This is a genomic window from Nocardia sp. BMG111209 (assembly GCF_000381925.1).
Classification (GTDB): domain Bacteria; phylum Actinomycetota; class Actinomycetes; order Mycobacteriales; family Mycobacteriaceae; genus Nocardia.
In genome coordinates this window covers 2,182,190-2,239,070 of the sequence record NZ_KB907307.1, presented here as the reverse complement: position 1 = coordinate 2,239,070, position 56,881 = coordinate 2,182,190, and the positions used below count along the sequence as shown (strand labels likewise).

At 69.4% G+C, this 56,881-nt stretch carries 56 protein-coding genes (2 of these 56 cut by a window edge); 34 read left to right on the top strand and 22 right to left on the bottom strand.

Features of this window, described 5'->3' with window-relative positions; all coding sequences use genetic code 11:
- A protein-coding gene (ribH, locus tag G361_RS0110295) for a 6,7-dimethyl-8-ribityllumazine synthase (protein ID WP_019926998.1) crosses the window boundary here: on the top strand, nt 1-59 show its 3' end. 421 nt of this gene lie to the left of the window's left edge; only the last 59 of its 480 coding nucleotides appear in the window; its start codon lies off the left edge, out of view; its stop codon occupies nt 57-59.
- A gap of 4 nt (nt 60-63) precedes the next feature.
- On the top strand, nt 64-582 hold the full coding sequence (locus tag G361_RS0110290; RefSeq protein ID WP_369797886.1) for a PH domain-containing protein: 519 nt from the start codon (nt 64-66) through the stop codon (nt 580-582).
- 39 nt (nt 583-621) lie between these two features.
- Here the strand turns inward: G361_RS0110290 and G361_RS0110285 are convergent, their stop codons facing one another.
- Nucleotides 622-2,574 carry a gamma-glutamyltransferase family protein gene (locus G361_RS0110285; RefSeq protein ID WP_036494097.1) on the bottom strand — a complete coding sequence of 651 codons (1,953 nt, stop codon included), beginning with the start codon at nt 2,572-2,574 and terminating at the stop codon, nt 622-624.
- Between the two features lie 361 nt (nt 2,575-2,935).
- On the opposite strand from G361_RS0110285, the gene G361_RS0110275 reads away from it, so the two are divergent.
- Nucleotides 2,936-4,408 carry an amino acid permease gene (locus G361_RS0110275; protein WP_019926993.1) on the top strand — a complete coding sequence of 491 codons (1,473 nt, stop codon included), beginning with the start codon at nt 2,936-2,938 and terminating at the stop codon, nt 4,406-4,408.
- 2 nt (nt 4,409-4,410) lie between these two features.
- Here the strand turns inward: G361_RS0110275 and G361_RS0110270 are convergent, their stop codons facing one another.
- The 3 genes from G361_RS0110270 to G361_RS0110260 form a co-directional block, all read right to left on the bottom strand.
- On the bottom strand, nt 4,411-4,965 hold the full coding sequence (locus G361_RS0110270) for an SRPBCC family protein (protein WP_019926992.1): 555 nt from the start codon (nt 4,963-4,965) through the stop codon (nt 4,411-4,413).
- Entirely contained in the window at nt 4,962-5,279 is a 318-nt protein-coding gene (locus G361_RS0110265) for a helix-turn-helix transcriptional regulator (RefSeq protein WP_019926991.1), read from the bottom strand. Before G361_RS0110265 ends, G361_RS0110270 begins: the two co-directional genes overlap by 4 nt.
- 129 nt (nt 5,280-5,408) lie before the next feature.
- Complete coding sequence (locus tag G361_RS0110260) at nt 5,409-6,218, bottom strand: ABC transporter ATP-binding protein (protein WP_019926990.1); 810 nt, start codon at nt 6,216-6,218, stop codon at nt 5,409-5,411.
- Nucleotides 6,219-6,308: 90 nt separating this feature from the next.
- Here G361_RS0110260 and G361_RS0110255 point away from each other — a divergent pair, with 90 nt between their 5' ends.
- From G361_RS0110255 to G361_RS0110240, 4 genes are all read left to right on the top strand, one after another.
- Complete coding sequence (locus tag G361_RS0110255; RefSeq protein ID WP_019926989.1) at nt 6,309-6,989, top strand: HAD family hydrolase; 681 nt, start codon at nt 6,309-6,311, stop codon at nt 6,987-6,989.
- Nucleotides 6,990-7,093: 104 nt separating this feature from the next.
- A complete protein-coding gene (locus G361_RS0110250) occupies nt 7,094-7,816 on the top strand; it encodes an MBL fold metallo-hydrolase (protein ID WP_019926988.1) in 723 nt (240 codons plus the stop codon).
- Between the two features lie 51 nt (nt 7,817-7,867).
- Nucleotides 7,868-9,535 carry an FAD-binding dehydrogenase gene (locus G361_RS0110245; RefSeq protein WP_019926987.1) on the top strand — a complete coding sequence of 556 codons (1,668 nt, stop codon included), beginning with the start codon at nt 7,868-7,870 and terminating at the stop codon, nt 9,533-9,535.
- A gap of 52 nt (nt 9,536-9,587) precedes the next feature.
- The gene (locus G361_RS0110240; protein WP_026342884.1) at nt 9,588-10,805 is read left to right on the top strand and encodes a winged helix-turn-helix domain-containing protein; all 1,218 of its coding nucleotides are present in this window, start codon (nt 9,588-9,590) and stop codon (nt 10,803-10,805) included.
- Between the two features lie 27 nt (nt 10,806-10,832).
- On the opposite strand, the gene G361_RS0110235 is transcribed toward G361_RS0110240, so the two are convergent.
- Nucleotides 10,833-11,672 (bottom strand): enoyl-CoA hydratase/isomerase family protein, encoded by an 840-nt coding sequence (locus G361_RS0110235; RefSeq protein ID WP_019926985.1) that lies wholly within the window; start codon nt 11,670-11,672, stop codon nt 10,833-10,835.
- A 65-nt stretch (nt 11,673-11,737) separates the two neighbouring features.
- On the opposite strand from G361_RS0110235, the gene G361_RS0110230 reads away from it, so the two are divergent.
- Nucleotides 11,738-12,346: a TetR/AcrR family transcriptional regulator gene (locus G361_RS0110230; RefSeq protein ID WP_019926984.1), complete on the top strand. Its 609-nt coding sequence runs from the start codon at nt 11,738-11,740 to the stop codon at nt 12,344-12,346.
- 295 nt (nt 12,347-12,641) lie between these two features.
- Here the strand turns inward: G361_RS0110230 and G361_RS0110220 are convergent, their stop codons facing one another.
- Nucleotides 12,642-13,100, bottom strand: coding sequence for a MarR family winged helix-turn-helix transcriptional regulator (locus tag G361_RS0110220; RefSeq protein ID WP_019926983.1), 459 nt, complete (start codon nt 13,098-13,100; stop codon nt 12,642-12,644).
- A 93-nt stretch (nt 13,101-13,193) separates the two neighbouring features.
- On the opposite strand from G361_RS0110220, the gene G361_RS46825 reads away from it, so the two are divergent.
- The 3 genes from G361_RS46825 to G361_RS0110205 all read left to right on the top strand — a co-directional run bounded on the left by G361_RS46825 (nt 13,194) and on the right by G361_RS0110205 (nt 17,548).
- Nucleotides 13,194-13,592: a hypothetical protein gene (locus G361_RS46825; RefSeq protein WP_155981394.1), complete on the top strand. Its 399-nt coding sequence runs from the start codon at nt 13,194-13,196 to the stop codon at nt 13,590-13,592.
- A 580-nt stretch (nt 13,593-14,172) separates the two neighbouring features.
- Complete coding sequence (locus G361_RS43090; protein ID WP_196814454.1) at nt 14,173-15,519, top strand: multicopper oxidase family protein; 1,347 nt, start codon at nt 14,173-14,175, stop codon at nt 15,517-15,519.
- A 79-nt stretch (nt 15,520-15,598) separates the two neighbouring features.
- A complete protein-coding gene (locus G361_RS0110205; protein ID WP_231386832.1) occupies nt 15,599-17,548 on the top strand; it encodes a CocE/NonD family hydrolase in 1,950 nt (649 codons plus the stop codon).
- 19 nt (nt 17,549-17,567) lie between these two features.
- Here G361_RS0110205 and G361_RS43085 read toward each other — a convergent pair whose 3' ends face one another.
- Nucleotides 17,568-18,545, bottom strand: a complete 978-nt coding sequence (locus G361_RS43085; RefSeq protein ID WP_052172764.1) for a bile acid:sodium symporter family protein — start codon at nt 18,543-18,545, stop codon at nt 17,568-17,570.
- A 107-nt stretch (nt 18,546-18,652) separates the two neighbouring features.
- Between G361_RS43085 and G361_RS43080 the strand changes: the two genes are divergently transcribed.
- From G361_RS43080 to G361_RS0110145, 11 genes are all read left to right on the top strand, one after another.
- The gene (locus tag G361_RS43080; RefSeq protein ID WP_052172763.1) at nt 18,653-19,552 is read left to right on the top strand and encodes a LysR substrate-binding domain-containing protein; all 900 of its coding nucleotides are present in this window, start codon (nt 18,653-18,655) and stop codon (nt 19,550-19,552) included.
- 10 nt (nt 19,553-19,562) lie between these two features.
- The gene (gene uvrC, locus G361_RS0110190) at nt 19,563-21,884 is read left to right on the top strand and encodes an excinuclease ABC subunit UvrC (protein WP_081635498.1); all 2,322 of its coding nucleotides are present in this window, start codon (nt 19,563-19,565) and stop codon (nt 21,882-21,884) included.
- Nucleotides 21,885-22,088: 204 nt separating this feature from the next.
- Complete coding sequence (gene rapZ, locus G361_RS0110185; protein ID WP_019926975.1) at nt 22,089-23,054, top strand: RNase adapter RapZ; 966 nt, start codon at nt 22,089-22,091, stop codon at nt 23,052-23,054.
- Entirely contained in the window at nt 23,051-24,121 is a 1,071-nt protein-coding gene (gene yvcK / locus G361_RS0110180) for a uridine diphosphate-N-acetylglucosamine-binding protein YvcK (RefSeq protein WP_019926974.1), read from the top strand. The genes rapZ and yvcK overlap by 4 nt, the downstream gene beginning before the upstream one ends.
- Complete coding sequence (gene whiA / locus G361_RS0110175) at nt 24,112-25,095, top strand: DNA-binding protein WhiA (protein WP_019926973.1); 984 nt, start codon at nt 24,112-24,114, stop codon at nt 25,093-25,095. Before yvcK ends, whiA begins: the two co-directional genes overlap by 10 nt.
- A 163-nt stretch (nt 25,096-25,258) precedes the next feature.
- A complete protein-coding gene (gene gap, locus G361_RS0110170) occupies nt 25,259-26,278 on the top strand; it encodes a type I glyceraldehyde-3-phosphate dehydrogenase (RefSeq protein WP_019926972.1) in 1,020 nt (339 codons plus the stop codon).
- A 5-nt stretch (nt 26,279-26,283) separates the two neighbouring features.
- Nucleotides 26,284-27,495, top strand: a complete 1,212-nt coding sequence (gene pgk, locus G361_RS50840; protein ID WP_019926971.1) for a phosphoglycerate kinase — start codon at nt 26,284-26,286, stop codon at nt 27,493-27,495.
- Between the two features lie 3 nt (nt 27,496-27,498).
- A complete protein-coding gene (tpiA, locus tag G361_RS50835; RefSeq protein ID WP_026342880.1) occupies nt 27,499-28,284 on the top strand; it encodes a triose-phosphate isomerase in 786 nt (261 codons plus the stop codon).
- 165 nt (nt 28,285-28,449) lie between these two features.
- The gene (locus G361_RS0110155) at nt 28,450-29,070 is read left to right on the top strand and encodes a TetR/AcrR family transcriptional regulator (protein WP_019926969.1); all 621 of its coding nucleotides are present in this window, start codon (nt 28,450-28,452) and stop codon (nt 29,068-29,070) included.
- Nucleotides 29,071-29,167: 97 nt separating this feature from the next.
- Nucleotides 29,168-30,358 carry an amidohydrolase family protein gene (locus G361_RS0110150; RefSeq protein ID WP_019926968.1) on the top strand — a complete coding sequence of 397 codons (1,191 nt, stop codon included), beginning with the start codon at nt 29,168-29,170 and terminating at the stop codon, nt 30,356-30,358.
- A gap of 39 nt (nt 30,359-30,397) precedes the next feature.
- Complete coding sequence (locus G361_RS0110145; protein ID WP_026342879.1) at nt 30,398-31,258, top strand: amidohydrolase family protein; 861 nt, start codon at nt 30,398-30,400, stop codon at nt 31,256-31,258.
- A gap of 33 nt (nt 31,259-31,291) precedes the next feature.
- Here the strand turns inward: G361_RS0110145 and G361_RS50830 are convergent, their stop codons facing one another.
- Together G361_RS50830 and G361_RS0110135 are read right to left on the bottom strand one after the other, a co-directional pair.
- A complete protein-coding gene (locus G361_RS50830) occupies nt 31,292-34,024 on the bottom strand; it encodes a thiamine pyrophosphate-dependent enzyme (protein ID WP_019926966.1) in 2,733 nt (910 codons plus the stop codon).
- A 31-nt stretch (nt 34,025-34,055) separates the two neighbouring features.
- Nucleotides 34,056-34,832, bottom strand: a complete 777-nt coding sequence (locus G361_RS0110135) for an META domain-containing protein (RefSeq protein ID WP_019926965.1) — start codon at nt 34,830-34,832, stop codon at nt 34,056-34,058.
- A gap of 104 nt (nt 34,833-34,936) precedes the next feature.
- On the opposite strand from G361_RS0110135, the gene secG reads away from it, so the two are divergent.
- A complete protein-coding gene (gene secG / locus G361_RS0110130) occupies nt 34,937-35,170 on the top strand; it encodes a preprotein translocase subunit SecG (protein WP_019926964.1) in 234 nt (77 codons plus the stop codon).
- A gap of 68 nt (nt 35,171-35,238) precedes the next feature.
- Here the strand turns inward: secG and G361_RS43070 are convergent, their stop codons facing one another.
- Nucleotides 35,239-35,484 carry a S1 RNA-binding domain-containing protein gene (locus G361_RS43070; RefSeq protein WP_036494096.1) on the bottom strand — a complete coding sequence of 82 codons (246 nt, stop codon included), beginning with the start codon at nt 35,482-35,484 and terminating at the stop codon, nt 35,239-35,241.
- Nucleotides 35,485-35,795: 311 nt separating this feature from the next.
- Nucleotides 35,796-36,647: an SDR family NAD(P)-dependent oxidoreductase gene (locus tag G361_RS0110120; RefSeq protein WP_019926962.1), complete on the bottom strand. Its 852-nt coding sequence runs from the start codon at nt 36,645-36,647 to the stop codon at nt 35,796-35,798.
- Nucleotides 36,648-36,718: 71 nt separating this feature from the next.
- Between G361_RS0110120 and G361_RS0110115 the strand changes: the two genes are divergently transcribed.
- Nucleotides 36,719-37,675: an alpha/beta fold hydrolase gene (locus G361_RS0110115; RefSeq protein WP_036494864.1), complete on the top strand. Its 957-nt coding sequence runs from the start codon at nt 36,719-36,721 to the stop codon at nt 37,673-37,675.
- Nucleotides 37,676-37,846: 171 nt separating this feature from the next.
- On the opposite strand, the gene pgl is transcribed toward G361_RS0110115, so the two are convergent.
- From pgl to G361_RS51440, 6 genes are all read right to left on the bottom strand, one after another.
- Nucleotides 37,847-38,581, bottom strand: a complete 735-nt coding sequence (pgl, locus tag G361_RS0110110) for a 6-phosphogluconolactonase (protein ID WP_019926960.1) — start codon at nt 38,579-38,581, stop codon at nt 37,847-37,849.
- Nucleotides 38,574-39,482 carry a glucose-6-phosphate dehydrogenase assembly protein OpcA gene (opcA, locus tag G361_RS0110105; protein WP_026342878.1) on the bottom strand — a complete coding sequence of 303 codons (909 nt, stop codon included), beginning with the start codon at nt 39,480-39,482 and terminating at the stop codon, nt 38,574-38,576. Before opcA ends, pgl begins: the two co-directional genes overlap by 8 nt.
- On the bottom strand, nt 39,479-41,041 hold the full coding sequence (gene zwf, locus G361_RS0110100) for a glucose-6-phosphate dehydrogenase (protein ID WP_019926958.1): 1,563 nt from the start codon (nt 41,039-41,041) through the stop codon (nt 39,479-39,481). The genes opcA and zwf overlap by 4 nt, the downstream gene beginning before the upstream one ends.
- 4 nt (nt 41,042-41,045) lie before the next feature.
- Nucleotides 41,046-42,185 carry a transaldolase gene (gene tal / locus G361_RS0110095; RefSeq protein WP_019926957.1) on the bottom strand — a complete coding sequence of 380 codons (1,140 nt, stop codon included), beginning with the start codon at nt 42,183-42,185 and terminating at the stop codon, nt 41,046-41,048.
- Between the two features lie 6 nt (nt 42,186-42,191).
- The gene (gene tkt, locus G361_RS0110090; protein ID WP_019926956.1) at nt 42,192-44,336 is read right to left on the bottom strand and encodes a transketolase; all 2,145 of its coding nucleotides are present in this window, start codon (nt 44,334-44,336) and stop codon (nt 42,192-42,194) included.
- 174 nt (nt 44,337-44,510) lie between these two features.
- Entirely contained in the window at nt 44,511-44,633 is a 123-nt protein-coding gene (locus G361_RS51440) for a hypothetical protein (protein ID WP_019926955.1), read from the bottom strand.
- On the opposite strand from G361_RS51440, the gene G361_RS0110085 reads away from it, so the two are divergent.
- Both G361_RS0110085 and G361_RS0110080 read left to right on the top strand, forming a co-directional pair.
- Nucleotides 44,601-45,572, top strand: coding sequence for a heme o synthase (locus tag G361_RS0110085; protein ID WP_026342877.1), 972 nt, complete (start codon nt 44,601-44,603; stop codon nt 45,570-45,572). The genes G361_RS51440 and G361_RS0110085 overlap by 33 nt on opposite strands.
- A gap of 286 nt (nt 45,573-45,858) precedes the next feature.
- Nucleotides 45,859-46,563 (top strand): hypothetical protein, encoded by a 705-nt coding sequence (locus G361_RS0110080; RefSeq protein ID WP_081635497.1) that lies wholly within the window; start codon nt 45,859-45,861, stop codon nt 46,561-46,563.
- Between the two features lie 82 nt (nt 46,564-46,645).
- On the opposite strand, the gene G361_RS51770 is transcribed toward G361_RS0110080, so the two are convergent.
- Nucleotides 46,646-47,146, bottom strand: a complete 501-nt coding sequence (locus G361_RS51770; RefSeq protein ID WP_081635347.1) for a hypothetical protein — start codon at nt 47,144-47,146, stop codon at nt 46,646-46,648.
- Between the two features lie 183 nt (nt 47,147-47,329).
- Between G361_RS51770 and G361_RS51765 the strand changes: the two genes are divergently transcribed.
- Both G361_RS51765 and G361_RS51760 read left to right on the top strand, forming a co-directional pair.
- Complete coding sequence (locus G361_RS51765) at nt 47,330-47,872, top strand: hypothetical protein (RefSeq protein WP_155981392.1); 543 nt, start codon at nt 47,330-47,332, stop codon at nt 47,870-47,872.
- A gap of 178 nt (nt 47,873-48,050) precedes the next feature.
- Nucleotides 48,051-48,656: a hypothetical protein gene (locus G361_RS51760; RefSeq protein WP_155981391.1), complete on the top strand. Its 606-nt coding sequence runs from the start codon at nt 48,051-48,053 to the stop codon at nt 48,654-48,656.
- Between the two features lie 209 nt (nt 48,657-48,865).
- On the opposite strand, the gene G361_RS0110070 is transcribed toward G361_RS51760, so the two are convergent.
- A complete protein-coding gene (locus G361_RS0110070; protein ID WP_019926952.1) occupies nt 48,866-50,338 on the bottom strand; it encodes an FAD-dependent monooxygenase in 1,473 nt (490 codons plus the stop codon).
- Between the two features lie 85 nt (nt 50,339-50,423).
- Between G361_RS0110070 and G361_RS0110065 the strand changes: the two genes are divergently transcribed.
- Nucleotides 50,424-51,059 (top strand): TetR/AcrR family transcriptional regulator, encoded by a 636-nt coding sequence (locus G361_RS0110065; protein WP_019926951.1) that lies wholly within the window; start codon nt 50,424-50,426, stop codon nt 51,057-51,059.
- Nucleotides 51,060-51,064: 5 nt separating this feature from the next.
- Here G361_RS0110065 and G361_RS0110060 read toward each other — a convergent pair whose 3' ends face one another.
- Nucleotides 51,065-52,030 (bottom strand): quinone oxidoreductase, encoded by a 966-nt coding sequence (locus tag G361_RS0110060; RefSeq protein WP_019926950.1) that lies wholly within the window; start codon nt 52,028-52,030, stop codon nt 51,065-51,067.
- 86 nt (nt 52,031-52,116) lie between these two features.
- On the opposite strand from G361_RS0110060, the gene G361_RS0110055 reads away from it, so the two are divergent.
- Together G361_RS0110055 and G361_RS0110050 are read left to right on the top strand one after the other, a co-directional pair.
- Complete coding sequence (locus G361_RS0110055; RefSeq protein WP_019926949.1) at nt 52,117-52,461, top strand: hypothetical protein; 345 nt, start codon at nt 52,117-52,119, stop codon at nt 52,459-52,461.
- A 38-nt stretch (nt 52,462-52,499) separates the two neighbouring features.
- Entirely contained in the window at nt 52,500-53,375 is an 876-nt protein-coding gene (locus tag G361_RS0110050) for a class I SAM-dependent methyltransferase (RefSeq protein WP_026342876.1), read from the top strand.
- Nucleotides 53,376-53,388: 13 nt separating this feature from the next.
- On the opposite strand, the gene G361_RS0110045 is transcribed toward G361_RS0110050, so the two are convergent.
- Nucleotides 53,389-53,607 (bottom strand): zinc ribbon domain-containing protein, encoded by a 219-nt coding sequence (locus tag G361_RS0110045; RefSeq protein WP_026342875.1) that lies wholly within the window; start codon nt 53,605-53,607, stop codon nt 53,389-53,391.
- A 244-nt stretch (nt 53,608-53,851) separates the two neighbouring features.
- Between G361_RS0110045 and G361_RS0110040 the strand changes: the two genes are divergently transcribed.
- The 3 genes from G361_RS0110040 to G361_RS0110030 are packed head-to-tail and all read left to right on the top strand — an operon-like array spanning nt 53,852 to nt 55,766.
- Nucleotides 53,852-54,526, top strand: a complete 675-nt coding sequence (locus G361_RS0110040; RefSeq protein ID WP_019926946.1) for an energy-coupling factor ABC transporter ATP-binding protein — start codon at nt 53,852-53,854, stop codon at nt 54,524-54,526.
- Nucleotides 54,523-55,173, top strand: a complete 651-nt coding sequence (locus G361_RS0110035) for an energy-coupling factor transporter transmembrane protein EcfT (protein ID WP_019926945.1) — start codon at nt 54,523-54,525, stop codon at nt 55,171-55,173. The genes G361_RS0110040 and G361_RS0110035 overlap by 4 nt, the downstream gene beginning before the upstream one ends.
- Nucleotides 55,170-55,766, top strand: coding sequence for a biotin transporter BioY (locus G361_RS0110030; protein ID WP_019926944.1), 597 nt, complete (start codon nt 55,170-55,172; stop codon nt 55,764-55,766). Before G361_RS0110035 ends, G361_RS0110030 begins: the two co-directional genes overlap by 4 nt.
- A 210-nt stretch (nt 55,767-55,976) precedes the next feature.
- On the opposite strand, the gene G361_RS0110025 is transcribed toward G361_RS0110030, so the two are convergent.
- On the bottom strand, nt 55,977-56,881 hold the 3' portion of the coding sequence (locus G361_RS0110025; protein WP_019926943.1) for a heme A synthase. It continues 70 nt past the right edge of the window; only the last 905 of its 975 coding nucleotides appear in the window; its start codon lies off the right edge, out of view; its stop codon occupies nt 55,977-55,979.

The window sequence follows — 56,881 nt, the reverse complement described above, 5'->3', positions numbered from 1 at the left end:
CATGCGCCGCCGCACTGGACGCGGCACTGACCCTGCGGGCATTGCGTCAGGTGGTCTGAGCCGGTGGCGCCCGTGGTTCGGATCTGGAAACGAGGCCCCGACACGGGAGCGCCGTCGCCCGGCGCGCCGGAGTCCGGCCGGTGGGATCTGGAGATCCGCCCCCGTCGCTCCGTGCTGACCGCCCGCATCGTCTCGGCGGCGATCGCGATCGTGTTCACCGTCGCCGGTGTGCTGTCGGCGCACAGTTCGACCGGCGTGAACTTCCGGGCCGCCGACCAGATCGCGGTGATCCTGTTCGGCTGGTTGCTCGCGGCGTCGGTACTGCTGCTCACCCGGCCCCGGGTGCAGGTCGGGGCCGAGGGGGTCGTGGTGCGGAATGCGTTCGGCGACAGCGAGTTCCAGTGGAAGGACGTCCGCGGGGTGTCGTTCCCGGACAAGAAGGCCTGGGCGCGACTGGAACTCGCCGGTGACGAATATGTGCCGATGCTGGCGGTCCGCGCCAACGACGGTGAGCGCGCGGCGCGGGCGCTGGACCGCTTCCGCGAGCTCGGCGCGAAATATACTGCGGCACTGAACAAGTGACGGACGTCCGGGGCGCGGTGGCACCGCGCCCCGGACGGACTACTTCGTATCGCCCATGACCGCGCCCTCGCGGCGCGGATCCGCGCCGCCGATCCAGCCGTCACTCTCGCGTTTCAGCGCGCTCAGCCCGCTGGACTGCTGATCGACCGACACCTGGTGGCCCATCGCGCGCAGCTGCTGGACCAGCGGGTCGTGATCTCCGTTGGCGGTGGCGTCGATCGCGGGATGTTCGCCGCCGAGCCCGGTGACCGGGGTGTTGCTCGCGCCGAAGTCGATCTGGGACACCGCCTGCTGCGGATCGAGATTCCAATCCAGCAGGCCCACCAGGGTTTTCACCACGAACTGGATGATCACCGAGCCGCCGGGGGATCCGGTCACGTACGACAGCTGCCCGCGGGAGCCGTCCGGATTGCGGTCGAAGACGAGGGTCGGGCTCATCGAGCTGCGCGGGCGCTTGCCCGCCTGTACCCGATTGGCCACCGGCGTGCCGTCCGGCGCCTGCGGATTCGCGGCGAAGTCGGTGAGCTGGTTGTTCAGCACGAAACCGTCGACGATGTGGAACGACCCGAACGCCGATTCGACGGTCGTGGTCATACTGGCGGCGTTGCCGTACTTGTCGACGATCGACAGATGGCTGGTGCCGTGCTCGGGCTGCTGGGGTCCGGCGCCGACCGGGACCGGGCCGAAATCGCCGGGCTGTGCGGTGCCCATGCTGTGGTCGGGATTGATCAGCGCGGCGCGTTTCTTCAGATAGTCCCCGTTGAGCAGGGTGTCCGGCGAATTACCGGGCAGCGGAACGAAATCCGTATCGGCCACATACTTGTCGCGGTCGGCGTACGCGAGCCGCTCGGCCTCCGAGATCAGGTGCACCGCACGCGCTTTCGGCTTACCGCCGTTGCGGTCGAGGTTGTCCGGAGGGAGCGTGGACAGGTCGAAATTCTGCAGGATGCCGAGTGTCGCGGCGACGGTGATGCCGCCGGACGACGGGCTGGGCATACCGCAGATCTCGTGCGTGCGGTAGCCGGTGCAGATCGCGGTGCGCTTCTTGGCCTGATATCCGGCCAGGTCGGCGAGCGTGATCTGACCGGGCGTACGGCCGCCGGCGGCGGTCGTGGTGGCGTCGACGATGTCCTGCGCGATGGCGCCGGTGTAGAACGCCTTCGGGCCGTCGGTGGCGATGGCGCCGAGCGTCTTCACCATCGCCGGATTGGTGAGCGTGGTGCCGGCCGGTTTCGCGGTGCCGTCGGGCTGCAGGAAATAGGACCTGGCGTTGTCGTCGCGGGCCAGATCCTTCGCCGAATCGGCGATCTGGCCCGCCATCCGCGGGCTGATCCGGAAACCGTGATCCGCCATCGTGATCGCGGGATCGAACAGATCCTTCCACGGCTGCCGGCCGTGGTCGCCGTGGGCCGCCTCGAGCAGCCGCAGCACTCCGGGCACGCCGATGGAACGTCCGCTGGCCCGCGCATTCGGTTGCGGCACTGTGCGATCCGCGTCGCTGATCCAGCGCAGATAGTTCTCGGTGGCCGAGGCGGGGGCGATCTCGCGGCCGTCGTAGGCGTCGACGGTCCGGTGGTCCGCGTCGTAGTAGAGCAGGAACGCGCCGCCGCCGATGCCCGAGGCCTGCGGCTCCACCAGGCCCAGCACCATCTGCGCCGCGACCAGCGCGTCGGCGGCCGTGCCGCCCGCGGCCAGCACCGTGCAGGCGGCCTCGGTGGACAGCGGATTGGCGGTGGAGGCCGCGAAGGTGCGGGTGCGCACCGGCGTCATATTGCTGCGGAAGCCGGTGGCGATCTCGGGATTCGTGGCGATGTTGCCACCGCTCGCGGTCGGTGCACCCGCGGTGACGGGGGTTCCGTTGGGCGCCTGGGCGCATGCCTGCGCCGAATTCGCCGGGTTGTCGGAGGTGGACGAGGAACAGCCGGTCAGCAACCCCGCGGTCGACAACACCGCGATGGTTGCGCCGGACCAGAGATGTCGAGTGCGGCGCATGCAGGGACTGTAGCCGCCCCCCGCCACTGGCAAGCGGTGCTTTCGGGCGAAACGTCGTCGTTCACGGTTCGCGCGCGGGCCGATCCGAGCGATCGGCGCGGATTGTCGGTGGCTGCCAGTACATTCGATGGTGCGGCGGTCGACGGATGTGGCGGCGCCGTTGGTGGATCACACAGTCCCGCTGTCCACAGGCACAGCGGTCCGAGGCCCCGTGCGCGGTGGCCCGATGGTGTTCCGGCCCGGTGGTGCCGGGGCCCGGCGGTTCGACGGCGAGTAGTTCGAAGTTTCGTGCAGTGCGGTTACTGATCGGCGATTCCGGACGGCCCGCGCGGTCGCCGGCGAGGCGAAGGATCCGACACGAATGACCGAGTTACGGCGCAACAACACATTTCTCGACAGCGAGGACAGCGGCTACCACAAGAGCCTCAAACCACGGCAACTCCAGATGATCGCCATCGGCGGCGCGATCGGCACGGGTCTGTTCCTGGGCGCCGGCGGGCGGCTGGCGCAGGCCGGTCCGGGGTTGTTCGTCGTGTACGCGGTCTGCGGGGTGTTCGTCTTCTTCATCCTGCGGGCCCTCGGCGAGCTGGTACTGCATCGGCCGTCGTCCGGGTCGTTCGTCTCCTACGCGCGCGAGTTCTACGGGGAGAAGGCGGCTTTCGTGGCCGGCTGGATGTACTTCCTCAACTGGTCTATGACCGGCATCGTCGACACCACCGCGATCGCGACCTATCTGCACTACTGGGCCGCGTTCCGCCCGGTGGCGCAGTGGCTGCTGGCCCTGATCGCGCTGTGCATCGTGCTGAGCGTGAACCTCGTCTCGGTGAAGTGGTTCGGCGAGCTGGAATTCTGGGCCGCGCTCGTGAAGGTGGTCGCCCTGGTGGGCTTCCTGCTGGTCGGCACGGTATTCCTGGCGGGGCGCTTCCGCATCCAGGACGCCGGCACCGGCTTCGGCATGATCTCCGCCTCCGGCGGCCTGTTCCCGGCCGGTGTGCTGCCGCTGGTCACGGTCACCTCGGGCGTGGTGTTCGCCTATGCCGCAGTGGAAATGGTCGGCACCGCCGCGGGGGAGACGGCCGATCCCCAGCGGATCATGCCCCGGGCGATCAATTCGGTCATCGTGCGCATCGCGGTGTTCTACGTCGGCTCGCTGGTGCTGCTGGCGCTGTTGCTGCCCTACACCAGCTATTCGGCGTCGGTCAGTCCGTTCGTCACCTTCTTCTCGAAACTCGGTGTGGGACATGCCGGTTCGGTGATGAACTTCGTGGTGCTGACCGCCGCGCTGTCCAGTCTGAACGCCGGGCTGTACTCCACCGGGCGGATCCTGCGATCGATGTCGATGAACGGCAGCGCGCCGAAGTTCACCGGGGTGATGAACAGCCGTGGTGTGCCCTACGGCGGCATCCTGCTGACCGGGGTGATCGCGTTGTTCGGTATCTGGCTGAACTACATCGTGCCGGCGCGGGCCTTCGAGATCGTGCTGAACGTGGCCTCACTGGGGATTCTGGCCTCGTGGGCGACGATCGTGTTGTGCCAGTTGCGATTGTGGTCGCGCTGGCGCCGCGGCGAGATGCAGCGGCCGGCGTTCCGGATGTTCGGCGCGCCCTATACCGGCATCGCGACGCTGGTGTTCCTGGCGGTCGTGGTGGTGCTGATGGCCTTCGACCATCCGGTGGGCACCTGGACGGTCTCCAGCCTGGTGCTCATCGTGCCGGCGCTGATCATCGGCTGGTTCGTCGCGCGGCGCCGGGTGCTGGCCATCGCCCGGGAGCGGGAGGGCTATACCGGTGAATTCCCGGTGGTCGCCAATATTCCGGTGGACGAGCCGGATTGAGGTCACTGGGGCAGCGGTGGCTGCCGGATCTCCACGCCGAGTCGATGCGAGTACTGCTCGTTGAGCTCGGGCCAGCCGTGGTCCATGGCCGCCGCGCCGACGATCGGGCCGATCGGGCTGCCGTCGAGCAGGGTGGCGGCCACATCCAGGCACAGATGCCAGCCCGCGGCCATCATCCCGGCCACCGCGCGGTCGGGCAGCCGGTGGGTCAGCCGCAGCCGGGTGCCGGTGCCGTGCTCGTGCAGCTCCCAGCGCAGAACGTCTGCGCCCCAGGTGAATTCGAGCAGTTCGGGCCGATCGGCGATGCCGACCTCGCCGGGGAGTTCGTGCCGCTGGTCGCCGTCGACCATCACGAGCGTGACGGGTCCGGTGGTGGTCAGCGAGCGGTCCGCCGTATAGGGCGCCCACTCGCGCAGTTCGTCCGGTTCGGTCAGCGCCGACCAGACCGCCGCCCGGCCCTGCGGGAAGTCCCGGGTGAAGACGAGCGACCAGCGCTCGCCCTCCGCCACGAGTTCGACCTGTTGCAGCGGACTGGGGTGATACGGACGTGTGGTCATGGGGTTCGGTCCTTCCGGTCGAGATGGTGGCCCAGGGCGTCGAGGTGGTGGCGCCACAACCGCAGATACGGCAGCAGCCAGCTGTCGAGCTGTTCGAACGGGCCCGGGGCGAGGCGGTAGATGCGCTTCTGCGCGGCGACCTCGCAGGTGACGAAGCCGGAATCGCGCAGCACCTTCAGGTGTTTCGACACCGTCGGCTGCGGCAGCGCGAGCCGCTCGACGAGTTCGCCGACGGTGGCGTGCCCGTCGCGCAGCTGTTCGAGGATCCGCCGCCGCTGCGGTTCGGCGACGACGGTGAACGGATCGGCGGACACGCGCTCAATATACGTGTCGACGTATATACGTGTAAAGGAATATTGCTGGACCTCGCGGAGCAGGCGTGCGCTCCGCACCCCACCGAGGCCCGGTCGGCGCCGGACTGGATCCGGGCGAGCGCCGGTCGTTCAGCGGCGGGCGTCGACGCTGTCGCCGCGGCTGCGGACCTGCCAGCGGCCGTCGGTGCGGGTCAGGCGGATCGGGTGATCGAAGCAGTCGCTGATGTTGGCGCTGGTCAGGACCTCGTCGACCGGGCCGCGCGCGACCGTGCGCCCCTGGCGCAGCAGCATGGCGTGGGTGGTGCCGGGCGGCAGTTCCTCCAGGTGATGGGTGACCAGAACCGAGGCCAGTTCCGGGTGGGCGGCCTGGAGCCGGTCGATCCGCTCGATCAGTTGTTCGCGGCCGCCGACGTCCAGGCCGGTGGCCGGCTCGTCGAGCAGCAGCAGGCGCGGCTTCGGCATCAGCGCGCGGGCGATGAGGGCCCGGCCGCGCTCGCCCTGGGACATGGTCGGCCAGCGGGCGTCGCGGCGGCGGGTGAGGCCGAGCAGATCGATCAGCCGATCCGCCTCGGCGATATCGGCGGCGGTCGGGCTCCAGCGCTGCTTCAGGTCGGGGGTGTTGGTGAGGCCGGTGAGCACCACCTCGTGTGCCGTCAGCGGATACGGCGGATTGTGGCGCGGGTCGACATGTCCGATGGCCGTGCGCAATTCGCGCATATCGACCCGGCCCAGCCGGTGACCGAGCACCTCGACCGCGCCGCGGGTCGGATGTTCGTAGGCGCCGACCATCTTCAGCAGCGTGGTCTTCCCCGCGCCGTTCGGCCCGAGCAGCGCCCAGTGCTCACCCGGCCGGACCGTCAGCGCGACATCGCTGAGGATCGGATTACCGCCGCGCACGAAATCGACGCCGGTGACCTGGAGGATGGGAGAGTCGACCATATCCGACACGGTAGCAAACTCCTCAGACAAGCTGATGGGTGGTAGCGGGTGTGACGTGGTCGGCCGAATGCGCCGGGGTAGGCTGGCCGGGTGACCATCGAGGCCGTCCTGTTCGATTTCTCGGGAACCCTGTTCCGGCTGGAGCCGGACGAGACCTGGACCACGGACCTGGTGTCCGATGCCGGTGAGCCGTTCGACGCGCATCGGTCGGCGGAACTCCTGCACCACCTCACCCACCCCACCCAGACCCTCGAATTCGACGCCCGCGAGCAGTACGCCTGGGACCATCGCGATCTGGACCCGGCGCTGCACGAGCAGGCGTATCGCGAGGTGCTGCGGCAGTCGGGAGTGGCCGGACCGCAGGCGAGCCGGTTGTACTCGCGACTGGTCGACCCGCTGGCCTGGACGCCCTATCCGGATACCGGCGCGGTGCTGAAACTGCTGGATTCCCAGCGTATTCCGGCGGCCGTGGTGAGCAACATCCCCTTCGACCTGCGGCCGGCGTTCGTCGAGCACGGCTGGGATCGGTACGTGGCCGCCTTCGCGCTGTCGTTCGAGATCGGCTCGATGAAGCCGGACCGCGCCATCTTCGACTGGACCTTCGAGCGGCTGGCGGTGGCCCCGGAGTCGGTGCTCATGGTAGGCGACAGCCCCGAGAACGACGGTGTGGCAACGACATTCGGCTGCCGATTCGCACTGGTCCCGGCGGTGCCGACCGGCGAGCGACGGGACGCGCTGGCATCGGCGCTGCGCGCGCACGGCCTGGGCTGAGCCGCCGGGGCCGAGTACCGTGTGACAGGGACAACATCCGGCGGTGACCATGTGCTTCGCCTGCACCGGAGGTCCGTGGTCGCCGGGCGCCAGAGGGAGGCCCTGTGGACACCCGCACGGACGAGATCGCCGACGGTATCTACCGCATCTCCACGTTCGTCCCCGCGGTGGGACCCACAGGCTTCACCTATAACCAGTTCCTGATCACCGGCGCGGAGCCGCTGCTGTTCCACTGCGGTATGCGGTGGCTGTTCCCCGCGGTCACCGAGCAGATCGCCCGCGTACTGCCGGTGGAAAGCCTGCGCTGGATCACCTTCGGGCACGTCGAGGCGGACGAGGCCGGTGCCATGAACATGTTCCTCGCAGCCGCGCCGCGGGCCCAGGTGGCCCACGGTGAACAGGGCTGTCTGGTGTCACTGGACGACCTGGCCGACCGGCCGCCGCGGCACCTCGCCGACGGGGAGATCATCGACCTCGGCGGGCACCGGATCCGGCACATCGACACCCCGCACGCCCCGCACAACTGGGAGGCGCGGGTGCTCTACGACGAGACGAGCGGCGTCCTGCTCTGCGGTGATTTCATGACCCAGGTCGGCCCCGGCCCGGCGCTCACCGAATCGGACGTGGTCGGGCCCGCGAGCTTCGCCGAGGACGTCTTCCACGCCACCTCGATCGGGCCCGCCGTCCCGGCCGCGCTGCACGCGCTGGCGGATCTCGCACCGGCCACGCTGGCGATCATGCACGGACCGAGCTATACCGGCGACTGTGCCGCGGCGTTGCGGGACCTCGCCGCGGACTACGAGCGCCGCGCGGGTCTGCTACGTTGACAGCATCCGATACATGAATGTATCCGTTTGTCCCAGTGTGGAGGAGGATCCGTGGCTCCGTCGTTGCAGCCGGATGTCGTCGTCGTCGGAGCCGGGCTGGCCGGTCTGGTCGCGACCTACGAGCTGACCCGGGCCGGGCGGAAGGTGCTCGTGCTCGACCAGGAGAATCGTAACAACCTCGGTGGTCAGGCCTTCTGGTCGCTGGGCGGGCTGTTCTTCGTGGACAGTCCGGAGCAGCGGCGGGTCGGGGTGAAGGATTCCTTCGAGCTGGCGTGGCAGGACTGGCAGGGTTCGGCCGGATTCGACCGCGACGACGAGGATCAGTGGGCCCGGCAGTGGGCGCGGGCCTATGTCGAGTTCGCCGCCGGCGAGAAGCGGCAGTACCTGCACGACCTCGGCCTGCGGGTGACGCCGCTGGTGGGGTGGGCCGAACGCGGTGGCGGCGCGGCCGACGGGCACGGCAACTCGGTACCGCGCTTCCACCTGACCTGGGGGACCGGGCCCGAGGTGGTGCGGGTGTTCCTGGAACCGGTCCTCGAGGCCGAGCGGCGCGGGCTGGTCGAATTCGCGTTCCGGCACCGGGTGGACGAACTGATCGTCGAGGACGGCGCGGTCGTCGGCGTGCGCGGCGGCGTACTGGCGGCCACCGATCTGGAACGTGGCCACGCCTCGTCGCGAACGGTGGTGGGGGAGTTCGAATTCCGGGCCCCGGCGACCATCGTGTCCTCCGGCGGCATCGGGCACAACCACGACCTGATCCGCAAGAACTGGCCCACCGACCGGCTGGGACCCTGCCCGCAGACGATGATCTCGGGAGTACCCGCCCATGTCGACGGGCGGATGCTCGGCATCACCGAGGAGGCCGGCGGGCGGATCGTGAACCGGGATCGGATGTGGCACTACACCGAGGGCATCCACAACTGGGATCCGATCTGGCCCGACCACGCCATCCGGATCATCCCGGGCCCGTCCTCGCTGTGGTTCGATGCCAACGGAAAGCGTTTGGGCGCACCGTGTTTCCCGGGCTTCGACACCAATCGGACCATGCGGGAGATTCTCTCGACCGGCTACGACTACTCGTGGTTCATCCTGAACCAGTCGATCATCGCCAAGGAGTTCGCGCTGTCGGGCTCCGAGCAGAATCCCGACATCACGGGTAAGGATCTCAAGTTCACCCTGCGCAGCCGGGTGGCCAAGGGCGCGCCGGGTCCGGTGGAGGCGTTCAAACAGCACGGCGTCGATTTCGTGGTCGCCGATTCGCTGCCGGAACTGATCGCGGGGATGAACAAGATCTCGCGCGGCCCGCAGCTCGAGGTCGCGGCGATCGAACGCCAGATCGTCGCCCGCGATCGCGAGGTGACCAACAAGTTCTCCAAGGACGCCCAGTTGATGGCGATCACGAACGCCAGGCGCTCGCTGGGGGAGAAGCTGCGGGTGGTGCCGCCGCACCGAGTCCTCGATCCGGCGCACGGCCCGCTGATCGGCGTGCGGCTCAACGTCCTGACCCGGAAGACGCTGGGCGGCTTGCAGACCGACCTGGACTCCCGGGTGATCCGCGCCGACGGCGAGCCGTTCCCCGGCCTGTACGCGGCCGGTGAGGTCGCCGGTTTCGGTGGCGGCGGCGTGCACGGATACAACGCGCTGGAGGGCACCTTCCTCGGTGGCTGCATCTTCTCCGGCCGGGCCGCCGGACGGGCGGCGGCGCGGACCCCGCGCTAGGCCGCCGGCTCCGGCGGCGGAATCTGTCGGTGCCTCGTGAGAAGGTGCTGAAGTGCGTACGATGACCGCCGCCGGCGCCCGCCGGACCGCACTCGCGGCCCAGGGATTCGCCGCCGCCCCACCCGCCACGGTGAATCGCCGTGTCCTGCAACGAGTTCTGGCACGGACCCAGCTGTTACAGCTGGACAGTGTGGCCGCGGTGGTGCGGGCACACTACGCGCCGATCTTCAGCCGCATCGGCGGCTACGACCGGGACCTGCTCGACGAACTGGCCTGGAGCCACGACTCTCGCCGGCCGCGCCGCCTGGTCGAATACTGGGCGCACGAGGCCGCGCTGCTCCCGGTCGAGGATTGGCCGCTGCTGCGCTGGCGCATGGCCCGCTACCGGCACGGCCGCTGGGGCGGGGCGAAGCGCGTGCTGGAGCACAGTCCCGGGCTGCCGAAGGATGTGCTCGAGGTCGTCGGCGAGTTCGGCGCCTGCACGGCCGGCGAGGTGGAGAACCATCTCGAGCTGAATCGTCCACGCGCCAAGGATCATTGGGGCTGGAACTACAGCGATACCAAGGTGGTGTGCGAACTGCTGTTCGCCACCGGCGAGCTGTCGGTCGACAAACGGGTCGGCTTCCAGCGCTACTACGACCTCACCGAACGGGTGCTGCCCCCGGAGGTGCTGGCCCGCGAGGTGGACGAGCCCGACGCCGTGCGCGAACTGGTCCGCCGCGCCGCCGATGCGCTCGGCGTCGCGACCGAACCGGATCTGCGCGACTACTACCGCCTGCACCGCGAACAGACCGCACCGGCCATCGCGGATCTGGTCGACGCCGGTGAGCTGGAACCGGTGCAGGTCGCCGGCTGGGACCGGCTCGCCTATCTGCGCGCCGGCGCGCGCACGCCGCGGGCCGTCACCGGTTCGGCACTGCTGTGCCCGTTCGACCCGCTGATCTTCTGCCGTCCCCGCACCGAGCGCATCTTCGACTTCCACTACCGCATCGAGATCTACACCCCGGAACCCAAACGGGTACACGGGTATTACGTCTTCCCCTTCCTACTGGACGGTGAGCTCGTCGCCCGGGTCGACCTGCGCGCCGAACGCGCCACCGGCCGCCTGCTGGTCCCCGGCGCGTTCGCCGAGCCCGGACGCGACGATCCCCGCGTCGCCTCCGAGCTGGCCGCGGCCCTGCGATCCATGGCGGATTGGCTGGAACTGGATCACGTGGTCATCGGTGAACGCGGCAACCTGGCGGCGGAACTCACCCTGGCCGCCGGGTGAACCGGGTGATTTCGGCCCGGATCCGCGCTATCCGAAGCGGCGGTCGGCGGAGATACCGGCCATCTCGTGGGCCAGGCCGAATCCGAGATCCTGGACGAGCCGGCGCTTCCACGGGCGCTGGGCGACGGCGTGGGTGAACCGCCGGGCGGCCCGCGGTTGGCGCGCGATCGTCCGCGCGATCTCCCAGGCGCGGGGCAGCAGATCCGCCAGTGGCAGAACCTCGTTCACGAGGCCGAGTTCCAGTGCGGTCGGCGCATCGATCGGAGCGGCGGTGTACAGGTAGTAGGCGGCGCGTTTGGTGCCGAGCGCCTCCTGCAGGGTGAGCTGCAACCCGTCGCCGGGGACAACCCCGGAGGGGAAGTGCGGGTCCAGAATCGTCGCGTGGTCGGCGGCCAGGGTGATATCGCACAGTAGGGCGAATTCGGTGTGCGCCGGGCTGGGTCCGTTCAGCGCCGCGATGGTGGGGATGTCGATGCCGAAGACCATGTTCTCCAGCAGTTTGATCGCGTCGTAATAGGTGTGCTCGTAGGCGAAGTCCGGTGGCAGCGCGGGCGGCATCATCTCGCCGAGGTCCCGGTCCTGGGGGGCCAGGTTGTCGGTGGCGATCCACTGGTCGCCGGTGCCGGTCAGGATCAGCACCTCGTTGTCGGGATCGTTGCCGATCTCCTGCCACGCCTGCCCCCAGGCGTTGTGCACCGCGAAGCCGAACTGTGCCGGCCCGCCGTCGGTGTGCATGCGCAACTCCAGGATTCCGTCCTCCCGGGTCATCACGAAATGCTCGGCGTACTTCTGCGAGTACTCCTCGAAGCGCGGTCGCGCGACGAAGCCGCCGACCGCCGCGTGCCAGTCGGCCAGGTCTTTCGGCATGATTTCCTCTCGATCGATTACTATTCGGAGCGGTGCTCCGAACTATAACGGAGCACCGCTCCGGAATGCAACGGGAAAGGTGTGCCGTCATCGCCGCGTCTACCGAACCGCGCCGGGCCCGCCGGTCCGACGCCCTGGACAACCGCGCGCGCCTGCTGGACTCCGCCCGCGAGGTGTTCGCCGAACACGGTGTCGACGCCTCGCTGCGCGACGTCGCCCGCCGGGCGGGGGTCGGCATCGGCACGCTGTACCGGCACTTCCCGGATCGGCAATCCCTACTGGAAGCGCTGTTCGGCGACGCGCTGCACGATCTGAGCGAGACCGCCCGGCACCTGCTCGACGACCCGTCGCCGGGCGAGGCCCTGATCGCCTGGCTCACCCAGTTGGCCACCGGATCGCTGATCTACCGCGGGCTGCCCACCTCGGTACTCGCCGCCGTCCACGACGAGGGCTCGGCCCTGCACGTGGCCTGCACGGAGATGACCGCCGGGATCGACGCGCTCGTCACCCGGGCCCGGGAGGCGGGCGCGCTGCGCGACGGGGTCGGCGTCGGGGACCTGTTGGCGCTGGCGGCCGGGGTCGCCGTCGCGGGTGAATACGTCCCGGATCAGCCGGAGTTGATCGAGCGACTGGTGGGGATCGCCGCCGCCGGGTTCGTGGTGCAGCCGGAATAGCGCCGCAGCGGTCGGTCGTCGTCGCCGGGACCGTCCGGATTGCCGATGCCGTGATCCCGTGGCGGGTCAGGTCCGGATTGCCGATGCCGCGATTCGTGGTGGGTTGGATCCGGCTCGCCGATACCGGGATTCGTGGTGGGTTGGATCCGGCTCGCCGATGCCGGGATTCGGCGGTGGGCTCGGTTCGCCGTCGATGCCGTCGATCCGAACGTGGCTTGCCGTTGGCGGCGGTCCACCTGCATGTGGTTTGCCGTCGGTTGCCACCTGCTCGAATGTGGCTGGGCGGCAGCCGAACTCAATCCAGTGCGGTGATCTCCTCGACCCAGGCGGTGAGGCCCGCGCGGAAGCCCGCGAGTTCGTCCGGGGTCAGGCGCCGGATCGCGCGGGCCAGGGGGGCCGAGCGGCGGTCGAGGAATTCCGTGACCGTCTGCCGGTGCTCCGGCGGCACCGTCAGCAGTGTGCGGCGGTGATCGGACGGGTCGGATTCGCGGCGTAACCAGCCCGCCCGGGTCAGGTCACCGGCGAGCTGGCTGACATTGGTGAGGCCGAGGCTCAGCTGCCGGGCCACATCGCCGACGCTGACCGGCCCGGAAGACAGCACGAACGACAGCACCGCGCCGTGCCGCGGGCCGAGACCGGCCGATTCGAACAGCTGTTGCAGCTCCGGCGACATATCGCCGTGTGCCCGCCGCAGATACGCCGACAGCAGTGGTACCAGCGATCGGAACTCCGCGATGTCGTCCGCGTCGGTCACGCGCTGCCTCCTGTCGGTCCGGTCTTGACAGCATCAGCATACAAGTTCAGACTTCTGAACTATTCAAAAATCTGAACTATTGGGGTGATCGTGATGACCACTGCGGAGCGCGCAGGGTCCCGGATCTGGCCGTCGCTGCTGCGCGCACTCACCGTCGTGGTCGCACTGGACGGTTTCGCACAGGCCGTATTCGCCGGCCGGCTGCTCGCGGGCAGCTACGACGGCCTGGATTCGCACATGCTCAACGGCATCGTGCTGGCCGCCGGAATTCTCACCGAGACAATCGCTTTCGCCGCCGCATGGCGATTCGGGAGCGGTACACCGCGACCGGTGCTCATCGGCCTCGGCCTCATCGCGCTGACGGCGATCCAGATGACGACCGGTTTCCGATCGATCGTCGCCGTGCACGTGCCGGTCGGTGTGCTGCTCATCGGCGGTCTGCTCTGGCAGGTCGGACAGGCGTGGCAGGAACCCGCCGGAGCGCGGGCATGAGCGACGAGGTGCCGGAAGTCGCGGCGGACGGTCGGCAGGCGGCACCGGTCCGGTCGCCGAACGGTTCGAGTGGTCACGCGGTGGCCGTGGGTGGTCGTGCCGCCGTGGACATCCCGTCGCCGCAGGAGAACGGCGCTGGTGACCGGGTGGCCGGCTCCGGTGACCGGGTGGCTGGCGCTGGTGACCGGGTGGCCGACTCTGTTGACCGGGTGGACGACGTTGGTGACCAGGTGGCCGGCTCTGGCGGTGACCGCGTGGCCGGCCCCGGTCGCGGTCCGACAGAGGTGGGCAGCGTCCCGGATCGGGGAACCCTTGGGGCACTCAGGCTTTCGCGGCGCGGGATGCTGCGCGGGGCCGCGGCACTGGGAGTGGCCGGAGCGCTGGGTGCGTGGGAGTGGTCGGCGGACACCCCCGCCGATCGCGTCCACCTGACCAGCGAGGCGCGGCTGCCGGAGCCGTTCACCTGCCGCTGGTACTACCGCCGGTACCGGCCCCGATCGCGCGCGACGAGACGACCGACTACTACCGGATCGTCCAGCGACCGGCGAATATCACTGTGCTGCCGGGATATTCGACGCCGATGTGGACCTATCACGGCAGCTTTCCGGGCCCCACCGTGCTATCGGCGCGCGACCGCCGCACCGTCGTCACCCATCGGAACGAGTTGCCGGTGCCGGTCGTGGTGCACCTGCACGGCGGGCACGTGCCCGAGGACTCCGACGGTTATCCGACCGACCTGCTGTATCCGGTGGGCACATCGGATCCGGCGGGTATGCCGGGCATGCCCGGCGGATCGAACACCGGGACCATGTCCGATATGAGGGGGATGGGCATGGAGCGGGATACGCTGGCACACACCGCAATCGGTGAGCGCGACTACGTGTATCCGGCCGGGCAGCCCGTGGCGATGCTGTGGTACCACGACCACCGCATGGACTTCACCGGCGCCGCGGTCTGGCGTGGGCTCGCCGGTTTCCACCTGGTCACCGACGAGGCCGAGCGGCGGCTCGGATTGCCCGCCGGTGACCGCGATCTGCCGTTGATGCTGGCCGACCGGGCATTCGACGCCGCGGGTGCATTGAAATATCCCGCGGCCGACCCCTCGGCGCTGCACACCGCCGGAATGACCGGGAAGTTCACCCGTGGTGCGCTCGGCGATGTGATCCTGGTCAACGGAGTGCCGTGGCCGGAACACCGGGTGAGCACCGCGAAATACCGGTTGCGGCTGTTGAACGGTTCCAATGCCCGGGTGTACCGGTTGCGGGCCGACATGCCGCGCGGGGACGGCCATTTCGTGCAGATCGGTTCCGACGGCGGGCTGCTGGACCGGCCGCAGCGGGTGGACGAGTTGACCATCGCACCCGGCGAACGATACGACGTGATCATCGACTTCACCGGCTGCGCGGTGGGGGACCGGGTGACCGTGTACAACGAACTCGGCACCGGAACCACCTCGCGCATCATGCGTTTCGCGGTCACCGACCGAGTCGCCGATCCGGCGGTGTTACCGGAGGTCCTCACCGATTCCGGCACTCCGGTCCCGGCGGCGGCCGTGACCACGCGGACATTCCGCTTCGCCCGCCGCGACGCCGGGACCCCGCACGGCTGGATGATCAACGGCCACGCCTACTCGCCCACGGAACCGATCGCGCGTCCCCGGCTCGGCGACACCGAGATCTGGCGGCTGGTCACCGATCTCGATCATCCGATCCACCTGCATCTCAACCAGTTCCGGGTGCTGTCGCGCAACGGCGGCCCGCCGCACCGCACCGACGCCGGCTGGAAGGACACCCTCTACCTGGGGGCCGCGCAGACCGCCGAGATCGCCGTGCGTTTCACCGATTTCCCGGGACGCTATGTCCTGCACTGCCACAACCTGGAGCACGAGGACATGTCGATGATGGCGACGTTCACCACGCACACCTGACCCGCTCGGCAGCCGGTGGGCACCGCCCGCGTTGCCGAATCCCCTGTCCCCCGGGCGCGTCCGATGCTACCGTCGCCGCATGGCGCGAATCGGGATGCGGCGCAGCGGGATCGGCAGGATGATCGCCGTCGCCGCGGTGCTCGCGTCGGTGCTCAGTGGGTGTGCGAGCAGTACCGTACCGGTCCCGCAGGGATCCCGGTCGCCGGTGACCCCGGGGGCCTGGCCGCCCGCCGGTGGCCGCGGGCCGTGTGCGGTCGCCAAACAGGAGAACGTGCCCGCGACCATGCGCGACGGTGTGGTGCTGAAGTCCGATGTGTACCGGCCGCAGACCGGCGACAAGGTGCCCGTGATCCTGATGCGCACCCAGTACGGCAAGGCCGCCGCGCAGATCCAGCCGTACCGCTACCAGTCGCCGGACTGGTTCGCCTCGCACTGCTATCTGGTTGTCGTGCAGGACATCCGGGGTCAGGGAGCGTCGGGCGGCACCTTCACCGAATTCGCGAACGACGGCGCCGACGGCTACGACACCGTCGAATGGGCGGCCGCGTTGCCCGGCACCGACGGCAAGGTCGGCATGTACGGCTCGTCGTATGTCGGTGCCACCCAATGGCTCGCGGCCACCGCCACCCCGCCGCACCTGACCACGATCGTGCCCGCGAACACCGCCTCCGACTACTACGACGGCTGGACCTACGACGGCGGTGAATTCCGGCTCGCGTTCGTCGAGCCGTGGGCGATGGGCACGATCGCCTCGACCGCGGCCGCCAACCGCGGCGACGCCGCCACCGCGAAACAGCTGGAGGCGGATACCGCCCAGGCCACGCGCTGGCTGAACTACCGTCCGTACCAGCAGTTTCCGCCGATGCATCCGGGTGATCCGGCGGTCGCGCCCTGGTATTTCGACTGGATCCGGCATTCCGCTCGCGATGATTACTGGAAGCAGTGGAGTATCCGGGACCGGTACGCGAACGTGCATGTCCCGGTGCTCGATATCGAGGGCTGGTACGACGCCTTCCTGGCCGGCGGTACCGAGAATTTCGCCGGGATGGTGCAGCACGGCGGCACCCCGGAGGCCCGCGCCGATCAGCGTCTGGTGATCGGGCCCTGGGATCACATCGGCTGGGACCGGCCGAATACCGGCCTGTCCGCGCCGTTGCTGGCCGCGGCCGGTCCGGCCGGCGACAGTCCGGTCAACGATCTGATGCTGGCGTGGTTCGACCACTTCCTCAAGGGCGTGGACAACAAGGTCGTCACCGGTACACCCGCCGTCGACTACTTCCTGCGCGGCGCGAACACCTGGAAGACCGCGGCCGCGTGGCCGCTGCCGGACACCCGGTTCACCAGCTACTACCTCTCCGGCTCGGGACTGCCGTCGATCATGGGCCGCACCGGTGCGCTGACCGTCGGCGCGCCAGACGGGCCGCAACCGCCGGACTCGTACTACTACGACCCGCTGAATCCCGTTCCGAGCGCCGGTGGGCATTCCTGCTGCGCGGCGGCCAGCGGCCCGGAGGGGCCCTACGACCAGGAAGTGGTCGAGCAGCGCAGCGATGTGCTCACCTACAGCACCGACGCGATGTCCGCCGATACCGAGATCACCGGGCCGATCTCGGTGAACCTGTGGGCCGCGTCGACGGCGACCGATACCGACTTCACCGCGAAACTGATCGCGGTGGCCCCGGACGGCAGCACCGAGAATCTCAACAACGGCATCCTGCGCACGGCCTTCCGGGACGGTATGGACCGTCCGTCGCCGATCGAACCGAATCGCCCGTACCAGTACACGATTCGGATCTGGCCGACCAGCTATCTGGTGAAGGCGGGGTACCGGCTGCGGCTCGAGATCTCCAGCAGCGACTTCCCGCAGTACGCGCCGAATCCGAACACCGGCGAACCGTTCGGGCAGAGCGCGAACGTCCTCGGCGCGACCCAGACCATCCTGCACGACCACGACCATCCGTCCGCGATCGTGCTGCCGATCGTCCCGGCCGGCGGTGGCGGCACCACGCGGTTCCCGCTGACGCGCTGACGTCCGCGCGGGCCGGTCGTCAGGCGGTCGCCGGGGCCGATTCCGCCGCGGGCTGTGGCAGTTCCGCGGCCTCGGCGGCCCGGCCCCACCGAGCCGCCAGCCAGGCGCAGGTGAGCAACTGGATCTGGTGGAAGATCATGAGCGGCAACACGATCAGGCCCACCGGGTGGCCCGCGAACAGCACCGTCGCCATCGGCAGTCCGGTCGCCAGACTCTTCTTGGAGCCGCAGAAGGTGATCACGATGCGATCGGCCCAGGTGAAACCGAGCAGCCGCCCGGCGGTCGTGGTGAGGCCCAGGACCACGGCCAGCATGATCGCGCAGACCGCGACGACCGCCAGGATCCGCCAGACCGAGAGTCCGTGCCAGATGTGCTCGGTCATGCTCGCGCTGAACGCCGAGTACACGACGAGATAGATGGAACCGCGGTCGACCACCTTGGTCACCGGCTTGTGCCGCATCAACCAGCCCAGCCAGGGACGCAGCGCCTGCCCGACGAAGAACGGCAGCAGCAACTGGACCACGATGGTCAGGATCTGCCCGCCGGAGACGTGCACGGTGCCGGTGGTGTGCATCAGCAGCATCACCAGCAGCGGAGTGACGAACACGCCGAGCAGATTCGACAGCGACGCGCTCACCACCGCGCCGGCGACATTGCCCCGGGCGACCGAGGTGAACGCGATCGAGGACTGCACGGTGGACGGCAGCAGGCACAGGTACAGCACGCCGGTGTACAGATCGTCGGTGAGCACCGACGGGACGAGGATGCGCAGCACCAGCCCGATCAGCGGGAACAGCAGGTAGGTGGCGGCGAGCACGGTGGTGTGCAGCCGCCAGTGCCGCAGCCCCTCCAGCGCCTCCCGCGGCTGCAACCGGGCGCCGTAGAGGAAGAACAGCAGCGCGATCGCGATCTTGGTGGTCCAGTCCAGCACATCGGCGGCCGGGCCGCTCGCGGGGAGGATCGCGCCGACCGCCAGGCTGGCGAGGATGCCGAGCATGAACGGTTCGATGCGGAGTTTGGCGAGGAGGTGCACCAGAGTACGGTATGCCCACGCGGACTGATCGCAAAAGTCGTTCGAACCGATATCTCCGAACGACTATCATGATGAATATGTTCGATCCCGAATTGCTGCGGACCTTTCTGACGGTCGAACGGGCCGGGGGATTCACCGCGGCCGGGCGCATCCTGGGGTTGCGGCAGTCCACGGTGAGCGGGCATGTGGCCCGCCTCGAACAGGCCACCGGCCGGGAACTGTTCCGCCGCGACACCCGTAATCTGGCCCTGACCGCCGACGGCGCCGCCATGGTCGGCTTCGCGCGCACCATTCTGGAGGCCCAGGAGCAGGCCGCGCGGCACTTCTCCGGGTCCCGGCTGTCCGGGCTGATCCGCCTCGGCGCCTCCGACGATGTGGTGGGCCGCGAACTGCCCGATGTCCTGCTCGAATTCCAGCGTGCCCATCCCGGCGTCGATCTGGAGCTGACCGTGGGGCTCAGCGAGAACCTCAAGACCCGGATGGCCGCCGGCGAACTGGACCTGATGGTGGGCAAGCGGCTGCCCGGGGAACAGCACGGCGAGCTGCTGTGGCGGGACCGGCTGGTGTGGGCGGCCCGCCGCGGCGCCGGCGGATTCGAGGATCCGGTGCCGCTGGTGACCTATCCGCCGCCGAGCCTCACCCGGCTCACCGCGCTGCGCGCCCTGGAACGCGCGGGGCGACCGTGGCGGGTGGCCTGCGTCAGCGACAGTCAGCTGGGCCTGCGGGCCGCGGTGCTGGCCGGGCTCGGTGTCATCGTGCACGCCGAAAGTCTGCTTCCGGCAGACGTTTTCGCCGTCGACGATCCGAACCTGCCCGATCTCGGCGAGCTGGAATTCGTGCTGGTCCGGCGGCACCGCACCCCGACCGATCCGGAGCGCGCGCTGTGCGAGGCGATCGCGGCCGGCGCGCGCCGCGTGCGCGCGAACGTGGCCGGTGGTCGGGTGGCGCCGGCTGTCGGTGCCGATCGTTAACCTGGGTGCCGTGGCAGATCCCGCGACCTACCGGCCCGCACCGGGCACGATCCCCGTCGACCCCGGCGTCTACAAATTCCGCGACGCGCGCGGGCGGGTGATCTATGTCGGCAAGGCGAAGAGTCTGCGCAGCCGCCTGAATTCCTATTTCGCGGATCTGTCCGCGCTGCATCCGCGCACCCGCCAGATGGTCACCTCCGCCGCGTCGGTGGAGTGGACGGTGGTGTCCACCGAGGTGGAAGCGCTTCAGCTGGAATACAACTGGATCAAGGAGTTCGATCCGCGGTTCAACGTCCGGTATCGCGACGACAAGACCTATCCCATGCTCGCGGTGAGCATGAACGAGGAGTATCCGCGCGTCTTCGTCTACCGGGGCGCCCGCAAGAAGGGCGTGCGCTATTTCGGCCCGTACGCGCACGCCTGGGCCATCCGGGAGACGGTCGATCTGCTGTTGCGGGTGTTCCCGGTGCGTACCTGCTCGGCGGGAGTCTTCAAGCGGCACAACCAGATCGGCCGTCCCTGCCTGCTCGGCTACATCGACAAGTGCTCGGCCCCCTGCATCGGCCGGGTCAGCGCGGAGGAGCATCGGCGCATCGCCGAGGACTTCTGCGACTTCCTCTCCGGCAAGACCGATCGCATGGTCCGCGATCTGGAGCGCCGCATGCAGGCCGCGTCCGAGGACCTCGACTTCGAATCCGCCGCTCGCCTGCGCGACGACGTCCAGGCGCTCAAGCGCGCCCTGGAGAAGCAGGCGGTCGTGCTCGGCACGGGCACCGATGCCGACGTGATCGCCTTCGCCACCGACGAACTCGAGGCCGCGGTCCAGATCTTCCACGTCCGCGACGGCCGGGTGCGCGGCCAGCGCGGCTGGGTGGTCGACAAGTCCGGCGACGCCCTCGACATGAGCTGGTCGGGGACGACAGGCGACCGGGTCGTGGGTGGTGAGGGTGAACCGGACACCGCCGGTTCGGGTGAGCCGGAGGCCGCCGGCCTGGGCGCACCGGACATCACCGGCTGGACCGAACCGGACACCGCCGGCTCGGACGAGTCGGGCACCAGCGGCTCGGACGAGTCGGTGGCGGACACCATCGGGCGGGATGGCCCCGAAGTCGGCGCCGCGGACGTGAACGTGTCGACGACAAGTGTTGCCGGGCAGGATATTTCGCAATCGGGCGAAACCGGACTCGCCGCTGCCGTGCCCGCGGAAATCGTCCAGGCGGGTACCGCGGAGCTGGCGGCGCTCGTGGAGCAGTTCCTCACCCAGTTCTACGGTGAGCAGGCCGCCCTGGTCGACGACGCGCCGGCGGAGCAGGGTGAGTCCGCGGCGATGGTGGTGCCGCGCGAGGTCCTGGTTCCGGCGCTGCCCGCCGATGCGGTGCAGTTGCAGGACTGGCTGTCGCGGCTGCGTGGTGCGGGTGTGCACCTGCGGGTTCCGCAGCGCGGCGACAAGAAGGCGCTGATGGAGACCGTGCAGCGCAATGCGATGGAGGCCCTGGCGCAGCACAAGCTCAAGCGCGCGGGCGATCTGACCGCCAGATCGGCCGCCCTGCAAGGCATTCAGGACGCGCTCGAACTGGACAGCGCGCCGCTGCGCATCGAATGTGTCGACATCAGCCATGTCCAGGGCACCGATGTGGTCGCCTCGCTGGTGGTGTTCGAGGACGGTCTGGCCCGTAAGTCCGAATACCGGCACTACACCATCAAGGAGGCGGCCGGCGGCGGCCGCTCCGACGACGTGGCGAGCATCGCCGAGGTCACCCGGCGGCGGTTCGCGCGGCTGCGGCGCGACCTCGACACGCTCGAAGCGGAGCACGCCGAGGATCCGTCCGTGCTCCCCGGTATCGACCCCAAGACGGGCAAGCCGCGCAAATTCTCCTATCCGCCGAATCTGTACGTGGTCGACGGTGGTGCGCCGCAGGTCAACGCCGCTTCCGAGGTGCTCGACGAACTCGGTATCACCGATGTCGCGGTGATCGGGCTGGCGAAGCGGCTGGAGGAGGTGTGGGTGCCGAACGAACCCGATCCGGTGATCATGCCGCGCAACAGCGAGTCCCTCTACCTGCTGCAACGCGTCCGAGACGAGGCGCACCGGTTCGCCATCACCTTCCACCGCAGCAAGCGGTCGCGGCGGATGACCGCGTCGGTACTGGACGAGGTGCCGGGGCTCGGCGAATCGCGGCGCACCGCACTGGTCACTCATTTCGGCTCGGTCGCACGGCTGAAGGACGCTACGGTGGAGCAGATCACGGAGGTGCCCGGCATCGGCGTGGCGACGGCGAAGGCGGTGTTGTCCGCCCTCAACGGGGAGTTGTCCGCCCGCAACGCGGAGTAGCGCGGCGCACCCGGTGTGTTCCAGCAGGTTGATGTTTCCGGCAGGTTGATACGGTGACGGCCCCATTTCCAGGGCGCGTGGATCGAACACGTGACCGGGCCGGGGTGCGAGGATGTTCGAGACGACACGCCCGGGGCAATACCGGGTGCGCACGGCGCGGCGAGAATCGGCAACAGTGACAGGCAGGAACGGATCCGGTAGGACATGACAAGCGTCGAATCGAGCAGCAGTGCCGTGGACCGCGGGTCCCCGGCGGGCCGGTCCCAACCGGCCGTGAATGCCGACCGGCCGGTCGAAGTGGTGATCGTGACCGGGCTGTCGGGCGCGGGGCGCGGTACCGCGGCCCGGGTCCTGGAGGATCTGGGCTGGTACGTCGCCGACAATCTGCCTCCGGACCTGATCGGCCGGATGGTCGAGCTGGGGTTGTCGGCCGATCCGCCCATCCGCAAGTTCGCCCTGGTGATGGATGTGCGCAGCCGCTTCTTCACCGGTGATCTGTCGGCGGTGATCGAACAACTACGGGCCGCCGGGGTGCGGACGCGGCTGTTGTTCCTGGAGGCCTCCGACGACGTCCTGATCCGCCGGTTCGGCTTCGCGCGGCGGCGGCATCCGTTGCAGAGCGAGAGCGCCGACGGCACGCTGTCGGCGGGCCTGGCCGCCGAGCGGACCAGGCTGGCGTCGGTGAAGACGGCCGCCGACGTGGTCATCGACACCACCGCGCTGTCGGTGCACCAGCTGCACCGCAAGCTCGAGGAGGTGTACGGCGACGGCACGCCGACCGCGTTGCAGCTCACAATCCAATCGTTCGGTTTCAAGTACGGAGTACCACTGGACGCCGACATGGTGTTTGATGTGCGTTTCCTGCCCAATCCGCATTGGGTACCGGAACTGCGTGAACTCACCGGACAGGACGCCGTGGTCAGTGAGTACGTGCTGTCCCGTCCGGGAGCCGACGACTATCTGCGGACCTGTCGTCATCTGATCGATCTGACGACCGACGGGTACCGCCAAGAGGGGAAGCGATACATGACCGTGGCAGTGGGCTGCACGGGCGGTAAGCACCGCAGCGTGGCGCTCGCGGAGGCGCTCGGTGAGTTGCTGGGTGCGGCGGGCGACGCCGCACCGGCCGACGTGGTGCGGGTGGTACATCGGGATCTGGGGCGCGAATGACCGATCGGAACGAGACCGCGGCGGACGATTCCGCCGGCGGGCCGGCCGTTGCCGCGCTCGGCGGCGGGCACGGGTTGTATGCCACGCTCACGGCCGTGCGCCGGCTGACCCGGGAGATCACCGCGGTGGTGACGGTCGCCGACGACGGCGGTTCCTCCGGCCGGCTGCGCTCCGAACTGGGCATGCTGCCGCCGGGCGATCTGCGGATGGCGCTGGCGGCGCTCGCCGACGACACCGAGGGGCTGTGGGCCCGGACGATGCAGCATCGCTTCGGCGGCACCGGCGCACTGGCCGGGCATTCGGTGGGCAACCTGATCCTGGCCGGACTGACCGAGGTGCTCGGCGATCCGGTGGCCGCGCTGGACGAGGCGGCCCGCCTGCTGGGCTGCTCCGGCCGGGTGCTGCCGATGTCGCCGACGCCGTTGATCATCGAGGCCGACGTATCCGGCCTGGAGGCCGATCCCCGGGTGAGCCGATGCATCCGCGGGCAGGTGGCGGTCGCGACCACGCCGGGCAAGGTGCGGCGGGTGCGGCTCATCCCGTCCGATCCGCCGGCCAGTCCGCAGGCCACCGCCGCGATCGCGCGGGCCGACGTAGTGGTGCTCGGCCCGGGCTCGTGGTTCACGAGTGTCATCCCGCATGTGCTGGTGCCCGAATTGCACGACGCGCTCGTGCACACTCGTGCCCGAAAGATCCTGGTACTCAACCTCGCCGCGGAACCGGGGGAGACAGCCGGATTCTCCGCCGAACGGCACTTGCATGTATTGTCCCAGCACGCACCGGATTTCGCGGTTGATCAGGTAGTGGTGGACTCCGGCACCGTACCGGAGGGTAGGGAACGCGAACATGTGGCAAGAGCTGCCGAACAGCTGCGTGCGCGAGTAACCTTTGCCGATGTCGCCGAGGCTGGGACAGACCGGCACCACCCCGGAAAGCTAGCCGCCGCACTGGATCAGGTGATTCGGCAACCCCGGTCGGACAAGTCAGGGCTTCGAGTCGATGGACGGCACATGGGCCGGCAAGTGCAGTCGGCGTCGGGTGGAAAGGAGCGGGTCTCGTGGCGATGACAGCCGAGGTGAAAGACGAGCTGAGCCGCCTCAGCGTGTCGCAGGTCAGTTCGCGCAAGGCCGAACTCTCGGCACTATTGCGCTTCGCCGGCGGCCTGCACATCGTCGGCGGCCGGGTGATCGTCGAAGCCGAGGTGGACATGGGTTCCATCGCGCGACGGCTGCGCCGGGAGATCTTCGAGCTGTACGGCTACGGCTCGGACGTGCACGTGCTGGGTGCGGGTGGTTTGCGCAAGACCTCCCGCTACGTGGTGCGGGTGTCCAAGGAGGGCGAGGCGCTGGCCCGCCAGACCGGACTGCTCGATGTGCGCGGCCGTCCCGTGCGCGGACTGCCCGCACAGGTCGTCGGCGGTAGCATCGCCGATGCCGAAGCGGCTTGGCGCGGTGCGTTTCTCGCGCACGGCTCGCTCACCGAACCGGGCCGGTCCTCGGCGCTCGAGGTCAGCTGCCCGGGTCCGGAGGCGGCGCTGGCGCTCGTGGGCGCGGCCCGGCGGCTGGGCATCTCGGCGAAGGCCCGCGAGGTGCGCGGCACCGATCGGGTGGTGGTGCGCGACGGTGAGGCCATCGGCGCGCTGCTGACCCGGATGGGCGCGCAGGACACCCGTCTGACCTGGGAAGAACGGCGGATGCGGCGCGAGGTGCGGGCCACCGCCAACCGGCTCGCCAATTTCGACGACGCGAATCTGCGGCGTTCGGCGCGGGCCGCGGTGGCCGCCGCCGCGCGGGTCGAGCGGGCGCTCGAGATCCTGGGCGACGACGTGCCCGACCATCTGGCCGCGGCCGGCCGCCTGCGCGTGCTGCACCGGCAGGCGTCGCTCGAGGAGCTGGGTCAGCTGGCCGAGCCGCCGATGACGAAGGACGCGGTGGCCGGGCGTATCCGCAGGCTGCTGTCCATGGCCGACCGGCGGGCCAAGGAACTCGGCATTCCCGATACCGAGTCGGCGGTGACCGCCGAGTTGCTGGAAGACGCCTGATATTTCGGCGATCGTACCGACCGGCCGGTGACCGTTATTCGATCGTGACCTGCTTGCTGGTGGCTGTTCACAGTGACCAGGGGCATGTCAGTGGCGCAAAAGCCGGGCATTAGGGTGGGATTGGCAACGCAACGAATCCGCTTGAAAGCTGAGGAGCGAAAACGTGACTGTCCGGGTTGGGATCAACGGCTTCGGCCGTATCGGGCGTAACTTCTTCAGGGCGGTCGAGGCGCAGAAGGCCCTCGGCACGACGGACATCGAGATCGTCGCCGTCAACGACCTGACCGACAACGCCACGCTGGCGACGCTGCTCAAGTACGACTCGATCCTGGGCCGCCTGCCGCAGGATGTCTCGCTCGACGGTGACGACACCATCGTCGTCGGTGACCAGCGGATCACCGCGCTGGCCATCAAGGAGGGCCCGTCGGCCCTGCCGTGGGGCGACCTGGGCGTGGATGTCGTGGTCGAGTCGACCGGCATCTTCACCAACGCGGCAAAGGCCAAGGGCCACTTGGCCGCGGGCGCCAAGAAGGTCATCATCTCGGCGCCGGCCACCGACGAGGACATCACCATCGTGATGGGCGTCAACCACGAGAAGTACGACGGCAGCCAGAACATCATCTCCAACGCCTCGTGCACCACCAACTGCCTCGGCCCGCTGGCCAAGGTGCTGAACGACGAGTTCGGCATCGTCAAGGGCCTGATGACCACGATCCACGCGTACACCCAGGATCAGAACCTGCAGGACGGCCCGCACAAGGATCTGCGCCGCGCCCGTGCCGCCGCGCTGAACATCGTGCCGACCAGCACCGGCGCCGCCAAGGCGATCGGCCTGGTGCTCCCGGAGCTCAACGGCAAGCTCGACGGCTACTCGCTGCGGGTGCCGATCCCCACGGGCTCGATCACCGACCTCACCGCCGACCTGGCGAAGAAGGCGTCGATCGCGGATATCAACGCCGCGTTCAAGGCCGCCGCCGAGGGCCCGCTGAAGGGCATCCTGAAGTACAGCACCGATCCGATCGTGTCCAGCGACATCGTGACCGATCCGCACTCGTCGATCTTCGATGCGCCGCTGACCAAGGTCATCGACGATCAGGTCAAGGTGTACTCCTGGTACGACAACGAGTGGGGCTACTCCAACCGCCTGGCCGACCTCATCGGTCTCGTCGGCAAGTCGCTGTAATCGCCATGGCGGTAAAGACACTGCAGGATCTGCTGGCCGAGGGTGTCGAGGGCCGGGGCGTACTGGTGCGCTCCGACCTGAACGTGCCGCTCGACCAGGGCGCGATCACGGACGCGGGCCGGATCGTGGCCTCCGCGCCGACCATCGCGGCACTGGCCGAGGCCGGTGCGAAGGTGATCGTCACGGCCCATCTGGGCCGCCCGAAGGGCGAGCCCGATCCGAAGCTGTCGCTGGCCCCGGTGGCCGCGCGGCTGGCGGAGGAACTGGGCCGCAACGTCCAGCTGGCCGGCGACGTGGTGGGTCAGGACGCGCTCGCGCGGTCCGAGGGCCTCACCGACGGCGACGTGCTGCTGCTGGAGAACATCCGCTTCGATCCGCGCGAGACCAGCAAGGACGAGGCCGAGCGGGCCAAGCTGGCGGCGGCGCTGGTCGAACTGGTCGGCGACGACGGCGCATTCGTGTCCGACGGCTTCGGTGTCGTGCACCGCAAGCAGGCGTCGGTGTACGACGTGGCGAAGCTGCTGCCGCACTACGCCGGCAGCCTGGTCGCGGCCGAGGTCGAGGTGCTGCGCAAGCTGACCAGCGACACCGAGCGGCCGTACGCGGTCGTGCTGGGCGGCTCGAAGGTGTCCGACAAGCTGGCCGTCATCGAGGCGCTCGCGCCGAAGGTCGACACGCTGGTGATCGGCGGCGGCATGTGCTTCACCTTCCTTGCCGCACAAGGACTTCCGGTCGGTTCCTCGCTGTTGCAGGCGGAGATGGTCGAGACCTGCAAGAAGCTGCTCGACACCTTCGCCGATGTCATCCACCTGCCGTGGGACATCGTGGTGGCGGACAAGTTCGCCGCCGACGCGGAGTCGAAGGTGGTGTCCGCCAACGAGATTCCGGAGGGCTGGGCGGGCCTGGACATCGGCCCGGAATCGGTGTCCCGGTTCGGGGCGCTGCTGACCCAGGCGCGGACGATCTTCTGGAACGGCCCGATGGGTGTGTTCGAGTTCGAGAAGTTCGCCGCCGGCACCCGGGGCGTGGCCGAGGCCATCGTGAAGGCCACCGCGAAGGGCGCCTTCACCGTGGTCGGCGGCGGCGATTCGGCCGCGGCGGTCCGTACCCTGGGCCTGCCCGAGGACGGCTTCTCGCACATCTCCACCGGTGGCGGCGCGTCACTGGAATATCTGGAGGGCAAGGAACTGCCCGGCATCGCGATTCTGGAGGACTGACGGGTGGCACGTAAGCCCTTGATCGCCGGCAACTGGAAGATGAACCTCAATCACCTCGAGGCCATCGCGCTGGTGCAGAAGATCGCATTCGCGTTGCCGGACAAGTATTTCGACAAGGTGGACGTCACGGTGATCCCGCCGTTCACCGATATCCGCAGCGTGCAGACGCTGGTGGAGGGCGATCGCCTGCGCATCACCTTCGGCGCGCAGGACGTGTCGGTGCACAATTCCGGCGCCTACACCGGTGAGATCAGCGGTCCCATGCTGGCGAAGCTCGGCTGCACCTACGTGGTGGTCGGTCACTCGGAGCGCCGCCAGTACCACAACGAGGACGATGCGATCGTGCTCGCCAAGGCCAAGCAGGTGCTGAAGAACGGGATGACCCCCATCGTCTGCATCGGTGAGGGCCTCGGTGTCCGGGAGGCGCAGACCCACGTCGCCTACAACCTGGAACAGTTGCGCGGCTCCCTGAAGGGCCTGAGTCCGGAGGAGGTGTCGAAGACCGTGATCGCCTACGAGCCGGTCTGGGCGATCGGCACCGGCCGGGTGGCGACCCCCGCCGACGCGCAGGAGGTGTGCGGCGCGCTGCGCAAGGAGCTCACCGAAATGGTCGGCGCGCCGGTGGCCGGGGGTGTCCGCATCCTCTACGGCGGCTCGGTGAACGCGAAGAACGTCGGCGAATTGGTCACCCGGACCGATATCGACGGCGCGCTCGTCGGTGGCGCCTCGCTGAAGGGCGACGAGTTCGCCACCCTCTCGGCGATCGCCGCGGGCGGCCCGCTGCCCTGAGCGGCAGCATATTTCGGCCACGGCCCGGCACTTTCGCAGTGCCGGGCCGTACCCGTCTCCGGGTGCGGCGGCATTCCGTACCGTGACGATGGGTCCGCGACGGCCGGGTAGTGTTCCGCAGCGGCAATGCGGCTTGGGCCGCGGCCGTCCGATCGGGAAGCGAGCATGGTTCAGCAGGCACAGGGTACGGCCGGTGGCCGGTCGCCGGAGGATATGCCGGCCTGGCAATTGGCCCGGCGGCGCCGCATCGTCGACGCCGCCCTGGCCGCGCTGGCCGAATCCGAGTACGAGCAGATCCAGATCCGCGATGTGGCCCAGGCGGCGGGGGTGGCGCTCGGTACCCTCTACCGCTACTTCTCCTCCAAGGAGCATCTGTACGCCGCGGTCCTGCAATCCTGGGCGGAACCCGCGAGCCGATCGTTCGACGCCCGGTCGGCCGGACTCGATCCGGTGGAGCGGATCCGGGTGCGGATGCGCCGGGTGATCCGCGCGTTCGAGCGGCAGCCGCGGCTGTACAAGGTGCAGGTGTCGTTGCAGGGCACCACCGATCCGCAGGCCCGGGCTCTGCTGTCCGACTTCGCCCGCACCGCGCAGGGCTGGCTGACCGCGGATTTCGCCGCCCTCGGCCCCGGCCACGACCGGGATACCGCGGCCATGCTGTGGTCGGTGATCAGCGCGATGCTGTCGGACGCGGTGATCCACGGCGGGCGGCCGATGGCCGATGTCTACCGGCTGGCCGACCGCTTCATCGATCTGGTCGAACCACGCCTGCGCGCCGCGCTCTGATCGATGATCGATCGGAACTGCTTGGGCTGCAACCTTTTTCGTCTCCGGTTTGCCGCGCACTCTTGAAAGAACAGGAATCGGGTTCTAGTTTTAGTGCATGAGCACCGAACTGCCGTTCCGCTACTTCGACTGCGACAACCACTACTACGAGGCGCTGGACGCGTTCACCCGCTACCTGGAGCCGGAGTATCGCAAGCGTGCCATGCAGTGGGCGCAGGTCGACGGGAAGCAGCGGCTGCTGGTCGGCGGCCGGATCAACAAGTTCATCCCGAATCCGACCTTCGATCCGGTTGCCGCGCCGGGGGCGCTCGACGAATACTTCCGTGGCCGCAATCCGCAGGGCACGGATCCGAAGACGTTGTTCGGCGCGCTGGAGCCGATCCGGCCGGAGTACCGCGACCGTGACGCCCGGCTCGCGGTGATGGACCGGCAGGGGATGGCGGCGGCGATCTTCCTGCCCACCCTCGGCGTCGGGATGGAACAGGCCCTGGCCGGCGATCGGCCCGCCCTGCTCGCCGCGTTCCGCGCGTTCAACCGCTGGCTGGCCGAGGACTGGGGATTCGCCTATCGGGACCGGATCTTCGCCGCGCCGTACATCACCCTCGCCGACCCGGACAACGCGACGCGGGAACTGGCCTGGGCGCTGGAGCACGACGCCCGGTTCGTGGTGATGGTGAGCGGCCCGGTCACCACCGCCGCGGGCTCCCGGGCCCCGGCGGATCCGATGTTCGACGAATTCTGGCGGCTGGCAAACGATTCCGGCATCACGGTGCTGTACCACGGCGGAGAGACGCTGTACACGAAGTACCTTCGCGACTGGGGTGAGAACGATTTCACGGAAGCCTTCCGCGCCAACACCTTCCGCAGCCTGGTCTCGGCGAATCCGATCCACGACACGCTCGCCAGCCATCTGGCGCTGGGACTGTTCCATCGCTTCCCCAATCTGCGCATCGCGACCATCGAAACCGGTTCGGAATGGGTGATCCACCTGTTCGACAAGCTCACCAAGTCGTACGGCCAAGTGCCGCAACTGTATCCGGAGGATCCGCGGGAGACGTTCAAGCGGCACGTCTGGGTCTCACCCTATTACGAGGAGGAACTCGGCGCGCTGCTGAACCTGCTGGGCGCCGATCACATCCTGATGGGCTCGGACTATCCGCACGTCGAGGGCCTGGCCGAACCGGCGACCTATCTGAAGGATCTGCAGAACTTCGACTACACCCCGGCCCAGTGCGAGACCGTGATGAAGGACAACGGCTGGTTCCTCGCGACCCGTCGACCGGCCTGAGAAGCCGCCGGGCACAACGTATTACGAGAAGAGGGCATCGTGGCAATGCCGACCGGCGTGCCGATCGTGGACACCATGATCGGTTTCCCGCACGAGGGGTTCCGGCAGTACGACTTCATCCGCAAGCAGACCCGCGACGAGGGTTCGGAGTCGATGGAATTCCCCGTCGAGTACATGTTCAAGGAGGTGCCCAAGGATCTGCCGACCGTGGATCCGGTGTCGGTGACGCTGCGCGAGATGGACCGGTTCGGCATCGAGATCGGTGTGATCGGCTGCGGCGACGAACTGTCCCGGCTCGCGCTGAAACGGCATCCGGATCGGTTCGTGCCCACCGGCAGCATCGACGACCCCAACGACGTTTCCGGCAGCGTGCGCCGATTGCGCCGGGAATACGAGGAATTCGGGGTCCGGGCCGCGAGTGTCTTTCCCGCCGGGACCTTTCCACAGGTGGCGATCGACGACCCGAAGATGTACCCGGTGTACCAGACCTGCGTGGACCTCGGTATCCCGATCTTCTGCACGGCCGGAATCCCGGGTCCCCGGCTGAAATACGCGGTGCAGGAGGTGTCGCGCATCGATGTGGTGATGTACGACTTCCCCGAGCTGGTGTTCGTCACCCGGCACGGCTGCGAGCCGTGGGAGGACCTGGCGGTGAAACTGATGCTGAAATGGCCGAACCTGTACTACTCCACCTCCGCGTTCGCCCCGAAGTACTACCCGAAGGCCATCCTCGACTACGCCAACACCCGCGGCGCGGACAAGATCCTCTACGGCGGCTACTTCCCGATGGGCCTGTCGCTGGAGCGCATCTTCACCGATATGCCGCAGGTACCCTTCCGCGACGAGGTCTGGCCGAAGTTCCTGAGCGGCAACGCCCGCCGCGTACTGAACCTGGACTGATCGCCCGCACCCGCCACCGAAACAACATACAGCTCAGCGTTTTTCGACCCGAGATCGCCCGTCGACCAGCCGTACGGCAGCCGCCTCGATCTGCGATTCGGACAACAGGACGGTGTTCGCCGCCGGCCCGAGCGGAACGAAGCTGTCGGCGCTGGTGACGCGAGCGATCGGACCGGTGAATCCGCCGTCGAGCAACACCGCGGCCACGGATTCGGAAACCCCACCGCTGCGCCGGGTCTCGTCGGCGATCAGCACACGGCCGGTGGCACTGGCATGTGCCAGCAGGTCGTCGACGGGCAACGGAGTCAGCCAGCGCAGATCCAGCACCCGGGCATGAAGGTCGCGGTCGGCCAGGCGGGCGGCCACGCGCAGGCTCATCGGCACCCCGTTGGCGAACGTGACGATCGTGAGATCGGTTCCGGCGCCGTGGATTCGGGCGCGATTCAGCGGCGCCGGCGCCGCGCCGACCGGCGCGAGCCACGCATCGTCGCCGGATTCGTGCAGATCGCGGGTGTGATAGAGGGCGATCGGCTCCAGGAACAGGCACACCCGGCCGTCGACCCGGGCCGCCGACACACAGGTGCGCAGCATCGCCGCGGCGTCGTCGGCGCGGGCGGGCGAGGCGATCAGCAGGCCGGGAATGTCCCGCAGCGCCGCCACCGAATCGTCGTTGTGGAAATGACCGCCGAAGCCACGCTGATAGCCGTACGCCGCGATGCGCACCACCATCGGATTACGGAACCGCCCGCAGGAGAAGAACTCCAGCGTGGCCGCCTCGCCGCGGATCTGATCCATCGCATTGTGGACGTAGGCCAGATACTGGATCTCCGCGATGGGCACCAACCCTGTCAGCCCGGCCCCGAGCGCAAGCCCGAGCAGACTCTGCTCGTCCAGCAGCGTATCGAAAACCCTCCGCGCACCGAACGACTTCTGCAACCCTTTGGTCACCCCATAAACGCCACCCTTGCGCCCGACATCCTCCCCGAAGACGAGAAGGTCGTCGTCCCGAGCCAGCAACTCCCCGAGAGTGCGGTTGATCGCCTGGGCAACCGTCGACCCTTGTTGCGGCCCGGCGAGTTCGGTGTGCGGGCCGGGCTGCGATCCACCAACTTTCGTGTCCGGCCCCGACTGTGGGCGACGGGGTTCGGTACGCGGGCTGAACTGTGGCCCACTGGATTCGGTATGCGGGCCCGACTGTGGCCCAACGCCTTCGGTGTCCGGCCCCGACCGTGGACCGCCTGCTCCGGAGAGCGGCCCCGAGTGCCTCCCGCTGGCTTCGGCGGTTGATTCAGGCCGTCGCCGGCCTGTTTCGGTGGACGGGCCGGATTGTGGCTTGCCTGTCTCGGTGTCCGGCTTGAAGTGCCGCCCGCCGGGTTCGGCAGTTGGTTCGGGCCGCGGCCCACCGGCTTCGATGTCCGGCCCGGATCGTGGCCCGGGTGCTTCGGTGGCCGGCCCGGAATGCCGCCCGCCCGCTTCAGCAGTCGGTTCGGGTCGCTGTCCGCCGGGTTCAGCGGTTGGTTCGGGTTGTCGCCCACCGGGTTCGGCGGGGCGTTCGGGCTGCTGTGTGCCCTGCGCGGCCGGGCGGTCGGTGCCGGAAGGGGTGGCGGCCGAGCCGATTTCGGGAATGGTGCGGGGGAGTGGGTGCGGTCGGCGGGCGTCGGCGTCGACCAGGTCGGGGTGGCTCGGTGCCAGGGGGGCGACGACGGCTGCGGCGGAGGTGAGTTTCGGCTCCGTCACGACCTGGTCGGCGGTGCGGGCCACCGTGTCGGCGATCGCGTCGTAGCGAGCGAGAACCTCTGTGGCGGTGGCGATTCCGGTGGTCACGAGGAGGCGGCCGGTGGCCGTCACCGGATCTCGGTCGAGGTCGTCGACGATGTCGGAGGCGCGCCGGTACGCGGATTCCAGGTCCGATCCGGCGTGCCCGAGCAGGCGGACCGTGCGCAGGCGCAGGAAGACCGGGCGCCGGGTGGCCCGCACACAGTCCACCGCCTCGGCCGAAACTGCCAGCGCCTCCGCCAGATTCGAGCCGTCCGCGGTGAAATACCGGAGTCCCGGCCGGGTTCCGTAGGTCTGTTCGATCCAGCCCGGGGGTGTGGGCACGCTGATGCCGAGACCGTTGTCCTCGCAGACGAACAGGATCGGCATCGGCAGGCGCTGGTACGCCGTGTGAATCGCCGTGTTGATCGCGCCCGTGGCGGTGCTGTGGTTGGCGGACGCGTCGCCGAAGCTGCACAGCACCACGGCATCCGTCGGCCACGGCGTGAAGCGGCCCAGCCGGGTGGCCCGGTCCATTGCGAAGGCCAGGCCGATCGCGCGGGGCAGATGCGAGGCGATCGTGGAGGTCTGCGGGATGACCGCCGCCGCGGCGTTGCCGAACACCTTGTGCCGGCCGCCGGAGATCGGGTCCGTGGTCGCGGCGACCACCCCGCGCAGTACGTCGCCGATCGGATCCAGGCCCGGTATCCGATGACAGCGGTGCACGTAGAACGCGCCGGAGCGGTAGTGCAGCAGCGCCGGATCGGTGACCCGCAGGGCGGCGGCGAGCGCGACATTGCCCTCGTGGCCGGACGATCCGATGCTGTAGTAGCCGCGGCCCGCGGCGGTCAGGCGACGCGCGGCGAGGTCGAGCTGCCGGCTGGTGACCTGGGCGTCGAACAGGGCGAGGTAGTCGGGGCCGCCCGGTCGGTCGTCAGCCGGGCCGGGCACCGCCGCGGTGACGGCGGCCCGGAAGCGGTGATCGAGGGCGGTGCCGGGAGCGGATGTCATGACGCCTGCCCGGACCGGCGGGGCGCGGTGTTCATTCCGCTCGCAGCACCAGGCCGGTGCCGTTACCGGGATTGCGGAGGGTGAGGGTGTTGCCGTCGACGGTGGCGGTGGTGCGGCCGTCCAGCGCCTGCAGCACCTGGCCCTCCAGCGCCATCACATCGTCGGCGCAGGCCATCCGGGTGGTGGCGAGGTGGAAGGTGAGATCCGATCCGCCCGATTCGGGCAGGTCCGCGGTGCCGGTGACCCGATTGCAGCCGGCCGAACCGCTGACCGCGCCGTCGGCGGCGATGGTGAGCGTCGGCCGCGCCTGCTCGAGGGTCACGGTGCGCACCAGGCCCTGCAGCTGGATCAGGGTGGTGACGATCCAGGTGGTGCCGGTCAGCGGTCGGTCGGGCTCCACGATCTTCTTGTCCTTCAGCATGACGATGCTGTTGTTACCGGTGAGGGTGAGGGTGTTGCGATCCAGCTTCCAGGTGGGGGAGGACTGCAGCAACCCGGTCTGCCAGGCGTCGGCCCCGGCCCGGTCGGAGGTGCAGCCGAGCAGCGTGGTGGTCAGGTCGGACACCACCACGGTGTCCTCGTCGAACCGGGCCGCGCCGCTGCTGGTGTTGCATCCGGCGTCGGCGGTCACCCGGCCGCCGGCGAAGGACAGGGTCAGCGGCCCGCCGCCGGGTATCGGGGTGCCGCTGATACCGGTGGAGACGAACGAGCGGCCCATCGGATCGGCGGTGGCGGCGTGGTGGGTGGCACAGGCGGCCAGCGCCGCGACGGCCATCACGGGGAGTACGCGCAGCGCGGGAGCCGACATGGACCGATCCTAGCGATCGCCGGATAGGCCGACCGGACCGCCGCGCCGCCGCCCGGTCACGGGTGATTCGGGAACGCCGCCGGGTGCCGTTTAGACTGTCGGGCATGCGCATGTTCCTGGACATCCTGCTGGTGATCACCAGCGTGCTGCTGGTGCTGCTGGTGCTGCTGCACCGGGCGAAGGGCGGCGGCCTGTCCAGCCTGTTCGGTGGCGGCGTGCAGGCCAGCCTCTCCGGATCGACCGTGGTGGAGAAGAACCTCGACCGGATCACCGTCTTCGTGGGCCTGATCTGGCTCATCTCGATCCTCGGCATCGGTTTCCAGATCAAGTTCTCCTGACCCGCGGCGACTACGCTCGAGCGAGTGTGGGGCCGGCCTGAACCCGGCCCCACACCCGCATCACCGGATCACGGCGCCGGCACGACGCTCAGCCGTGGCGGGCCCCATTCGGCGATCCGTACGGGCAGGCGATCACCGACATTCGGCGGCACGACCCACGAATCCCGGTGCAGCAGAGCGTGGATTCCCGGCGCGACCTCGACGAACGCGCCGAACGGCACCACCGACACCACGGTCGCGTCGACGAGTGCGCCGACCCCGTGCTGATCCTGGAACTCCTGCCAACGGGCAGGCGACACCTCATGAGAGGACATTGATTTCACCTCCTTCGCAGTCCCTGGAAGCGTTCTGACGCTCGGGAATGCGGGAGAGGCGGGCCTCGTGCCCGCGCCGCGCTCAACGCGCGGCCGGGAACCCTGTCTGTGTGCGGCTATTGGCCGACCCGGCAGTCACTGTGTCAATATAGCCTCCGCTTCGCTCCGGCGGGGTTCGCGGCCCCCTTTGTCTCGGTCCTTCCCTCCTCCGGTCAGTCGCTGCGCTCCCTCCCTCCGTCAGTCCAGGACCGAGACGGGCCGCGAACAACGGGGTTTCGGCATTGCGGGGATGTCGGTCGGTTCCGGGGCGGTCATCCTGCGAGCGGTTCGGCCTCGTGGATGGTGCCGTCCAGGTCCGTGAAGTTGTAGGCGCGTGCGAGTTCCGCTGTCCGCCAGGGTTTTCCGGTGCGAGCGCGACGGTCCGGGTCGGCGGCCAGCGCGGCCACCGCGCGGCCGACGAAGCGGGGTGACTGGGCCTCGGCCAGATCGAAGGTGCCCTCGCCCGGGAGGGTGATGGACCGGTGTCCCGTCGCGTCGGCCGGAACCAGTTGCAGCAGTTCGGTGTCCACGATGCCGGGCCAGAGCGACACCGCGGTCACCCCGGTGTCGCGCAGATCGTGGGCCAGATCGGCGGTGAGCCGGTCGACGGCGGCCTTCGCCACCCCGTAGACCGTGTTGTGTGTGTAGTGCACCGCGCCGGGGGAGGAGACGTTGACGATCAGGCCGCCGGATTCGATCAGCAGCGGCGCGGCGAAATGCGCTGCCACATAATGGGATCGGACGCCGATGTCGAAACTCTCGTCCCATGCCCGCGGCGGCACCTCCCAGAACGGCCGGCCCAGCCAGCGCGCGGAGGCGGGGGAGTTGTAGACGTTGTTGACCAGGACGTCCAGCCGTTCGTGCTCCGCGCGGATGGCCGCGAAAAGCCCGGCCACGGCCTCGTCGTCGCGGTGATCGCATACGAACGGCACCCCCGTGCCGCCGAGTTCGCCGACAGCCGCGGCCGTGTCGAGGACGGTGCCGGGCAACCGGCCGGCGGTGGCGGAGCGACCGGTGACGTAGACGGTCGCGCCCGCGGCCCCCAATTCCAGTGCGATGCCCTTGCCGATGCCGCGACTGGCCCCCGTGACGACCGCGACCCGGCCGGAAAGTGTTCCGTTCACGACTCCGGGACATTACCGTGAAATAAGAACACGTTCTAGTGCTGGGAGGCGCGGTGACCCCGACGCATCGGATGGTCGACACCAACGGAATTCGGTTGCACATAGCCGAGCAGGGGCGCGGATATCCGGTGATTTTCTGTCACGGGTTCCCGCACGGCTGGTTCATCTGGCACCGGCAGCTGGCGGCGATCGGGGCCGCCGGATACCACGCCGTCGCGCCCGACCTGCGCGGTTACGGCCGCACCGAGGTGCCGGAGGGGGTGGATACGTACACCAACGCGGCCGTGATCGGTGATCTGCTCGGCCTGCTCGACGAACTCGGCGCGGATCGTGCGGTGTTCGTCGGCCTGGACTTCGGCGCACAACTGGTGTGGGAGCTCGCACTGCGCGCCCCGGACCGCGTGGCCGGGGTGATCGTGTTGAACAACCCGTACGCGCCGCGCAGTCCGAAGCCGCCGTCGAGCTATTGGACCAAGGCCGCCGAACGGCACTTCCTGCACCTGTCGTACTTCCAGGAACCCGGGGTCGCCGACGTCGAACTCGCCGCGCGCCCACGGGAATTCCTCGCCAACGTGTACTACGCGCTGAGCGCCGACTACCACTATCTGGACACCTGGCAGAACCCACCCGGTCTCGGCTACCTGGACGTGCTGCCGAAAGCGCCCGCGCTGCCGTGGAGTTGGCTGACCGAGTCCGAATTCGACTATCTGAGCGGCGAGTTCGAGCGAACCGGGTTCACCGGCGGACTGGCCTGGTACCGCGCCATGGACCGCAACTGGGAGCTGTCCGCCGACCTGCCCACCACCGTGCCCGTGCCCGTCCACTTCCTCTACGGCGAGAACGATCCCGATATGGAGGGTTTCAGCGGCCGGGACCCGCTCGCCGTCATGCGGGCCCACCTCACGGATCTACGCGCCGTCGAAAAGGTGCCCGGCGCAGGACATCTCGTCCAACTGGAACGCACCGGTGCCGTGAACGACTTCCTGCTCACGGCGCTGGGCGAACTGGTGGGCCCACCGGGCGCCTGAGTGGCCGCGGTATTCGTCCTGGGCCGAGCCGGTCGGCGCGCCTGTGCGCACCCGGCGCCCCGCATTCGCACCCGGTGCCCGGCATTCGCACCCGTGACGCCATTTGCACCCGTGACGCTGTGACGCAGGCGCAGGCGGCACACCGGTGTCGCCGACTGGCGCCCGTCGCCTCTACCCGGACAGCTGCGCGGCAGCGGCCTCGTCCAGCAGCCAGGTGGTGGTCTCGCTCCCGACCGCACCCGCCGCGGGAATGTCGACCGCGGCCGCACCCGCCAGCGCACCGGCGACCGCCTCGGCCTTGGCCGCGCCACCCACCACCAGCACCACGTGCCGGGTGCGGCGGACGGCGGGCAGGGTCAAGGTGACCCGGACCGGCGGGGGCTTCGGCGAATTCGTCACCGCCACCACCAGTTCGTGCTCCTCGCGGGTCGCATCGGTGTCCGGGAACAGCGAGTTCACATGGCCCTCGCCGCCCATGCCGAGCAGATGCAGATCGAACGCACCGTGCTCGGCCAGGTGCGCGTGCACCAGCGCCGAGTACTCGGCGGCGGCCTCGATCGGATCCGGATACTCCCCGTCGGAGGTCGCGACCGGATGCACCCGGGACGGATCCACCGGCACATGATCCAGCAGCGCCTGCCGGGCCTGCAGATCGTTGCGCTCGGCATCGCCGGCGGGGACGAACCGCTCGTCGCCCCAGAACACGTCCAGCCGGGACCAGTCGATATCGCCGGGCGACTTGCGCACCACCTCGAGCAGGCCGATGCCGGTGCCGCCGCCGGTGAGCACCACCGAGGCGGAGCCGCGGGCCCGCTGGGCCGCGGTGACCACCGCGACGAGGCGGGCCGCCGCGGCCGCCACCAGATCGTCTGTGCCGGAATGGATCTCGACGATCCGCTCAGTCATAGATCACCTTCTCGATCCCGGCCAGGGCCTCGGCGTACACCTCGTCGGCGTCGAGCCGGCGCAATTCCTCGGCCAGGCAGTCCTTGGTCTCGCGGCGGGCCAGCGCGAACCGCGCGTTGGGTTCGCCGGTGCGTTCCAGCGTCGCGGTACGGCCGGTCTGCGGCCGGGCGATCGCGATGGAGACCGACCCGCGGTGCAACTCCACCTTGAGATCGCCGGTCTTGCGGTGCACCGGGCATTCCAGCCGGGCGGCGAGCCAACCGGCCAGCACATCCAGGGCCGGTTCCTCGTAGAGGCCGGACACCGTCACCGATTCCACCGGGTCGTACGGCGGATCGTCCAGCGCCGCCGCCAGCAGCGCCCGCCAGTACGTGATCCGGCTCCACGCCAGATCCGTATCGCCGGGTGCGTACGAGGCCAGCCGCTTCTTGATGGTCGCCTGCGGATCGGTGGCGAAGGTGGCGTCGGTGATGCGCCGGGTGGCGAGTTTGCCCACCGCGTCCTCGGCCGGATACTTCGGCGCGCCGCGCGGCCACCAGGCCACCACCGGCACGTCCGGCAGCAGGAACGGGATCACCACGCTGTTCTCGTGGTTGATCAGCTCACCCTGCAACCGCAGCACGATCACCTCGGCCGCGCCGGCGTCGCCGCCGACCCGGATCTGCGCGTCGAGTTTGGTGTCGGCGAACCGATCGCCACGGGCCAGCACGATCACCCGCGAGGGATGTTCGCGGCTGGAGTCGTTGGCCGCCTCGATGGCGTCCTCGGCCTCGGAACTGTCCAGGGTGCACACCACCAGGGTCAGCACCCGGCCCTGGGTGACGACGCCGTTGGCGTCGCGCAGGCTGACCAGGCGCTTGGCGACCGCCTGAGTCGTGGTGTCGGGCATGTCGACGATCACGGCCGCCGCCATTCGCGCCCGGTCCGGGCGAGCATCTCGTCGGCCGATTTCGGACCCCAGGTACCCGACTCGTACGGGTCGGGCTTGCCGCCGGCGGCCCAGTGCTCGAGCACCGGATCCAGTATCCGCCAGGACAATTCGACCTCCTCGTTGACCGGGAACAGCGACGGCACCCCGAGCAGCACGTCCAGGATCAGCCGTTCGTAGGCCTCCGGCGAGGATTCGGTGAACGAGGCGCCGTAGCTGAAGTCCATGTTCACGTCGCGGACCTCCATGCTGGAGCCCGGCACCTTGGAGCCGAACCGCAGCGTGATGCCCTCGTCCGGCTGCACCCGGATGACCAGGGCGTTCTGCCCCAGCTCCTCGGTCATGACGTGATCGAAGGGCAGATGCGGGGCGCGCTTGAACATGATCGCGATCTCGGTGACGCGACGGCCCAGGCGCTTACCCGTGCGCAGGTAGAACGGTACGCCGGCCCAGCGCCGGGTGTCGACGTTGAGCGTGATCGCGGCATAGGTCTCGGTGCGCGACTGCGGGTCGAAACCCTCCTCGTCGAGCAGCCCGACCACATGCTCGCTGCCCTGCCAGCCCTCGGTGTACTGCCCGCGCGCGGTGGTCTCGTCCAGCGGCTCGACCAGTTTCAGCGCCGAGAACACCTTGATCTTCTCGATCTGCAACTGCTTGGGCTGGAAGCTGACCGGATCCTCCATCGTGGTCAGCGCCAGCAACTGCAACAGGTGGTTCTGGATGACGTCGCGCGCGGCGCCGATACCGTCGTAATAGCCTGCGCGGCCGCCCAATCCGATGTCCTCGGCCATCGTGATCTGGACGTGGTCGACGTAGTTGGAGTTCCAGATCGGCTGGAACAGCTCGTTGGCGAAGCGCAGCGCCAGCAGGTTCTGCACCGTCTCCTTGCCCAGATAGTGATCGATGCGGAACACCGTCTCCTCCGGGAACGTCCGGTTCACCAGAGCGTTGAGTTCCTTGGCGCTCTTCAGATCGTGGCCGAACGGCTTCTCGATCACCACCCGCCGCCACGGCTTCGCCCGCCCCGGTTCGGGTTCCGCGGCGTCCGCCAGTCCGGTGCGCGAAAGCTGTTGCAGCACAACCGGAAACGCGTTCGGCGGAATCGACAGGTAGAAGGCGTGATTACCGCCGGTGCCCCGATCGTGGTCCAGCTGTTTCAACGTCGTCGCCAGCTGGGAGAACGCCGCGTCGTCCTCGAAGGTGCCCTGGACGAACCGGATGCCCTCCGACAGCTGGTCCCACACCTCCTGCCGGAATTCGGTGCGCGCGTGCGCTTTCACCGATTCCAGCACCACCTGGGCGAAATCCTCGTCGCTGTACTCGCGCCGGGCGAAACCGACCAACGCGAAGGCCGGGGGCAGCAGCCCCCGGTTCACGAGGTCGTAGATGGCCGGCATCAGCTTCTTGCGCGACAGGTCACCGGTGACCCCGAAGATCACCACACTGCACGGCCCCGCGATCCGGGGAAGCCGCTGATCGCGCTCTTCGCGCAGCGGATTCACCGGAACGGCCGTCGACTGATCGCCGGCCATCGGGCTATTTGCTCCCAGCGCTGGTGTCGGAGAGCGCGGTCGTGGTCGCCTGCAGCAGTTCGTCCCAGGACTTCACGAACTTGTCGACGCCCTCGCGCTCCAGCACCGCGAACACGTCCGCGAGATCGACGCCGACGGCGGCGAGCCGGTCGAACACCTGCTGCGACTCCTCGCCGGTGTCGCTGACCTCGTCACCGCGCACGGTGCCGTGATCGGCGACCGCGTCGAGGGTCTTCTCCGGCATGGTGTTCACCGTATTCGGCGCGGCCAGGTCGATGACGTACAGCGTGTCGGGATAGTCCGGGTTCTTCACGCCGGTGGACGCCCACAGCGGGCGCTGCCGGTTCGCGCCGCCGTTGGCGTGCAGGTACTGGTACGTCGAGATGTGCTTACCGTCGACGAACACGTCCCGGTAGGCGGCGTAGGCGAGGCGGGCGTTGGCCAGACCGGCCTTACCGCGCAGCTCCAGCGCCTCCGGGGTGCCGATCTTCTCGAGCCGCGCGTCGATCTCGGTGTCCACCCGGGACACGAAGAACGAAGCGACCGAATGGATCTTGCCGACATCGTGGCCGCCGAGCGAGGCGTTGCGGATGCCGTCCAGGTAGGCGCCCATCACCGACAGGTACCGCTCGACCGAGAAGATCAGCGTCACGTTGACGCTGATGCCCTCGGACAGCACCCGGGTGATGGCCGGCAGGCCCGCCTCGGTGGCCGGGATCTTGATGAACAGGTTGGGGCGGTCGACGATCTTCCACAGCTCGACCGCCTGGGCCACGGTCTTGTCGGTGTCGAACGCCAGCCGCGGGTCGACCTCGATCGAGACCCGGCCGTCGACGCCGTCGGTATCGGCGAACACCTTCGCGAACACATCGCAGGCGGCGCGCACGTCGTCGGTGGTGATGGTGCGGATCGCCGCGTCGGCGTCGGCGCCCTGCGCGGTGAGGTCCCGCAGTTGCGCGTCGTACGCGTGGCCCTTGCTCAGCGCGCCCTGGAAGATCGTCGGGTTGGTGGTGACGCCGACGATGCTGCGGGTCGCGATGAGGTCGGCCAGGTTGCCGGACTGGATGCGGTCGCGGGACAGGTCGTCCAGCCACACCGACACCCCGGCCGCGGAAAGCGCGGCGAGGTTCTCGTTCTGAGCCATGATCGGTTATCCCTTCACGTTGTCGAGGGAGCGATGGGCGGCGTCCACGACGTGTTCCGTCGTGAAGCCGAACTCCCGGAACAGGACCTGGTAGGGAGCCGAGGCGCCGAAATGCTCGATGGACACGATCTCGCCGGCGTCTCCGGCGAAACGGTGCCACGGCATCGCGATACCTGCCTCGACCACGACACGAGCCCGGACCGACGGCGGCAACACCTGCTCGCGGTAGGCGCGGTCCTGGGTGTCGAACCACTCCACACACGGCATGGATACCACGCGGGCGCCGATGCCCTGCTCCTCCAGCTTAGTCCGCGCCTCCACGGCGATCTGCAACTCGGAACCGGTCGCGATCAGGATGATCTGCGGTGTGGCGGTGGAGGACTCGGCCAGGATGTAGCCGCCGCGGCGGACACCCTCGAAACTCGTGCCCTCGAAGATCGGCAGGTCCTGGCGGGTCAGCGCCAGCGCGGACGGTCCGTCGATGTGCGGCAGCTCGGAGACCGAATACGGCGAATGATGGTCGCCGCTCTCGATTTCCAGGATCGTGCGCCACGCGTAGGCCGCCTCGTTGGCGTCGCCGGGCCGGACCACGTTGAGGCCCGGGATGGCCCGCAGCGCGGCCAGATGCTCGATCGGCTGATGGGTGGGACCGTCCTCGCCGAGGCCGATCGAATCGTGCGTCCACACGTAGACCGCCGGGATGCGCATCAGCGCGGCCAGCCGGACCGCCGGGCGCATGTAATCGGAGAACACCAGGAAGGTGCCGCCGTACGGGCGGGTCGGGCCGTGCAGCGCGATGCCGTTGAGGATCGAGCCCATCGCGTGCTCGCGCACCCCGAAATGCAGTGTGCGGCCGTAGGGTTCGGCCTTCCAGCTGTCGGTGGAGATGGACTCCGGGCCGAAGCTGGGCACGCCCGGCATCGTGGTGTTGTTGGATTCCGCGAGATCGGCCGAGCCGCCCCACAATTCGGGCAGCACCGGGGCCAGCGCGGCGAGCACCTTGCCGGACGCCTTCCGGGTGGAGGTGCCCTTCGGATCCGGCTCCCAGGACGGCAGCGCCTCGGCCCAGCCCTCGGGCAGCCGGCGCGCGGTCAGCCGGTCGAACAGTTCCTTGTTCTCCGGATTTGCCGTCGCCCAGGCGTCGAACTGCTTCTGCCAGGCGTCGCGGGACGCCTCGGCGCGGGCCGCGGCGTTACCCCGGGTGTGCGCGATGACGGCCGGGTCCACCTCGAAGCTCTGCGCCGGATCGAAGCCCAGCGCCGTCTTGACGGCGGCCACCTCGTCGGCGCCCAGCGCCGCGCCGTGGGCCGCGCCGGTGTTCATCTTGTTCGGCGCCGGATATCCGATGATGGTGCGCAGCAGGATGAACGACGGCTTGTCGGTGACGGCCTTGGCGGCCTCGAGCGCCGCCTCGAGCTCGGCCACGTTCTCGCCGCCCTCGACCACCTGGACGTGCCAGCCGTAGGCGCGGTACCGCGCGGCGGTGTCCTCGCTGAGCGCGATGCGGGTGTCGTCCTCGATGGAGATCCGGTTGTCGTCGTAGACCACGACCAGATTGCCGAGCTGCTGGGTGCCGGCCAGCGACGACGCCTCGGAGGTGACACCCTCCTCGATATCGCCGTCGGAGGCGATCACGTAGATGAAGTGGTCGAACGGGCTGCGCCCTGGCGCGGTGGCGGGGTCGAACAGGCCGCGTTCGCGGCGGGCGGCCATGGCCATACCGACGGCGGAGGCCAGACCCTGGCCCAGCGGGCCGGTGGTGATCTCGACGCCCTTGGTGTGGCGGTGCTCCGGGTGGCCGGGGGTGAGCGAACCCCACTGACGCAGATTCTGCAGATCCGACAGCTCCAGGCCGAAACCGGCGAGGTACAGCTGGATGTACTGGGTGAGGCTGGAGTGACCGCAGGACAGGACGAACCGGTCGCGACCGGTCCAGTCCGGATCGCTCGGGTCGACGTTCATCACCCGCTGGTACAGCGTGTACGCCAGTGGCGCGAGGCTCATCGCGGTACCCGGATGACCGTTGCCGGCTTTCTGCACCGAGTCGGCGGCGAGCACCCGCACCGTGTCGACTGCTCTGGTGTCCAGATCGCTCCAGTCGACCGGATGGTGCGGCTGGGTGAGGGCTCGGATGTCGTCTGTGACTGACACGACCGGGGTTCTCCTGACCTTATTCGACAACGTCTATGCGGTTGGGGGGTGCACCTACCACCCTAGAGCGCGCCGGATCGGCGGGATAACCGAACCCGCCCATGCGTACTGCCCGTGTCGTCCGCAATGTAACCGTTACGGCCCCGCCGATTCGGGAGCACGGAACGCGTGGGTCTACCATCCCTTGTAGTAGTAGCCGCGCCGGTCGCGTGCGCGCTGCTCGTTCCTGATACCGGATCGAGGCACCACCTGCGAGGAGAAACAGTGCGGATTGGGCAACAGCCGGGTGGTGCACATGGCTCCTCCGCTCCCGTGCTGAGCGACCGTGTCACCGGCTCCGGCCCGATCGCCACGCTGACCCGCCGGATATTGGCGTATATCGCGCTCACCAAGCCGCGCGTCATCGAGCTGCTGCTGGTCGCCACGATCCCCACGATGCTGCTCGCGCATCGCGGCCACGTCGACATCCGGCTGATCCTCGCCACCCTGTTCGGCGGCTGGATGGGCGCCGCGAGCGCCAACACGCTCAACTGCGTCGCCGACGCCGACATCGACAAGGTGATGAAGCGGACGTCGCGCCGGCCGCTGGCCCGCGAGGCGGTACCGACCTCGCACGCGTTCGTCTTCGGCGTGGTGCTCGGACTCGGCTCGTTCGCGTGGCTGTGGTGGCAGGCGAACCTGCTCTCCGGCGCGCTCGTGATCGCGACCATCCTGTTCTACGTCTTCGTGTACACGCTGGGCCTGAAGCGCCGCACCTCGCAGAACGTGGTGTGGGGCGGCGCGGCCGGGTGTATGCCGGTCCTGGTCGGCTGGGCGGCGGTGCGGGGCACCATCGGCTGGCCCGCCCTCGTCCTGTTCCTGGTGATCTTCTTCTGGACGCCGCCGCACACCTGGGCCCTGGCCATGCGCTACAAGGAGGACTACCGCGCGGCAGGGGTACCGATGCTGCCGGTGGTCGCCACCGAACAGGTCGTGACCAAGCAGATCGTCATCTACACCTGGCTCACCGTCGCGGCCACCCTGGCCCTGATCCCGGCCACGGGTGTGATCTACACCGCCGTGGCGATCGTCGCGGGCGCGTGGTTCCTGCTGATGGCCCACCAGTTGTACTCCGGTGTCCGCCGGGGCGAGTCGGTCAAGCCGCTGCGACTGTTCCTGCAGTCCAACAACTACCTCGCCGTCGTGTTCTGCGGGCTGGCGGTCGATTCCGTGCTGGGCTGGCACCCGCTGCTCTAGGTTGCCGCTCACGGCTTCCGCCGATAACGAATCGGCGAACCATCGGCACGGTGGCTGTGGCACCCGGTCCGCGCCGGTGAGACTGCGCTGCGCGACCCGGACATACCGGCCGTATACCCGAGTCGATGCCACCGGTCCGCACCCGACCGGCTGCCGTTCGAGTGCTCACGACAACAATCGGTTGCGGCTGTTCGGGCCCGCCGTCGAATCACTCCGCAGCGCTGCGCTGTTCGCGTGTGGAGGTGGCGGGCACGCGACATCCGCACAACAGTGTGAGGAGTCGTCGATGTTTCTTCGTGGTGTCCGATCGAGCAGCGCTGCCCTCCTGGCCGCTGTGGCGGCATTGATCGCACTCGGCGTTCCGGCATGGGCGGAACAGGGCAGTTCGGACTCCGCCGAGGGCCTTCCGCCGGGGTTTCCGTGCGGTACCACCACGGTGTCTCCGCTGTCCACGTGGCTGTGGTTCCCGATCGACGGCAGGGCGCCGCGATATGCGGAGGGCACTCAGGCCTCCGGCACCGGATATCTGGACATGTACGCGCCACCGGGCGGCCGGACGAACTACTTCCACCCCGGCATCAACACACGGCTGTCGGACCTGGCCGCCGACCCGCAGAATCTCGGGTTCATGCACCAGGGCCAGTACGTCAGCTTCCAGTTGCGACTCCGCCTGGCGGATCGCACGGATACGAACCGCAGCGGCTTCACCACGCTCGTCTGGTGGCCACCGGCCAACGGCAACGAAGGCGGGGCGGGCTGGGCGACCAGTGACAACCTCGTCACGGGAAATTGGTGGTCGACGCAGGCGATCCAGGGGCTCGCCGGCGGGCAGCAGTCGACGGCCTCGTTGCAGACGATCGCGCAGAACAATCCCGATGCGATCGTCACCGAGTACGGGGTGCTCAACGACAGCGGCACCGGCGGTGCGGACCGGATCGTCTACGGTTGCAGGACATGGGATTTCGAGCCCCTCGCAGACGGATCCGCGTAATCGTTTCGCCGTGAACAACTTCCGGTCGGCCAGTGATCGCACCGACACGATGCCCCGGGGACCATCCCCGGGGCATCGAGCATCAGCAGTTCGGTTGCAGGGGGAAACAGGCGCGTCCGGCGCTGGTCGACGGGATGGTCATCTCGGTCGGGGTGGCCGGTGGCGGGGGAGCGCCGGTGGGACGGGCTGTGGTGAGGCCCGGACTGTGATTGCCGGTGGGGCCGGTGTTGCCGCCGGTGGATTTGTGACCGCTGCCGCCGCACATCGCGACCAGACCGAGGATGATCACCAGGAATACCAGCAGGACCAGAGGAGCGATGCTGCCGAGGCGGCGACGTGGCCTGGCGGCCGGGCGCTGGTCGAACGGAATCGAGTAACGCTGCGAGTCCTGCCCGGCGTACGCCGCGTTGGGATCGTTCGGCGCTCCCGCGAATTCCGTTGTGGGCTGGTCGTATTGGGGTGGAGTAGCCGTCTGCACCGGGCTGCCCGGTGTCGGAATCGGCGCGCCGCCGGGTCCGGAACCGTAGGGCGGGGCGGCATGCGAGCCGGGACCCGCCGGTGGTAGCGAAGCGCCCTGGGACATCGCCGCGACGCCGTGCGGTGGCGTCTCGATCGGCTGCGGGCCCGCCGGCCCGGTTGCTTGTGGTGGTACGCCACCGGGGCCGACCGGCTGCGATGCGGAACCCGCGGGACCGATCGGTTGTTGTGGTGGCCCGCTGTACCCGAGCGATTGTTGTTGGCCACCGGAACCGTGCGGCGGTAGCGGTTGGCCGCCGGGGCCGATCGCCTGGCCGCCGGGTCCGATCGGTTGGCCACCGGGACCTACCGGTTGGCCGCCGGGTCCGATCGGTTGGCCACCGGGACCTACCGGTTGGCCGCCGGGGCCATATGGCTGGCCGCTGGGACCAACAGGCTGACCCCCAGGACCGATTGGTTGACCACCGGCTCCGATTGGTTGACCACCGGGGCCGATGGGTTGACCGCCCGGGCCGTATGGCTGGCCGCCGGGACCGACTGGTTGGCCGCTGGCTCCGATGGGTTGGCCGCCGGGACCGACAGGTTGACCACCCGGACCGAGAGGTTGACCGCCTGGGCCGATGGGTTGACCGCCCGAACCGTATGGCTGGCCGCCGGGGCCGATGGGCTGACCACCGGGGCCGACGGGTTGGCCGCCGGGTCCGATCGGCTGGCCGCCGGGTCCGATCGGCTGGCCACCCGGGCCGATGGGCTGACCACCGGGGCCGAAGGGCTGTGCCGGTGCTCCGCTCGGATGTGGTGGTGCGCCGGCCGGATTCGCGGATTCGGGTAGTGGGCCGCCCGCGGCTTGTGGTTGGCCGGTGGGGTAGCCGGGGGGTACGGGTTGGAGGCCGGCGGCGGGGGCAGCTGCCCAGGCGGGTTGGGGTGCGGGGGCGAATGCCGGTGTGCCGGTGGGGGATTGGGGTTGGAGTGGGGTGCGGTTGGCGGCGGGGGCCGGGAATCCTTCGTCGGTGAGTTCGGCGAAGGTGGCCGCGGCGGCGAAGCCGAGGACGCCGAGTGCCTGGCCGACCTGGGCGGCGTCCCAGGAGCCGGGATTGTCGGCCGATGCCCGCATGATGTACGAACGCAGGGAGGACGGCCCGTCGCCGCGGACCACGTCGATGCCCTCGGGCAGGTCGCCGCGGTCGAGGGTGATGCGGCTGCCGAACTGCGGGACCACCAGGACGACGCCGGTGATGTTCAGTTGCTCGCGACCGGGGGCCGAGCGCAGCAGGCGGGTGATCTCGCCGGTGCGGGTGGTGATCTCCTCGATCGGCTCGTTGCCGGTCTGCACGCCCTCCAGGGGGGCGATCCGGCCCTCCAGGGTCCACGGCTGGTCGGCGCCGCAACGCAGGGTGCCGGTGGCCCGCTCGGTGAACGATTTGATCGCCACCACCACGCACGCTTCCGGTGTGAACACGATGAGATCGGTACCGCGCGCCTTGAACACCGCGATCCCGGCCAGGGCGCGGGCGTCGCGCCAGGTCTGCAGCCAGGCGACCACCGTGCGCTCGGTGCTGGACAGCCGTGCCGGATCGTCGTTGCGAACCTTCACCAACATGCTGATCAACCCCTGACCGGATGCGTCCTCCGCCGGTTACCTGCGCCGGCACCGTCGACAACCGTACGCCGAAAACGACCGAGCGGGCGAATCGGCTTGTGCGGCAGCAAGATCATCCGGCATTCCGGGCAACTACCGAGCATCCGGGGCGGACAACACGGTGATATGCGGCGCCGCAACACATCCGGCCGGGGACCGGGGTGCGCGGCGCCGCACGCCGCCGGCTCATCCGACCGGATGGGGATGTGCGGCAGGCGATGTCACGGGTGCGTCGGTACGCCACGCGATATGTCCGTCGGGCCGCACCAGGACCCGGGTGCCGGCGCCGGCGGCATAGGCGGCGAATGCGTGATCGTCCACCGCAACCAGGCGGCCATCGGTATTCGGGTCCGTGGCGGACCCGATCGAGAACGCTCGGACGCCGGGATCCGCCGGGATCTCGGCCGGTGCGCCGAAGACCAGCAGGGTGGCGTGCGGCCCGCGGAACAGGTCGAACAGGCGCAACTCGGACCCGTCGGCGCCGCGCAACGGCGCGTCCGGAGCGCGGTCGCCCGCGACCGATTCGCCGTCGGCGTCCGGAGCCCGGTAGGTGATGTCGAGTTGATGGGTCTCGGTGCCGCGGCGCATCGCGTCTTCGTCTCCGGCAACGGCCTTTTCGAGCAGGCCGGTGGCGATCCCCAGTACCCGGGCGGCGACCGTGCGCCGCTCCGGCTCGTAACTGTCCAGGGGGCCGGGATCGCCACCGAGGGCGGCGGCCAGCTTCCAGCCCAGGTTGTACGCGTCCTGGATGCCGGTGTTCATGCCCTGCCCGCCGGTCGGCGGATGCACGTGCGCGGCATCCCCGGCGAGGAACACCCGCCCCACCCGGAAGCGCTGCGCCAGACGGATGTTCGGCCGCCAGATCGTCGACCACACCGGTTCGCCCAGCACGATGTCGTCGCGATGCGAGAGTCGATTCAGGAACTGCTGCAATCCATCCCGGGTCGGTTCGACGGAATCGGCCAGGGGAGCGAAGAATTGGAACAACTGCCCGCCCGGCAGCGGGCTCATGCCGATACCGGCCGTCAACGCGTCCGGTTCGGCGAACCAGTAGCCGTAGTCGTGATCCAGTCCGTCGGCGGTGAGGTCGCCGAGCAGGATGCGCAGGGATTCGTCGGTCTCACCCTCGAACGGGATGCCGAGCGCCTTGCGGACGGTGCTGCCGCCGCCGTCGGCGCCGACGAGGTAGTCGGCGCGTACGGTGGCCGGTCCGTCCGGCCCGACCAGCCCGACCGTCACCCCGTCCGCGTCCTGGGTGAAACCGGTGACGGCCGTGGACAATTCGACTACGACACCGTATTCGCCGAGCCGGTCGCGCAGGATCCGTTCGGTGCCGGACTGGCCGAGCACCCACGGATTCGGGTACGGCACAGCCGGAGTGGGCTCGCGCAGATCGCTCATCCGCTGCTCCCCGGCGAACTGCCCGCCCAGATAGGCCCGCATCAGCGCCTGGTTCGAACCGGCGGCGAGCACCGCGTCGAGTACGCCCAGGTCGTCGAACACCTCGAGGGTGCGGGGCTGGATCCCGTCGCCGCGGGAGCCCTGGAAGAACGTCTCGGCGCGGTCCACGATGCGGACCGCGACGCCCCGGCGGGCGAGGTCGACGGCGAGCGTGACACCGGTGGGACCGCCGCCGGCGATGAGGACCTGGGGTGACATATCCGTGCCTCCAGCAATGAATTTGTATTCAGTGAATGTTAATTCAGTATGTTGGTTGCTACTCTCCGCTGTCAAGGAGGTGGTGATGACCCACGCGGATGCGGAGGCGGGTGGCGACCGGCGCGGGCGCCGCAAGGAGCGGTCGGCCGAGACCGAGCAGGCGCTGAAGGATGCCGCGCGCGAGGTGTTCGCCGAACGCGGCTATCTGAACACCAAGATCACCGACATCACCGCCGCCGCGGGCCGGGCCGCCGGGTCGTTCTACAACCACTTCGCGAGCAAGGAGGACCTCCTGCGTGCGCTGCTGGACGACCTCGCCGCCGAAGGGGACGCGGACGCCGCACGGCCCGAGCACAAGGAGGACTTCACCGATCCGGACGCGATCCGCTACCACGTCGAGGCGTACTGGCGGTTCTCCCGCCGCAACTGGCCGGTGCTGCGCGCGATGAGCCAGGCGGCGCTGGTGAACGACGAGTTCGCGGCGATCATGCGGCAGTTCGCCGTCGGTCAGCGCACCGACATCCTCGATCACATGGCCTACGTGCCCGCAGCGGGACTACGGCTGCCGACCTCGCCCGAGGCCGGGCTGACCATGATGTTCGCCGCCATCGAGGGCCTGCTCCAGGCGACCCGCGAGGGCACGCTGGAGTTCACCGACGAACAGGCGATCGAGGACCTGACCCGGTTCTTCTACCGCGGCCTCACCGGCCGCGACTACTGAAACGCTCAGGGCAGCAACACGATCGAGCCCGTGGTCCGACGGGCCTCCAGATCGCGATGCGCCTGTGCGGCGTCCGCCAGCGGATATTCGGCGCCGATCCGGATCCGCAGCCCGCCCGCCGCCAACGCGTCGAAGATATCGCCTGCGCGCCAGAGCAATTCGTCGCGGGTGCGGGTGTAGTGGACCAGTGTCGGGCGGGTCAGGAACAGCGAGCCGCCCCGGTTGAGGCGCTGCGGATCGATCGGCGGCACCGGCCCGCTGGCCGCGCCGAACAGCGCGAGCATGCCCCGGATGCGCAGCGAATCGAGGCTGGCGTCGAACGTGGAGGCGCCCACGCCGTCGTAGACCGCCGCGACCCCCTCGCCGTCGGTCAGCGCGCGCACCCGGGCCGCCAGATCGTCGCCGTACCGCAGCACCTCGGCCGCCCCGGCGTGCCGCGACAGCGTCTCCTTCTCGTCGCTCGAGACGGTGGTGATCACCCGGACCCCGCGCACGGCCAACAACTGGGTGAGGATGAGGCCGACGCCGCCGGCCCCGGCGTGCACCAGCACGGACTCGCCGGGCTCCGGCCGGTAGAGCGACTCGCACAGATAGTGCGCCGTCATCCCTTGCAGCAGAGCGGAAGCCGCGATCGGGCCGTCGACCCCCGCGGGCACCGGGATCGCCACCTCCGCGGCGACCACGACCCGCTCCGCGTAGCTCCCCGGCGCCGATGCCCACGCCACCCGGTCGCCGACCGCGAATCCGGTGACGCCGGAACCGATCCCGGCCACCACGCCGCTGCCCTCGGCGCCCGGAACATAGGGCACCTGCTGCGGATAGATCCCGGTGCGGATGTAGGTATCGATGAAGTTCACGCCGGCCGCCTCGAGCTCGACCAGCAGCTGCCCCGGGCCCGGCTCCGGATCGGGCACCTCGACGTATTCGAGAACCTCGGGACCGCCCTGTTCGGATACCTGGATGGCACGCATGAGTCCTATTTGTACACCTGGGGACTCCGGTCGCCGTGGCGCCCGCGCGGTGTGGACGCCGATTACCCGTTGGTAAACTTCGGCCCATGACTGCTACCGAGGCTCGCGCGAAGCCGTCGTCCGCCACCGTCGCCGCGCTGCGCAAGTTCGTCGCCGAGCACGGCGGTTCGGCCACGGCCGTCCTGCAGCCGACCGGCCGGATCGGTGTCCGGGTCACCCTGGTCGGCGCGGACGGCGTCCTCGGTGATCAGTTCGCCGCCGATCTCGCCGAGGCGAAGGCGCTCGTCGCCGCGGTCCCGGAGGTCACCGAGACCGAGGAGTGGGGCCGCGAGCTCAGCGCCAAGGCCACCCCGGCGCGCGGGCACTGGGCCCGGATGGCTGCGTGGGTCGCCCGGCAGAGCCGATTCCCCAAGGCGCGCAACGAGCGTTGAGCTGCTCGCCGCTCGCCGGCCGACCATAATGGGCGGACATGACGGAGAAGCAAGCGAGTCGTACCGCGGTACTGGTGTGTCAGGGGCGTGCGGTGGCCGACGGCCGATTGGCGGTCGGCCGGTTCGGTGATCCGGTGGCGCAGCGATTTCTGCTCGACGACGAGCGCGCGGCCGTGGAGCGCGCGCGGACCGGAACGGTCCCACAGGCTATGCGCCCCCGCATGGAATACGAGATGCTCAACGCCACCGCGGCGGTGCTGGCCACCCGCACCGTGCTGATCGATGACGCGATCGGGGACCGGCACACCCCGCAACTGGTGATCCTCGGCGCGGGCCTCGACGGCCGCGCCTGGCGCCTCCCCGATCTCGACGACGTCGTCGTGTACGAGGTGGATCAGCCCGCCTCCCAACAGGACAAGCGCGAGCGTGCCGGTGACCTCACCCCCGTCGCGAAGGAATTGTGCTGGGTGCCGGTCGAATTCGGCCGGGACGAGCTCGGTCCGGCCCTCGCCGCCGCCGGGCACCGCACCGACACTGCCACGACCTGGATCTGGGAGGGTGTCCTGCCGTATCTCACCGCGGCGCAAGTGGATTCGACACTGAGCGCGGTGGCCGCGTGCTCCGCGCCGGGCAGCCGGCTGATCGCGACCTATCCGCTGCCCTCACGACTGGCCGCGATCGGCCGGCTCGGCATGCGCGTCTACAGCATGCTCTCCGGCGACCGCGACCCGCTCGCGAACGAGCCGCACATCTCGACCTGGACCACCGGCGAGATGGCCGCGATCCTCGCCGGTCACGGCTGGACCGTCACCGCCGATCACGACTTGTACGAGGCCTCGCGCACCCTCGGGATCCCCGCCTCACGCTCCCGGTTCGTCGGCGACAGTCGCGTCGTCGTCGCCGACCGGGCGTGACGCGGCGGGCCGATCAGGCGCAGCAGCCGCCTCCGCAACAGCCGCCGCCGGTGGGTGCGGGGGCGGCGACCGCCGGTGCGCCCGCCGACCCGGTGAGGGCGAAGGTGGTCAGGAGCTTGACGGTGTCGCTGTGACCGTCCGGGCAGGCCGCGGGCGCGCCGGCCTCGCTCATCGGCCGTCGCAGTTCGAAGGTCTCGGTGCATTCGCGGCAGCGGTAGGCATAGGTCGGCATGACAGGATTATCGCCGCCGGCGGCCCGGTCGCGAAACCGTGGATCCGGCCGTACGTGGCACCGATCCGGCGGGGCGGTCTCCGGCATCAACGGACCGACAGGTATGATATACCGGTTGTTCACCGAATGGCGCTGTGCCGCACCGCAATCCGCGCGGCGGAGCCCGGCCGGTCCCCGATGAAGGAAATGCCCGCATGTACCTGTCCGTCCGACCGTCCGGCGCGCCCAGTGGTGGCCTGTCCCGGTGATCGAACTGGCGGACGTGACCGTCGGGTACGACGGTCACCGCGTGCTGAGCGGCGTCGACCTGCGGCTGACGGAACGGCGCATCGGCGTCATCGGGCAGAACGGATCCGGTAAGAGCACCCTGGCCCGGCTGCTCAACGGCCTGGTGCTGCCGGATACCGGCACCGTGCGGGTGGACGGGCTCGACACCCGCGGCGCGGGCCGGAAGGTCCGGGCCAAGGTCGGCTTCGTCTTCCAGAATCCGGACAATCAGATCGTCTTCCCGATCGTCGCGGAGGATATGGCGTTCGGCCTGAAGAACCTCGGCCTGCCGCGCAAGGAGATCCCGGACCGGGTGCGCGCGGCGCTGGCCGAATACGGCATCGCCGGCCTGGCCGAGCGGCAGAGTCATTCGCTCAGCGGCGGCGAGAAACAACTGGTCGCGTTGGCGTCGGTGCTGGTGATGCAACCCGAACTGGTGGTGTTCGACGAGCCCACCACCATGCTGGATCTGCGCAACCGCAACCGGCTGCGGACCGCCATCGACGCCATGCCGCAGGCCGCGATCGTCGTCACCCACGATCTCGACCTGCTCGCCGGCTACGACCGGGTGCTGGTCGTGCACGAGGGCACGATCGCCCGCGACGGCTCGCCCGCCGACGCGATCGGCTGGTACCGGGAGCACTGTTCGTGAACACCGGGCTGTACGTGCCCGGGACGACGATCGCGCATCGACTGCCGGCCGGGCCGAAATTCGCGATGCTGTTCGTCGTCGGCATCGGCCTGTTCCTGGTCGACTCCCTCCCGGTCTCGGGTGCGGTGACCGTCGTCGTACTGCTGATCCTGCTGTCGTGCCGGGTGCCGTGGCGAGTGTTGCGGGCCCGGCTGACCCCGCTGCTGTGGATGCTGGGCTGCTTCTTCGCACTCACTGTCGTCCTGCAGGACCTGCACACCGCGCTGCTGTCGCTGCTGCGGCTGCTCGCGGTACTGCTGCTCGCGCTGGCGGTCACCATGACCACACCGCCGATGCGGGTACTCGACCTGTTCGAACGACTGGCCGGCACGCTGCGCTACGTCGGCGTGCGCGACACCGAGCGAATCGGCCTGAGCATCGCGCTGGTGCTGCGCTTCGTGCCCGAGGTGCACCGGCATTTTCTCGACATCCGGGAGGCGCAACGCGCGCGCGGCCTGCACGCGAATCCGATCGCGCTGCTGGTGCCGCTGCTGGTCCGCACCCTGAAATCCGCCGACGACGTGGCCGCGGCCGTCGACGCGCGCGGTTACCCACCCCCACCCCCGCCCCGGCGTGCCGGGGCCGGCCGTTCCGAGGAGATATCGTGACCGACCGCGTCGCCACCCGGGATGTCGTGCTCGTCGCGCTGTTCGCGGCGATCATCGTCGCCCTGGGCCTGATCCCGCCGGTCAGCGTCGGCTTCATCGCGGTGCCGATCACCCTGCAGACCCTCGGCGTGATGCTCGCCGGAGCGATCCTCGGCTCGGTGCGCGGCATGCTGGCCTGCGCGCTGGTGGCGTTGCTGACCGCGGCCGGGCTGCCGGTGCTGTCCGGCGGCCGCGGCGGACTCGGCGTATTCGCCGGACCCACGGCCGGCTACCTGATCGGCTGGCTGCCCGGCGCGCTGGTGACCGGCCTGATCGCCCAGCTCTGGGCGTGGCGGCTCACCACCCGATGGCTGCGGATCGTGGCCCTGTTCCTCGCGGCCGTCGTCGGCGGAATCGCCGTGGTGTACGCGGTGGGCATCCCGTGGCTGTCGGCGAACACCGGCATCCCACTGCACAAGGCATTCAGCTCCGGCATGGTCTTCGTCCCCGGCGACCTGCTCAAGACCGTGATCGTGGCCCTGGTCGCGGACGGCGTCCTCCGCTCCTACCGCGTGCTGCCGGCCCGCAAGCAGACGGCCGGAGCACCGCGCTAGCCGTCCCTCGACAGGCGTCCTCGGATCCGTCCGTCCGGACGGTATCGAGGGATGTCGTCCGGACGGCATCGTGGCGTGAGGCCGCTGACCGGGCCGACCCGAGGCGTTCCGGCAGGCGTGACCCGGCCGGTCGCAGAATCGGCCGGTAGGCCGGGCGGGATGTGCCCGCCGCGGAATACCGGTCCGGCAGCGGAGCCCGATCCGTGCGGATCAGGCCGGGTGCGCGACGGGAGTGGCGGCCGGAGCGGCGACCAGCTCTCTGGTCCGCATGGCCGACCAGACCGCCGCGGTGGCGGCGGTGCAGGCCGCCGCGCCGCCGACGTGGCAGGCGACCAGAGCCGCGGGCACGTGGGTGAAGTACTGGACGAGACCGATCAGACCCTGCGCGCAGACCAGGGCGATCAGCACGGCGAGGCGGGTGCGGATCGCCCGTGTCGTGCCGACCGCGGCCAGGCCGAAACCGAGGCCGATCAGCAGGCACAGGTAGGCGACCAGCAATTCGGCGTGCGCGTGCACCAGCGTCACGATCTCCACCTGGAGACGGGCGACCGGCTTGTCGGCGCTCTTGTCCCCGGCGTGCGGCCCGGCGCCGGTCACCAGGGTGCCCGCCACCAGCACCCCGGCCAGCAGGACGGCGCTGAGCGCGGTGAGCCACCGCAGCGGATTCGGGACCTGTGGCACGTCGACGCCGTCGTCCGGCTCGCCGACCTTCGCGTACAGCAGCGTCGCCAGCCACACCATCAGCATCGAGACGAGCAGATGGATCGAGACCGTCCACCACAACAGGCCGGTGCGCACGGTGATCCCGCCGATGACCGCCTGCAGCACGGTGCCACCCGGCATCAGCCACGCGTACCCGATCACCTCGCGCCGCCGTCGCGCGCGGATCACCGCGAGCACGACCAGCGCCGCGGACAGCGTCACCGCGAAGGTCAGCAGCCGGTTGGAGAATTCGACGGTCTGATGCCAGAACGGCACCTCGGCGTGCGGTACCGGGGTGAAGCTGCCCGGGAAGCACTGCGGCCAGGTCGGGCAGCCGAGCCCGGACGAGGTCACCCGCACGATGGCCCCGGTCACGGAGATCCCGGCCTGGGTCAGCACGGCGAACGCGGCGA

Excerpts from the sequence above, each read along its gene's own strand:
- rapZ (WP_019926975.1), top strand. The coding sequence starts at position 22,089 with ATGACAAGCGTCGAATCGAGCAGCAGTGCCGTGGACCGCGGGTCCCCG.
- G361_RS0110235 (WP_019926985.1), bottom strand. The coding sequence starts at position 11,672 with ATGCCGAAAGACCTGGCCGACTGGCACGCGGCGGTCGGCGGCTTCGTC.
- G361_RS0110055 (WP_019926949.1), top strand. The coding sequence starts at position 52,117 with ATGACTGCTACCGAGGCTCGCGCGAAGCCGTCGTCCGCCACCGTCGCC.
- G361_RS0110050 (WP_026342876.1), top strand. The coding sequence starts at position 52,500 with ATGACGGAGAAGCAAGCGAGTCGTACCGCGGTACTGGTGTGTCAGGGG.
- yvcK (WP_019926974.1), top strand. The coding sequence starts at position 23,051 with ATGACCGATCGGAACGAGACCGCGGCGGACGATTCCGCCGGCGGGCCG.
- G361_RS0110230 (WP_019926984.1), top strand. The coding sequence starts at position 11,738 with ATGCAACGGGAAAGGTGTGCCGTCATCGCCGCGTCTACCGAACCGCGC.
- G361_RS43090 (WP_196814454.1), top strand. The coding sequence starts at position 14,173 with ATGTGGACCTATCACGGCAGCTTTCCGGGCCCCACCGTGCTATCGGCG.
- G361_RS0110135 (WP_019926965.1), bottom strand. The coding sequence starts at position 34,832 with ATGTCGGCTCCCGCGCTGCGCGTACTCCCCGTGATGGCCGTCGCGGCG.
- G361_RS43070 (WP_036494096.1), bottom strand. The coding sequence starts at position 35,484 with ATGTCCTCTCATGAGGTGTCGCCTGCCCGTTGGCAGGAGTTCCAGGAT.
- G361_RS43085 (WP_052172764.1), bottom strand. The coding sequence starts at position 18,545 with ATGCTCGGCATCCTCGCCAGCCTGGCGGTCGGCGCGATCCTCCCCGCG.
- G361_RS0110270 (WP_019926992.1), bottom strand. The coding sequence starts at position 4,965 with ATGACCACACGTCCGTATCACCCCAGTCCGCTGCAACAGGTCGAACTC.
- G361_RS0110150 (WP_019926968.1), top strand. The coding sequence starts at position 29,168 with ATGAGCACCGAACTGCCGTTCCGCTACTTCGACTGCGACAACCACTAC.
- G361_RS0110260 (WP_019926990.1), bottom strand. The coding sequence starts at position 6,218 with ATGGTCGACTCTCCCATCCTCCAGGTCACCGGCGTCGATTTCGTGCGC.
- tal (WP_019926957.1), bottom strand. The coding sequence starts at position 42,185 with ATGGCTCAGAACGAGAACCTCGCCGCGCTTTCCGCGGCCGGGGTGTCG.
- G361_RS0110155 (WP_019926969.1), top strand. The coding sequence starts at position 28,450 with ATGGTTCAGCAGGCACAGGGTACGGCCGGTGGCCGGTCGCCGGAGGAT.
- G361_RS43080 (WP_052172763.1), top strand. The coding sequence starts at position 18,653 with ATGAATATGTTCGATCCCGAATTGCTGCGGACCTTTCTGACGGTCGAA.
- G361_RS0110275 (WP_019926993.1), top strand. The coding sequence starts at position 2,936 with ATGACCGAGTTACGGCGCAACAACACATTTCTCGACAGCGAGGACAGC.
- pgl (WP_019926960.1), bottom strand. The coding sequence starts at position 38,581 with ATGACTGAGCGGATCGTCGAGATCCATTCCGGCACAGACGATCTGGTG.
- G361_RS0110205 (WP_231386832.1), top strand. The coding sequence starts at position 15,599 with ATGGCGCGAATCGGGATGCGGCGCAGCGGGATCGGCAGGATGATCGCC.
- zwf (WP_019926958.1), bottom strand. The coding sequence starts at position 41,041 with ATGGCCGGCGATCAGTCGACGGCCGTTCCGGTGAATCCGCTGCGCGAA.
- G361_RS46825 (WP_155981394.1), top strand. The coding sequence starts at position 13,194 with ATGACCACTGCGGAGCGCGCAGGGTCCCGGATCTGGCCGTCGCTGCTG.
- secG (WP_019926964.1), top strand. The coding sequence starts at position 34,937 with ATGCGCATGTTCCTGGACATCCTGCTGGTGATCACCAGCGTGCTGCTG.
- G361_RS0110115 (WP_036494864.1), top strand. The coding sequence starts at position 36,719 with ATGGTCGACACCAACGGAATTCGGTTGCACATAGCCGAGCAGGGGCGC.
- G361_RS0110080 (WP_081635497.1), top strand. The coding sequence starts at position 45,859 with ATGTTTCTTCGTGGTGTCCGATCGAGCAGCGCTGCCCTCCTGGCCGCT.
- G361_RS0110070 (WP_019926952.1), bottom strand. The coding sequence starts at position 50,338 with ATGTCACCCCAGGTCCTCATCGCCGGCGGCGGTCCCACCGGTGTCACG.
- G361_RS0110060 (WP_019926950.1), bottom strand. The coding sequence starts at position 52,030 with ATGCGTGCCATCCAGGTATCCGAACAGGGCGGTCCCGAGGTTCTCGAA.
- G361_RS51770 (WP_081635347.1), bottom strand. The coding sequence starts at position 47,146 with ATGTCCCAGGGCGCTTCGCTACCACCGGCGGGTCCCGGCTCGCATGCC.
- G361_RS0110065 (WP_019926951.1), top strand. The coding sequence starts at position 50,424 with ATGACCCACGCGGATGCGGAGGCGGGTGGCGACCGGCGCGGGCGCCGC.
- G361_RS0110285 (WP_036494097.1), bottom strand. The coding sequence starts at position 2,574 with ATGCGCCGCACTCGACATCTCTGGTCCGGCGCAACCATCGCGGTGTTG.
- G361_RS51440 (WP_019926955.1), bottom strand. The coding sequence starts at position 44,633 with ATGTGCACCACCCGGCTGTTGCCCAATCCGCACTGTTTCTCCTCGCAG.
- G361_RS0110045 (WP_026342875.1), bottom strand. The coding sequence starts at position 53,607 with ATGCCGACCTATGCCTACCGCTGCCGCGAATGCACCGAGACCTTCGAA.
- G361_RS50830 (WP_019926966.1), bottom strand. The coding sequence starts at position 34,024 with ATGACATCCGCTCCCGGCACCGCCCTCGATCACCGCTTCCGGGCCGCC.
- pgk (WP_019926971.1), top strand. The coding sequence starts at position 26,284 with ATGGCGGTAAAGACACTGCAGGATCTGCTGGCCGAGGGTGTCGAGGGC.